The 57,263-nt window shown below is 56.7% G+C and carries 56 protein-coding genes (1 of these 56 running past the window's edge); 27 read left to right on the forward strand and 29 right to left on the reverse strand.

All coding sequences use genetic code 11. The features are described 5' to 3' along the window. Positions 1–587: 587 nt before the first annotated feature. Positions 588–1,085: a hypothetical protein gene (locus ABJI08_RS19135; protein WP_348403454.1), complete on the reverse strand. Its 498-nt coding sequence runs from the start codon at positions 1,083–1,085 to the stop codon at positions 588–590. 634 nt (positions 1,086–1,719) lie between these two features. Here ABJI08_RS19135 and ABJI08_RS19140 point away from each other — a divergent pair. Continuing rightward, a complete protein-coding gene (locus ABJI08_RS19140) occupies positions 1,720–2,139 on the forward strand; it encodes a GNAT family N-acetyltransferase (RefSeq protein ID WP_348403455.1) in 420 nt (139 codons plus the stop codon). Positions 2,140–2,268: 129 nt separating this feature from the next. Here ABJI08_RS19140 and groL read toward each other — a convergent pair whose 3' ends face one another. From groL to ABJI08_RS19155, 3 genes are all read right to left on the reverse strand, one after another. After that, positions 2,269–3,918, reverse strand: a complete 1,650-nt coding sequence (groL, locus tag ABJI08_RS19145) for a chaperonin GroEL (RefSeq protein ID WP_348403456.1) — start codon at positions 3,916–3,918, stop codon at positions 2,269–2,271. A gap of 38 nt (positions 3,919–3,956) precedes the next feature. Beyond that, entirely contained in the window at positions 3,957–4,244 is a 288-nt protein-coding gene (locus ABJI08_RS19150) for a co-chaperone GroES (RefSeq protein WP_348403457.1), read from the reverse strand. A 154-nt stretch (positions 4,245–4,398) separates the two neighbouring features. Further along, the gene (locus tag ABJI08_RS19155) at positions 4,399–5,049 is read right to left on the reverse strand and encodes a sulfotransferase family 2 domain-containing protein (RefSeq protein WP_348403610.1); all 651 of its coding nucleotides are present in this window, start codon (positions 5,047–5,049) and stop codon (positions 4,399–4,401) included. 120 nt (positions 5,050–5,169) lie between these two features. On the opposite strand from ABJI08_RS19155, the gene ABJI08_RS19160 reads away from it, so the two are divergent. From ABJI08_RS19160 to ABJI08_RS19170, 3 genes are all read left to right on the forward strand, one after another. Then, a complete protein-coding gene (locus tag ABJI08_RS19160) occupies positions 5,170–6,051 on the forward strand; it encodes an alpha/beta hydrolase (protein ID WP_348403458.1) in 882 nt (293 codons plus the stop codon). 56 nt (positions 6,052–6,107) lie between these two features. Then, entirely contained in the window at positions 6,108–7,784 is a 1,677-nt protein-coding gene (locus ABJI08_RS19165) for a thiamine pyrophosphate-binding protein (protein WP_348403459.1), read from the forward strand. A 61-nt stretch (positions 7,785–7,845) separates the two neighbouring features. Then, positions 7,846–8,442, forward strand: coding sequence for a pyridoxamine 5'-phosphate oxidase family protein (locus tag ABJI08_RS19170; RefSeq protein ID WP_348403460.1), 597 nt, complete (start codon positions 7,846–7,848; stop codon positions 8,440–8,442). Between the two features lie 47 nt (positions 8,443–8,489). Here the strand turns inward: ABJI08_RS19170 and ABJI08_RS19175 are convergent, their stop codons facing one another. Both ABJI08_RS19175 and ABJI08_RS19180 read right to left on the reverse strand, forming a co-directional pair. Further along, positions 8,490–9,251 (reverse strand): NAD(P)H-dependent oxidoreductase, encoded by a 762-nt coding sequence (locus ABJI08_RS19175; protein WP_348403461.1) that lies wholly within the window; start codon positions 9,249–9,251, stop codon positions 8,490–8,492. 116 nt (positions 9,252–9,367) lie between these two features. Continuing rightward, positions 9,368–10,033, reverse strand: a complete 666-nt coding sequence (locus tag ABJI08_RS19180; protein WP_348403462.1) for a DUF2161 family putative PD-(D/E)XK-type phosphodiesterase — start codon at positions 10,031–10,033, stop codon at positions 9,368–9,370. 107 nt (positions 10,034–10,140) lie between these two features. Here ABJI08_RS19180 and ABJI08_RS19185 point away from each other — a divergent pair, with 107 nt between their 5' ends. Continuing rightward, on the forward strand, positions 10,141–11,151 hold the full coding sequence (locus tag ABJI08_RS19185) for a TraB/GumN family protein (protein ID WP_348403463.1): 1,011 nt from the start codon (positions 10,141–10,143) through the stop codon (positions 11,149–11,151). A 111-nt stretch (positions 11,152–11,262) separates the two neighbouring features. Then, the gene (locus ABJI08_RS19190) at positions 11,263–12,183 is read left to right on the forward strand and encodes a manganese-dependent inorganic pyrophosphatase (RefSeq protein WP_348403464.1); all 921 of its coding nucleotides are present in this window, start codon (positions 11,263–11,265) and stop codon (positions 12,181–12,183) included. Between the two features lie 83 nt (positions 12,184–12,266). Here ABJI08_RS19190 and ABJI08_RS19195 read toward each other — a convergent pair whose 3' ends face one another. Beyond that, on the reverse strand, positions 12,267–13,154 hold the full coding sequence (locus tag ABJI08_RS19195; RefSeq protein WP_348403465.1) for a hypothetical protein: 888 nt from the start codon (positions 13,152–13,154) through the stop codon (positions 12,267–12,269). A 125-nt stretch (positions 13,155–13,279) separates the two neighbouring features. Between ABJI08_RS19195 and ABJI08_RS19200 the strand changes: the two genes are divergently transcribed. The 7 genes from ABJI08_RS19200 (at position 13,280) to ABJI08_RS19230 (ending at position 19,254) form a co-directional block, all read left to right on the forward strand. Next, the gene (locus tag ABJI08_RS19200; RefSeq protein ID WP_348403466.1) at positions 13,280–14,005 is read left to right on the forward strand and encodes a hypothetical protein; all 726 of its coding nucleotides are present in this window, start codon (positions 13,280–13,282) and stop codon (positions 14,003–14,005) included. A 134-nt stretch (positions 14,006–14,139) separates the two neighbouring features. Then, positions 14,140–15,015, forward strand: coding sequence for a TIGR01459 family HAD-type hydrolase (locus ABJI08_RS19205; protein ID WP_348403467.1), 876 nt, complete (start codon positions 14,140–14,142; stop codon positions 15,013–15,015). 103 nt (positions 15,016–15,118) lie between these two features. After that, positions 15,119–15,562 (forward strand): MaoC family dehydratase, encoded by a 444-nt coding sequence (locus ABJI08_RS19210; RefSeq protein ID WP_348403468.1) that lies wholly within the window; start codon positions 15,119–15,121, stop codon positions 15,560–15,562. 128 nt (positions 15,563–15,690) lie between these two features. Further along, on the forward strand, positions 15,691–16,623 hold the full coding sequence (locus tag ABJI08_RS19215) for a bifunctional riboflavin kinase/FAD synthetase (protein WP_348403469.1): 933 nt from the start codon (positions 15,691–15,693) through the stop codon (positions 16,621–16,623). Next, complete coding sequence (locus ABJI08_RS19220; protein ID WP_348403470.1) at positions 16,620–17,108, forward strand: YcgN family cysteine cluster protein; 489 nt, start codon at positions 16,620–16,622, stop codon at positions 17,106–17,108. The genes ABJI08_RS19215 and ABJI08_RS19220 overlap by 4 nt, the downstream gene beginning before the upstream one ends. Continuing rightward, a complete protein-coding gene (locus ABJI08_RS19225) occupies positions 17,108–18,154 on the forward strand; it encodes a beta-eliminating lyase-related protein (protein ID WP_348403471.1) in 1,047 nt (348 codons plus the stop codon). The genes ABJI08_RS19220 and ABJI08_RS19225 overlap by 1 nt, the downstream gene beginning before the upstream one ends. Before the next feature lie 122 nt (positions 18,155–18,276). Then, a complete protein-coding gene (locus ABJI08_RS19230) occupies positions 18,277–19,254 on the forward strand; it encodes a quinone oxidoreductase (RefSeq protein WP_348403472.1) in 978 nt (325 codons plus the stop codon). Between the two features lie 29 nt (positions 19,255–19,283). Here the strand turns inward: ABJI08_RS19230 and ABJI08_RS19235 are convergent, their stop codons facing one another. Together ABJI08_RS19235 and ABJI08_RS19240 are read right to left on the reverse strand one after the other, a co-directional pair. After that, the gene (locus ABJI08_RS19235; protein WP_348403473.1) at positions 19,284–20,090 is read right to left on the reverse strand and encodes an alpha/beta hydrolase; all 807 of its coding nucleotides are present in this window, start codon (positions 20,088–20,090) and stop codon (positions 19,284–19,286) included. Then, entirely contained in the window at positions 20,090–20,689 is a 600-nt protein-coding gene (locus ABJI08_RS19240) for a 2-hydroxychromene-2-carboxylate isomerase (protein WP_348403474.1), read from the reverse strand. The genes ABJI08_RS19235 and ABJI08_RS19240 overlap by 1 nt, the downstream gene beginning before the upstream one ends. Before the next feature lie 106 nt (positions 20,690–20,795). Between ABJI08_RS19240 and ABJI08_RS19245 the strand changes: the two genes are divergently transcribed. Further along, on the forward strand, positions 20,796–21,812 hold the full coding sequence (locus tag ABJI08_RS19245) for a ribose-phosphate pyrophosphokinase (RefSeq protein ID WP_348403475.1): 1,017 nt from the start codon (positions 20,796–20,798) through the stop codon (positions 21,810–21,812). A gap of 70 nt (positions 21,813–21,882) precedes the next feature. Here the strand turns inward: ABJI08_RS19245 and ABJI08_RS19250 are convergent, their stop codons facing one another. The 7 genes from ABJI08_RS19250 to ABJI08_RS19280 all read right to left on the reverse strand — a co-directional run bounded on the left by ABJI08_RS19250 (position 21,883) and on the right by ABJI08_RS19280 (position 28,319). After that, positions 21,883–22,239 (reverse strand): H-type lectin domain-containing protein, encoded by a 357-nt coding sequence (locus tag ABJI08_RS19250; RefSeq protein WP_348403476.1) that lies wholly within the window; start codon positions 22,237–22,239, stop codon positions 21,883–21,885. 98 nt (positions 22,240–22,337) lie between these two features. After that, a complete protein-coding gene (locus tag ABJI08_RS19255; protein WP_348403477.1) occupies positions 22,338–22,733 on the reverse strand; it encodes a F0F1 ATP synthase subunit epsilon in 396 nt (131 codons plus the stop codon). Positions 22,734–22,744: 11 nt separating this feature from the next. Continuing rightward, positions 22,745–24,169, reverse strand: coding sequence for a F0F1 ATP synthase subunit beta (gene atpD, locus ABJI08_RS19260; RefSeq protein ID WP_348403478.1), 1,425 nt, complete (start codon positions 24,167–24,169; stop codon positions 22,745–22,747). Between the two features lie 16 nt (positions 24,170–24,185). Further along, positions 24,186–25,061 (reverse strand): F0F1 ATP synthase subunit gamma, encoded by an 876-nt coding sequence (locus ABJI08_RS19265; protein WP_348403479.1) that lies wholly within the window; start codon positions 25,059–25,061, stop codon positions 24,186–24,188. Between the two features lie 12 nt (positions 25,062–25,073). Beyond that, positions 25,074–26,612, reverse strand: coding sequence for a F0F1 ATP synthase subunit alpha (gene atpA / locus ABJI08_RS19270; RefSeq protein ID WP_348403480.1), 1,539 nt, complete (start codon positions 26,610–26,612; stop codon positions 25,074–25,076). Continuing rightward, positions 26,612–27,172, reverse strand: coding sequence for a F0F1 ATP synthase subunit delta (locus ABJI08_RS19275; protein WP_348403481.1), 561 nt, complete (start codon positions 27,170–27,172; stop codon positions 26,612–26,614). The genes atpA and ABJI08_RS19275 overlap by 1 nt, the downstream gene beginning before the upstream one ends. A gap of 406 nt (positions 27,173–27,578) precedes the next feature. Continuing rightward, a complete protein-coding gene (locus tag ABJI08_RS19280; RefSeq protein ID WP_348403482.1) occupies positions 27,579–28,319 on the reverse strand; it encodes a class I SAM-dependent methyltransferase in 741 nt (246 codons plus the stop codon). A 61-nt stretch (positions 28,320–28,380) separates the two neighbouring features. Here ABJI08_RS19280 and gloB point away from each other — a divergent pair, with 61 nt between their 5' ends. The 3 genes from gloB to ABJI08_RS19295 all read left to right on the forward strand — a co-directional run bounded on the left by gloB (position 28,381) and on the right by ABJI08_RS19295 (position 32,732). Next, complete coding sequence (gene gloB, locus ABJI08_RS19285) at positions 28,381–29,148, forward strand: hydroxyacylglutathione hydrolase (protein WP_348403483.1); 768 nt, start codon at positions 28,381–28,383, stop codon at positions 29,146–29,148. A gap of 297 nt (positions 29,149–29,445) precedes the next feature. Beyond that, on the forward strand, positions 29,446–31,770 hold the full coding sequence (clpA, locus tag ABJI08_RS19290; RefSeq protein WP_348403484.1) for an ATP-dependent Clp protease ATP-binding subunit ClpA: 2,325 nt from the start codon (positions 29,446–29,448) through the stop codon (positions 31,768–31,770). Continuing rightward, positions 31,770–32,732 carry a M23 family metallopeptidase gene (locus ABJI08_RS19295; protein WP_348403485.1) on the forward strand — a complete coding sequence of 321 codons (963 nt, stop codon included), beginning with the start codon at positions 31,770–31,772 and terminating at the stop codon, positions 32,730–32,732. The genes clpA and ABJI08_RS19295 overlap by 1 nt, the downstream gene beginning before the upstream one ends. 10 nt (positions 32,733–32,742) lie before the next feature. On the opposite strand, the gene ABJI08_RS19300 is transcribed toward ABJI08_RS19295, so the two are convergent. The 3 genes from ABJI08_RS19300 to ABJI08_RS19310 all read right to left on the reverse strand — a co-directional run bounded on the left by ABJI08_RS19300 (position 32,743) and on the right by ABJI08_RS19310 (position 37,172). Continuing rightward, positions 32,743–35,307, reverse strand: coding sequence for a peptidoglycan -binding protein (locus ABJI08_RS19300; protein WP_348403486.1), 2,565 nt, complete (start codon positions 35,305–35,307; stop codon positions 32,743–32,745). Positions 35,308–35,310: 3 nt separating this feature from the next. Further along, positions 35,311–36,552, reverse strand: a complete 1,242-nt coding sequence (locus ABJI08_RS19305) for a biopolymer transporter ExbB (RefSeq protein WP_348403487.1) — start codon at positions 36,550–36,552, stop codon at positions 35,311–35,313. Positions 36,553–36,647: 95 nt separating this feature from the next. After that, positions 36,648–37,172: a gamma-glutamylcyclotransferase gene (locus ABJI08_RS19310; RefSeq protein WP_348403488.1), complete on the reverse strand. Its 525-nt coding sequence runs from the start codon at positions 37,170–37,172 to the stop codon at positions 36,648–36,650. Positions 37,173–37,242: 70 nt separating this feature from the next. On the opposite strand from ABJI08_RS19310, the gene ABJI08_RS19315 reads away from it, so the two are divergent. After that, the gene (locus ABJI08_RS19315; RefSeq protein ID WP_348403489.1) at positions 37,243–38,241 is read left to right on the forward strand and encodes a DUF2125 domain-containing protein; all 999 of its coding nucleotides are present in this window, start codon (positions 37,243–37,245) and stop codon (positions 38,239–38,241) included. Positions 38,242–38,247: 6 nt separating this feature from the next. On the opposite strand, the gene ABJI08_RS19320 is transcribed toward ABJI08_RS19315, so the two are convergent. Genes ABJI08_RS19320 through hisC form a run of 3 tightly spaced genes read right to left on the reverse strand, consistent with a single transcriptional unit; the run spans position 38,248 to position 41,110 of the window. Beyond that, positions 38,248–39,102: an extensin family protein gene (locus tag ABJI08_RS19320; protein WP_348403490.1), complete on the reverse strand. Its 855-nt coding sequence runs from the start codon at positions 39,100–39,102 to the stop codon at positions 38,248–38,250. Between the two features lie 2 nt (positions 39,103–39,104). Beyond that, positions 39,105–40,028 (reverse strand): prephenate/arogenate dehydrogenase family protein, encoded by a 924-nt coding sequence (locus ABJI08_RS19325; protein ID WP_348403491.1) that lies wholly within the window; start codon positions 40,026–40,028, stop codon positions 39,105–39,107. After that, positions 40,025–41,110: a histidinol-phosphate transaminase gene (gene hisC, locus ABJI08_RS19330; RefSeq protein ID WP_348403492.1), complete on the reverse strand. Its 1,086-nt coding sequence runs from the start codon at positions 41,108–41,110 to the stop codon at positions 40,025–40,027. Before hisC ends, ABJI08_RS19325 begins: the two co-directional genes overlap by 4 nt. Before the next feature lie 202 nt (positions 41,111–41,312). Between hisC and ABJI08_RS19335 the strand changes: the two genes are divergently transcribed. Next, positions 41,313–42,584, forward strand: a complete 1,272-nt coding sequence (locus ABJI08_RS19335) for a hypothetical protein (RefSeq protein WP_348403493.1) — start codon at positions 41,313–41,315, stop codon at positions 42,582–42,584. Positions 42,585–42,648: 64 nt separating this feature from the next. Here ABJI08_RS19335 and rpsD read toward each other — a convergent pair whose 3' ends face one another. Next, positions 42,649–43,269, reverse strand: coding sequence for a 30S ribosomal protein S4 (gene rpsD / locus ABJI08_RS19340; protein WP_348403494.1), 621 nt, complete (start codon positions 43,267–43,269; stop codon positions 42,649–42,651). A 200-nt stretch (positions 43,270–43,469) separates the two neighbouring features. After that, positions 43,470–44,069 carry a TetR/AcrR family transcriptional regulator gene (locus ABJI08_RS19345; RefSeq protein ID WP_348403495.1) on the reverse strand — a complete coding sequence of 200 codons (600 nt, stop codon included), beginning with the start codon at positions 44,067–44,069 and terminating at the stop codon, positions 43,470–43,472. A 100-nt stretch (positions 44,070–44,169) separates the two neighbouring features. Here ABJI08_RS19345 and ABJI08_RS19350 point away from each other — a divergent pair, with 100 nt between their 5' ends. Then, entirely contained in the window at positions 44,170–44,559 is a 390-nt protein-coding gene (locus ABJI08_RS19350) for a hypothetical protein (RefSeq protein ID WP_348403496.1), read from the forward strand. 67 nt (positions 44,560–44,626) lie between these two features. On the opposite strand, the gene ABJI08_RS19355 is transcribed toward ABJI08_RS19350, so the two are convergent. The 5 genes from ABJI08_RS19355 to ABJI08_RS19375 all read right to left on the reverse strand — a co-directional run bounded on the left by ABJI08_RS19355 (position 44,627) and on the right by ABJI08_RS19375 (position 49,655). Then, positions 44,627–45,685 (reverse strand): Hint domain-containing protein, encoded by a 1,059-nt coding sequence (locus ABJI08_RS19355; RefSeq protein WP_348403497.1) that lies wholly within the window; start codon positions 45,683–45,685, stop codon positions 44,627–44,629. 107 nt (positions 45,686–45,792) lie between these two features. Further along, positions 45,793–46,680 (reverse strand): lipid A-modifier LpxR family protein, encoded by an 888-nt coding sequence (locus ABJI08_RS19360; protein WP_348403498.1) that lies wholly within the window; start codon positions 46,678–46,680, stop codon positions 45,793–45,795. Between the two features lie 171 nt (positions 46,681–46,851). After that, a complete protein-coding gene (locus tag ABJI08_RS19365; protein WP_348403499.1) occupies positions 46,852–47,475 on the reverse strand; it encodes a peptidoglycan-binding domain-containing protein in 624 nt (207 codons plus the stop codon). Positions 47,476–48,148: 673 nt separating this feature from the next. Continuing rightward, the gene (locus ABJI08_RS19370) at positions 48,149–48,925 is read right to left on the reverse strand and encodes a DUF2092 domain-containing protein (protein ID WP_348403500.1); all 777 of its coding nucleotides are present in this window, start codon (positions 48,923–48,925) and stop codon (positions 48,149–48,151) included. Positions 48,926–49,040: 115 nt separating this feature from the next. Then, the gene (locus ABJI08_RS19375; RefSeq protein ID WP_348403501.1) at positions 49,041–49,655 is read right to left on the reverse strand and encodes a response regulator transcription factor; all 615 of its coding nucleotides are present in this window, start codon (positions 49,653–49,655) and stop codon (positions 49,041–49,043) included. A gap of 347 nt (positions 49,656–50,002) precedes the next feature. On the opposite strand from ABJI08_RS19375, the gene ABJI08_RS19380 reads away from it, so the two are divergent. From ABJI08_RS19380 to ABJI08_RS19410, 7 genes are all read left to right on the forward strand, one after another. Next, entirely contained in the window at positions 50,003–50,524 is a 522-nt protein-coding gene (locus ABJI08_RS19380; RefSeq protein ID WP_348403502.1) for an oxidoreductase, read from the forward strand. Positions 50,525–50,590: 66 nt separating this feature from the next. Beyond that, entirely contained in the window at positions 50,591–53,131 is a 2,541-nt protein-coding gene (locus ABJI08_RS19385; protein WP_348403503.1) for an ATP-binding protein, read from the forward strand. A gap of 111 nt (positions 53,132–53,242) precedes the next feature. Further along, entirely contained in the window at positions 53,243–54,427 is a 1,185-nt protein-coding gene (locus ABJI08_RS19390) for a lipid-transfer protein (protein WP_348403504.1), read from the forward strand. A 3-nt stretch (positions 54,428–54,430) separates the two neighbouring features. Further along, positions 54,431–54,913: a MaoC family dehydratase N-terminal domain-containing protein gene (locus tag ABJI08_RS19395; protein ID WP_348403505.1), complete on the forward strand. Its 483-nt coding sequence runs from the start codon at positions 54,431–54,433 to the stop codon at positions 54,911–54,913. After that, positions 54,910–55,326, forward strand: coding sequence for a MaoC family dehydratase (locus tag ABJI08_RS19400; protein WP_348403506.1), 417 nt, complete (start codon positions 54,910–54,912; stop codon positions 55,324–55,326). The genes ABJI08_RS19395 and ABJI08_RS19400 overlap by 4 nt, the downstream gene beginning before the upstream one ends. Positions 55,327–55,336: 10 nt before the next feature. Continuing rightward, the gene (locus ABJI08_RS19405) at positions 55,337–56,488 is read left to right on the forward strand and encodes an acyl-CoA dehydrogenase family protein (protein ID WP_348403507.1); all 1,152 of its coding nucleotides are present in this window, start codon (positions 55,337–55,339) and stop codon (positions 56,486–56,488) included. A gap of 20 nt (positions 56,489–56,508) precedes the next feature. After that, positions 56,509–57,263: the 5' portion of a CaiB/BaiF CoA-transferase family protein gene (locus tag ABJI08_RS19410; protein WP_348403508.1), read on the forward strand. The gene runs 349 nt beyond the window's last position; only the first 755 of its 1,104 coding nucleotides appear in the window; it begins with the start codon at positions 56,509–56,511; the stop codon falls past the right edge of the window.

The following is a 57,263-nucleotide window of genomic DNA, read 5'->3' on the forward strand; positions in this document are numbered from 1 at the left end:
CGCTTCAAGGCCAGTTCAGAAGCTGCAAAGAAAACCACAAAGGAGGCCACCATATTGACCAAAGCATAGCCGCCGATACATAAATAAAGCGGGTCAAATCTCGGTGACAATACCGGGTCAGTTATCAATGACATTCAACAGCGGAAGCTATCTTAGCTGCTGTTTAGCTTCGGGTAAGATAGGTGCGGCGAACAACGGGCCGAAAGCTGCCGCGACAGGTTTTGGACGAGGGTCGATTGCTGCTCCACGCATATTGAGTCGACAAGGGCGGAAACCGGACTTTCTCCGCATTTTGCACCGATGTCTGTTGTGCGCGTGCGCGTTCACCGGGTTGCCCTACACTGTAGCTTTTTTGAAAAGCTGAGGTGTTTGTCATGCCTACCGAGATTGCGTATTGTTCATGAATAATCAGAAAGCCAATATCAGGGATCGCTGGCAGCAGGTGTTTTGATGGACGGAAGCTAGTGTGTACTTGCCGCAATTTCCGTCCGGGGGAGCGAAATTTGCACTTTGCTGGCCGATGCCACTTCTAGCCATCGACCAGCGTAATTTTCGAACGTCGGACTGCGTAAGCCGACGATCTAAGATCAGTAGTTACATTCTCTAGTGGCAGCCATCGCCTTAAATGTACCATCTAGGCTGATCTCAACAGGGCCATCTGAATCGGGGGACAGCGTCATCACATACCGCTTTGCAAGTTTCTCACCCAAGAGTGAATCATTTGATCTCAACACGGCACCACGCCAGTCGTTACGGAATTCGCCAACCGAACGGCCAGTGAAACGCGTACCATCGATATCGAAGACGACGTCACGGGTCACGTTGCCATAGATTTTTGCGTCCTTGTCCTTCGTATAGACGGCGATGTATCCAAAGTCGGTGCCATCTTTCTCTTTTCCCATGCGCACGAGATAGCCGTTGTCCATGACCCGTTCCATCACGCAAACAAGGTCTCCATCTCCTTTGTAGATGTCCCAGCCCTCAACGTTATCAACAGGAGTGGTGGAATCTGCCATAGCACCAGTAAAGGTACCAAATGCCGCCACAAACCCTGCGGCCAAACCCAATTTTAAATTTTTGTTCATAATATTCACCTATTTCGGTTCGAAAATTGCATGCAGCCTCGGTAACTCAAGAGCCGCAAAATAGGTGCCCATTAAAAAGCGCAGAGCATGAAGAAATCAAGAAAATTTTACTTTATGTGCTTTTATTTGATTTTGACGCCAACGCGCATCGGCTTCAAGGCACAGAAAACCGCAAAAGTTTGAAAGGTGGGCGGAGACACTGTGTATTCGCTTTACAAAACAATCATCTTGTCGGCCGTGAAGAATTTGTTCCGCCACCGGTTTGTGCACTTGGAATTCAGAGCCGTCATTCGCGCGAACGACTTGAGCGACTGCTTGGGGCCGAAAACGACCAGAGATGGGTTAAGTTCGAAAGACGGCTCCGTCCGCATACCAGAAAATCAAAAAAGCCGACCAATTCACGCTTACCAGCATCGATAGTTTTACAGCAGCCCAGTTACCGAGGTTATGCCGCATGGGGTCAGACTGGAGAGCCTGCAACGAAACCAAATCTCCGCCAAAGCAAGTGTATTGACCTTCATTTGGAGTCCGGCATCTGTCGATCTTGACATTACGCAAGCCAACCAAATCAGATGCGTCCAGCATTGCCGCGATTTCGATTGAGGTGCGGATCGGAACCTAGCTAAAACGTGGCGTGAGCGCCTTTTTCGCCGACTATGCGTTACGAGAATTCACAACCCCGAATACGGAGCGGCTCATACTTGACCCGGATCAGTTCATTCTCGTTTCTGAAAATGACGAAGGTATTGACGGGTTCATAAGGGTGTCTTCTGCGAGCACTGCACCAGTGTCGGGTTGTTCAGAAATGGAAATCGCAACTTTTTACGTTCAACCACGTCATCATGGAAAAGGTATCGGCAAAAACTTATTGGCGGCAGCACTCCAACACTGCCGTGAAAAAGCTGCCAAATCTGTGTGGCTTACAACCATTGCTGAAAATGACACGGCAATCGCCTTTTATCTCGCGCAAGGCTTTGAACACATCGGAGAAACCCATTTCCGAATTGGTGAGCAAGGCTCCTTGAACAACGTTTACTCATACCGTTTGGAATGATGTCGTTAAGCAACGGCATCACTTTCCAGCTTTGTTCCAAGCGCCTCACATACGAAAAAGGGCCGCCCGAAGGCGACCCTTTCAGTCTTTCTGGCGGAAGCATCCGTCAGACTTCGCAAGTGCGAAGTCTTACATCATGCCGCCCATGCCGCCCATGCCGCCCATGTCGGGCATGCCGCCTGGGGCCGCGCCTTCTTTGGCGGGCTTGTCGGCAACCATGGCTTCGGTGGTGATCAGCAGACCAGCAATCGAGGCTGCATCTTCCAGAGCGGTGCGAACCACTTTGGCAGGGTCAATCACGCCGTAAGCGAACATGTCACCATATTCTTCGGTCTGTGCGTTGAAACCAAATGCCGCATCGTCGCTTTCGCGTACTTTGCCAGCCACAACAGCGCCGTCGACACCAGAGTTTTCAGCAATCTGACGCAGAGGCGCTTCGATGGCTTTGCGAACGATGACGATACCGGCGTTCTGGTCAGAGTTTGCACCTTCCAGAGTCTCAAGTGCTTTACCGGCCTGAACCAGAGCAACACCGCCACCAACGACAACACCTTCCTGAACAGCAGCACGGGTTGCGTTCAGAGCATCGTCAACACGATCTTTACGCTCTTTCACTTCAACTTCGGTCATGCCGCCAACACGGATCACAGCAACACCGCCTGCCAGTTTGGCAACGCGCTCTTGCAGCTTCTCACGGTCGTAATCAGATGTGGTTTCTTCGATCTGCGTACGGATCTGAGCAACACGTGCTTCGATCTCAGCTTTCTCGCCAGCACCGTCAACGATCGTAGTTTCGTCTTTGGTGATCTCGATTTTCTTCGCAGTGCCGAGCATGTCCATTGTGACCGACTCGAGCTTCATGCCCAGATCTTCCGAGATAACCTGACCACCGGTCAGGATCGCGATGTCCTGCAGCATGGCTTTGCGGCGATCGCCGAAACCAGGTGCTTTGACAGCTGCGATTTTCAGGCCGCCGCGCAGTTTGTTAACAACCAGAGTTGCCAGCGCTTCGCCTTCAACATCTTCTGCAATGATCAGCAGTGGCTTTTGCGACTGGATCACAGCTTCGAGCAGCGGAACCATCGACTGAAGCGACGAGAGTTTTTTCTCGTGCAACAGAACCAGACAGTCGTCCAGATCAGCAATCATTTTGTCAGCGTTGGTGACAAAGTAAGGCGACAGGTAACCGCGGTCGAACTGCATGCCTTCAACAACATCAGTCTCAGTTTCCAGACCTTTGTTCTCTTCGACGGTGATCACACCTTCGTTGCCGACTTTCTGCATCGCACCAGCGATCTGCTCGCCGATATCTGCTTCGCCGTTGGCCGAGATGGTACCAACCTGAGCAACTTCTGCGCTGTCTTTGACTTCACGGGCTGCGCCCTTGATGCCTTCAACAACTTTGGAAGTGGCCAGATCGATGCCGCGTTTCAGATCCATTGGGTTCAGACCAGCAGCAACCTGCTTCAGACCTTCGCGAACAATCGCCTGGGCCAGAACGGTGGCTGTGGTTGTGCCGTCGCCAGCTTCGTCATTGGTGCGCGAAGCCACTTCTTTGACCATCTGCGCGCCCATGTTTTCGAACTTGTCTTCCAGTTCGATTTCCTTGGCAACCGATACACCATCTTTGGTGATGCGGGGTGCGCCAAACGACTTGTCCAGAACCACGTTACGGCCTTTGGGGCCCAGGGTTACTTTGACGGCGTCAGCCAGAATATTTACGCCGCGCAGCATTGCATTGCGGGCATCGGTGTCGAACTTTACGTCCTTAGCAGCCATTGTGCTTTACCTCTTTGAAATTCTTGTCAGTCAGACGATCAGGCGATGACGCCCATGATGTCGGATTCTTTCATGATCAGCAGCTCTTCACCGTCGAGGGTGATTTCAGTGCCGGACCATTTGCCAAACAGAACTTTGTCGCCTGCTTTGACGTCCAGTGCGATACGGTCGCCGTCGTCATCACGCAGACCTGCGCCAACAGAAATAACTTCGCCTTCGGCGGGCTTTTCTTTTGCGCTTTCGGGGATGATAAGTCCGCCTGCGGTTTTTTCTTCGCTTTCGGTGCGACGAACCACAACACGGTCGTGCAGAGGTGTAAATGCCATTGTCTAGGTTTCCCTAACTAAGTTGTCTCCCTGACTCCTCAGCGGAGTCGTTAGCACTCCCTACCGGCGAGTGATAACGAGGCATAGCTAGGGTCTGCAAACGGGCAAGTCAACAGGCGCCCCGGAATTTTCACATCTCGGGCCGGATACCAGCCTATCTCCTGTATCCAAAGGCCTCAAAGTCATCCTGGAACCGTCGATAAATCGCATCTTTTTGGGATTGAGACAAAACGTTCACAGAAAAACCCGGTGCATCCGGCGATACGTTTCGCACCGGAACCGCGACGCCGTCGCCTATGGCAAGCCGATAAATCGGCGCCATTTCCTTGTCCAATCGCGCATGTTCGGCCAGATGATCCACCATCAGTTTGCCCTTGTCATCATAGACAAACGCGACCTGCGGGCACATGTGGCGGGCATTGTCGCCAAACGTGTCGGGATAGTCTTCACGCATAAAGCTGTCAAAATCCCGCGACGTCAGCCAATGTGACCACTGCAACCGCCGCCCCCATTTGCCCATCCGATACCGAAACTCTGACACGGCCCGCTCATAAGGATGCCGGATCACCGCGAATTTCAGATAGTCGTCAAATTCCGCCTGCGTGACAAATCCCAGTTCCACATATTCACGCGCGTACAAATGCGCCAGCCGCTCTGGCATCCCCGGGCCATCCCCTGCCCGCAACAAAAGCGATTCGCCCGCATCCCAACCCAGGCCAAGATGGTCCAGAAACGGCGCCACAACGCTTTGCCCTGCGGTTTTAGGGATGTGAACAAATATCGTTTTATGCGCTCTGGACAGCATCAACAAAGGCTCCTTTTCGCGCGCAACTTCTCACCACAACCCGGTTTCGTCAACGCGATGATCAAGCAATTTACATCCCCCCCTCAACCGCTAAGCTGATCAAAACATTCCGAGGGTCAAATGCAGATTAAAACCAATGAAATTGCACTGGAAGTTCAGGAGTTCGGCCCCGCCGACGGTCCTGCACTGATCCTGATCCGGGGACTTGGATCACAGCTGATCCACTGGCCTGCCGACTTGTGTATCGGACTTGCCGAGCGCGGCTTTCGCACGATCATATTTGACAACCGCGATGTCGGCCTCAGCCAGCGCTGCCCAACGGATCAGACACCAACCGACGCAGCCCGCATCTTACAGATCAGCGAGACCGGTGCGCCCATCCCAGCGGCCTATACCCTGAATGATATGGCGCGGGATGTTGTGGGCCTGATGGATGCGCTAAAGATTGAGACGGCCCATGTATTTGGCATCTCCATGGGCGGTGCCATCGCGCAAATCCTGTGCGTTGATCACGCGGACCGGCTTAAATCCGCGTCGATTGTTATGACCTCTGCCCGCTTGCGCACAACGCAAAACAACGCAGGCAGCATCCTGCCCACCCTGCTTGCGAAACCGGTCGATCACGCCACCTATGTCAACAATTGGGTGCACGAGCACGCCGTTCATGGCAGCCCCGGTTATCCCATGCCCGAACAGGATATACGCGCCGAGGCTGATGTCGCCTGGTCACGTGGCGTGGACCCGGATGGCAACAACCGTCAGGTGCTCGCGCTCTTGACAGCCCCCGACCGGCGCCAGAACCTGACCCGTATTAATCTGCCCTGTCAGGTTATTCACGGTGTTGACGACGCATTGATCCCGCTCTCTATGGGGGCAGAAATCGCGGCGTTGATCCCGGATTGCGATTATCACGCGATTGACGGCATGGGCCACATCATTACGCCTGCTCTGGCACCGACCATTGTTGATCTGGTCGATGATTTCATCCAACGTCGGGGCTGATCATTGCCGATTTCAGGCAGCTGCACGCGTCCACCATCCAACATAAGGCCCACGAAATGACACAACGAAATGGCGGAGAAATCCTCATCAACTGCCTTATCGCACTGGGCGCCAAAACCAGCTTTGGGGTTCCCGGCGAAAGCTATCTTGCGGTGCTGGATGCGTTGCACGACACTAAGGGCAAACTGGATTTTGTCCTGTGTCGCAACGAAGGAGGGGCCGCGTTCATGGCGGCTGCGCATGGCAAGCTGACCGGTCAGCCCGGCATCTGCATGGTCACGCGCGGCCCCGGCGCAACCAACGCCTCGATCGGGGTGCACACCGCCGCTCAGGACAGCGTTCCGATGCTGTTGTTCATTGGTCAGGTCGGCACCGATCTGATGGGACGCGAGGCGTTTCAGGAAATCGACTATTCCGCCTTTTTCGGTTCTGTCGCCAAATGGGTCACCCAGATTGACCACGTCGACCGTATCCCCGAAATCACCGCCCGCGCCTGGACCACCGCCATCTCCGGCCGTCCCGGTCCGGTGGTGATCGCCCTGCCTGAGAACATGCTCACCGATCTGTCCGCGGTTGCCACCCTGACTGCGCCCGCGCCGGTGCATGAACCTGCACCATCTGCCGCAGCGGTGACTGCCTGTCTGGAACACCTGAAATCTGCACAACGCCCTCTGATCATTGCCGGGGGTGGTGGATGGACGCCCCAAGGGCGCGCAGCGCTGGAAAGCTTTGGCGAGGCGTCCGACATACCGGTTCTGGCCGCTTTCCGGTTTCAAGACCTCTATGACAATCACAAACCCACCTATGCGGGTGACGCGGGCGTCGGCATGAACCCCGCCACCAAATCGCTGATCACCAACGCCGATGTCATTCTGGCGCTCAACATCCGCTTTGGCGAAATGACCACCGACGCCTACACGCTTTTGGATGTCCCCAACCCGCAACAAACGCTGATCCACTGCCACAGCTCGGACCGCGAATTGGGCAAAATTTATATCCCCGATCTGGCGATCCATTCCGGCCCCAATGAAATTGCTCAGGCCCTTGCCAAGACCCCTGTGTCCGGGAACCGGGGCACATGGCGTACCGAGGCACGCGCCGGATATATCGCCAGCTTTGAGGTGCCCGATTTGCCCAGCCCGGTGGATATGGGCAAGGTGATGACCCATCTGCGCAGCACCCTGCCCCAAGATGCGATCCTGACCAACGGGGCTGGAAACTTTGCCACTTGGCCCAACAAATTCTTCCGATTTGGCCCTGATCAACGCCTGCTCGCGCCGCAGTCGGGCGCCATGGGCTATGGCCTGCCCGCCGCCATCGCCGCCAAGGTCACCCATCCCGACCGCACAATTATCTGTTTCGCAGGCGACGGCGACTTTCAGATGAACTGCCCCGAATTGGGCACCGCGATGCAGGCCGGGGCGCAACCCATCATCCTGATCCTGAACAATGGCACCTATGGCACGATCCGCATGCATCAGGAACGCACTTACCCTGCTCGCGTCTCCGGCACTGATCTGGAAAACCCCGATTTTTGTGCCATCGCACAGGCCTATGGCTTTCACGCGGAACGCGTCGACACCACCGATGCGTTTACCGATGCTTTTGAGCGGGCGCTGGCCGCTCCCACCGGTGCGGTTCTGGACCTGAACGTGTCGGCAGAAGCCTTGACGCCCCGTCAATCCCTCAGTCAAATACGCGCCACGGGCCAGACACGCCCAAGCGATTCCTGAACAAGCATGCACGCCAAGCGCGTGACATATTAAGACATTCTTTCAAAGAGGACCTCGCCTGATGACCCCAGAAAAACTGCGCGAAATCTATGGCCCCACCTCTCCGGTTGCAGCCATCAAAGTGATTGATAAGTTTGACACGCATTGCCGGACGTTCATTGAACAATCGCCGTTTCTGATCCTCGCCACGTCCGACGGCACCTCCCTTGATGTGTCACCCAAGGGCGACCCGGCAGGATTTGTCCAGGTCGAGACGGACACAACCCTGCTTATCCCGGACCGGCCCGGCAACCGACGGCTCGACGGGTTGCTGAACATACTGGCCCACCCCCATGTTGGTCTGCTCTTTATGATCCCAACCGTGACCGAAACTCTGCGCGTGAACGGCACCGCCGAGATCAGCGATGATCCTGATCTGTGCGACAGGTTTGCTGTCAAAGGGCGTCGCCCCCTAACGGTTCTGCGCGTCACCGCAACCGAGATTTTCACCCATTGCGGCAAGGCCCCCCTGCGTGCAGGCCTGTGGAAACAGGACACATGGCCCAGCGAACGCCCGGTTCCAACTCTGTACGAAATGATCAGCGATCACACCGGAACGCCAATTATCTCAATTGAACCAAATGCGATTGATCAAGAGTATCGGGAAACCATGTACTAAACCGATCTTTCGGGCAGGCAAAACCTTCCTGCCCGACAAACCAACCCTCAACTGTGCCGGATAAACGGGCTATGGCTGGGGCTGGTCTGTTTAAGCCGCCCGTTCTCGTCAAAATCGGCATCCCCATTAAAACGCAACTCGCGACGCTCCTCAAATCCGCCAATCACCTCAGATTGTGCCGCCAGAATCCCCGCCAGTCGTTTCTCCAACGCCGCCCGCTCGTCCCCTTCGTGATACCCATGCACCCCATGCACAATCACAGGTTCTTTGACGCGCATCCCAAGGTATCGCAGCGTATAAGCCGCAGGCCAAAGAAGCAGCCGCGCATCGCCCTCTTTGCCGTCCGGCCCACCTTCGGCCTCTGTTGCGCCGGTCGTGACACAAAACAACGCCGTCTTGTCCCGACACCGGCCCGTATCAAACCTTTCGTCAACGCTGTGCAACTGCCCGTGCAGCAAAACGCGGTCAAACCATCCTTTGACAATCGCCGGTGGCGCAAACCACCACATCGGGAAATGGAATATCACCCGGTCCGCCTGTTCCAGCTTGGCGATTTCGCGCGCCACGTCTGGCGGCACACCGCCGGTCTCTGCCGCCGCTTCCTGCGCCTTCAGCGGGTCAAACCCTGCCGCATCAGCCTCTGGAGCGTAATGGCGGGCGGTCTCAACCGCATCAAACCCCAAGCCCACAAGATCCGACCACAGCACCGTCTGCCCCCCGGCCTGACAAGCCGCCGCAGTGGCATCCGCCCATGCACCATTAAAGGACGTCCGGTTGGGGTGGGCCAACACGATCAAAGTGGTTGTCATGTCACTGGGTTTCCCGGTTTTGGCTCAAGATTGCATTTGTTAGATCAGCAATCGCGAAGCGGTTCCAGCCTGCATTGAACCGATGGCATACCGACGCAATACCGACGTGTTGCCGATCACTCGGATTCCGGCTGCGCCAATGCCGTCACGCCGCTTTCGCTCAGCATATAAACCCCGGTTTCGACTTTTTCGAACCAGCCATAATGATTGTCTCGCATCATCTGGGTTGCCCGCTCCACCCCGGTTTCCCCAGCCACAAGCGCGCCCTTACTGGCCCCGTTTAACGACAGAAATTCCGCACAGCGCACCGCATCCTGACGATAGGCGGTGACGCGTTTGCCCCGGGTCCCCCCGGTATTGGGATCACCTTCCAGCCGGGAAAACGCCTTAAGCAACTGGCCCTTGCGCCGTTTGGATTTACGCGGTCGAAACGGTTCTGGATCGGCATGTACCTCAACCGTACCTTTGTCGGTCTGTACCGACAAAACGCCAACACCCAACCGGCGGCACAGCCCGATATTCCCCCTGAACGCCTTCCAGCCTGCGCGCCCCTTCCAGCGGGGCACAGCGACATAAACCGCATCCGTCACAGACTGGCGCACCACAGCCTGTTGCAGCAGTGTCAGCGAAAATCCGGTCTTTAGTTCAACAATAACAGGGTCTTCACCCGCCCGACATGCCACAACGTCCGCAGCCTCGATCTCGGCTTTCACCTCAAACCCGCGCGCCTCCAGCCATGATTTGACGGGCGCATACAGGTCGGTTTCGCTCAGCTTACTCATGTCCTCAGACCTATCTGTTCAGGACCATTCTGAAAACCCGTTCCTGCCTTGCGAATACAATGCTGCCTGCTAAGTTGAGGCCAGTTCCCAGCAAAGAGTGTTATTTTGTGCTTCGCATCCTCGCCACCCTATTTTGCCTGACCATCGCACTGCCTGCATTCGCGACCTGCAAAGGCCCTTCTCAATTTGACGCACTGCCCGAAGATCAGCAAGCCGACCTGCAACGCCGCGCCGCCCAGGCACCTTTTGCACAAGGCAATTTCTGGCAAGTTGAGAAAAATGGCGTGACCTCCTATGTCATTGGAACAATGCATCTTCCGGATGCCCGGCATGCACGAATACTGGACACACTCAAAGCGATCCCCAATCCCCCGTCCCGCCTGTTTCTGGAACTTAATTCAACGGACGAGCTTGTCTTTCAAAACCACCTGACGTCCGACCCATCCAAAATCCTGATCACCAGCGGCCCCACCCTGATCGAGCGGCTGGGCGAAGACAACTGGACCAAGCTCAAACCCCGGCTCGCCGACATTGGTCTGCCGCCTTTTGTGGCGGCGAAATACCAACCGTGGTTTCTGGGCCTGACCTTGTCGATCCCGGCCTGTGCCGTCGCTGATATTAAAGCAGGTCGCCCCGGACTAGACCGCCAGATCGAAGACTGGGCCGAGGACAAAGGCCTAACTGCACAATCTCTGGACAACACCGAAAATTTGATGCGTATCCTCGCCTCTGATCCTCTGGAGGAGCAGGTCGAGATGCTGAAATGGTCCTTGTCCCAGGATTTCGACCTGTCCGGTGCTGACAGTATCACAACAATGCTGGCGCTCTATTTTGAAGAAAGAAACCAGCTTTATTGGGAATACAGCAAAGCAGAGGCCCTCGGCGGTTTTACCGATCCTGCCGACATTAAACGGGTCAACGACCTGTTTGATGAGTTGCAATCAGATCTGGTCCAATCCCGGAATTTGCAATGGGTCGACGCTCTGGCCCCCGCGCTTGGCGAAGCACCCGCTTTTGTCGCGGTCGGAGCCCTGCACCTGCCCGGCGAAAACGGCGTACTGACCCTTTTGCAAAATCAAGGCTTTTCAATCAAGCGGGTTCGGCTGGTTCACAATTGACCCGACCCGCGCGTTGAGGTCGCAACCCCATTCCAATGCGTGACAATCACCCGCGCCCCTTCTATAACGCGCGCAAAATCACCTAATTTCTCTTTTCAAAGGTTGCATCACATGACCACCCTCGTATTTGGCCACAAATCTCCCGACACGGATTCCACCGGCTCCCCCATTATCTGGGCCTGGTATCTGAACGAGGTTCTCGGCACCCCGGCAAAACCCGTCCTGCTTGGCGAACCCAACACCGAAGCCGCGTTTGTTGTGGAAAAATGGAATCTCGACAAACCCGAGATCATCGACGCCGTTGCGGCCGACACGCCAGTTGTAATCGTCGACACCAACAACCCAGCCGAATTGCCCGACGCGATCAACGATGCTGACATCACCGCCATTATCGACCACCACAAACTGGTCGGCGGTCTGGAAACCAAAGGTCCGATCGACATCACAATCCGTCCGCTGGCCTGCACCGCCACCATCATGCATGACCTGATGGGCGCCGACGCTGACAAGATGCCCGACAATATCAAAGGCGCGATGCTGTCCTGTATCCTGTCCGACACGTTGGAATTCCGCTCGCCCACCACCACCGACCACGACAAAGCGCTGGCCGAAAAACTGGCCGCAGAACTGAACCTTGATCTGAACGCCTATGCCAGCGAAATGTTCGAAGCCAAATCCGACATCTCTGCTTTCTCGGACGCCGAACTGATCCGCATGGATTCCAAAGAATACGCAGTCGACGGCACCAAGTTCCGCGTTTCTGTTCTGGAAACCACAGCGCCCAAACTGGTTCTGGACCGCAAGGCCAGCATCATGGCGTCGTATGCTGACGTTGCCAAAGAAGACGGCGTTGATGACGTGCTGCTGTTTGTGGTCGACATCCTGAACGAAGAAGCCACGATGTTTATCCCCAACGATCTGGTCAAAGGCGTGGCCGAGAAGAGCTTTGGCGCCACCGTCGAGGGCGACTCTGTTGTCCTGCCCGGCGTCATGAGCCGCAAAAAACAGATCATCCCGAACCTCAAAGTCTGATCTGCGCAAAAGTTCGAAACAAGGGCGTCCCTTTCGGGGCGCCTATTTTTTTTGCACTTCACCTAAGCCACCCGGAATTCAAGTCAAATTGTCAAAACTATCGAGTCGATCGTCCGCCCGTACTGATCTCTGACATCAATTCCATAACGGGTGCCGCTATCGCCCTTAATATTTTTTATCAAAGCTGAACACGGCCCAGACTGGCGAACCAAGGCAAGATCGCGTTGAGTATGACTTTGCGGAAAGTGGCAATGCAATGGGGCCTGAATCGGTTTCTGATCCAAAAGCACCGATACTTCAGCGACTTCGCCGTGCCGCCAATTGACTGGGGCCCAAGTAATTGCCAGGTCAATATACCCTCTGATCGTGTTTTCAAATTCGACAGGCATTTTTACTTCCGAACATGTCGCAGGATTTACACACGCGGAAACCATAAAAATCGAGGATGTTTCGTAACCCAAATGAACAGCTTGTTCATTTACGACCAAAGGCTCGTTGGGACCGGACAAAGAAAATACGCAATTTCCGACTTCAGAAACCGCGGCAAAGCCCGGCGTTTCACGAATTTCGCAAGTCGGAGTTAACGGGTCTCCTTCAAAGTATTCAAGCAGGTCAACAGATTGCGAAACTCCAATCCTCAGCGTTTCGATGAATGGAGGGTTATGCGCGATTTCCTGAATAAAACTTGTCTGATCTTCGACCGGCTGTTCAGACCCCAGATACCAAAGCACCGTTGGCGGGAGGCCAAGTAAGGCAAAAATGGTGAACACCCTGCGTATTTTTCGGGAGCCGTCCATCCTGTCCAATGAGCGCGCTAAAAGAGAAAAAAATGAACGAACAGGTCTCAACACCGTCACTTGCCCCACCCCAATTTCTAAAAACACCAATCTGTAAAAAGTGTTGGTTATCGTCACACCAAAGATACGTCCATTCAAGAGTGACAAGCGCAAAAATTCAATCGATGCCGACATTGGTGAACTGTCGTGATGAAACACCCTGACAGATATCCGCCCCATAGCGCCCGCAACCTTGACAAAATTCCGCCGACATCCCCCATTAACGTGTCGTTGATTATCATTCGTTCCGGGGCCACAGCATGAGCTTTGCCGATCTTATCGATCACTTTGACCGCGTCTATATCGTCAATCTGGCGCATCGCGCCGACCGGCGTACGGAAACCGTGGCCGAATTCGACCAGATCGGCGTCGCGATCCCGAACGACAAGATCCAGTTCTTCGAAGCGTCCCGCCCTTCTGACAAGGGCGCATTTCCGTCTATCGGGTCTCTGGGCAACTTCATGTCGCAAACCCGCGTGCTCAAAGACGCGCTGGATCGTGGTCTGAATCGCGTTTTGATTTGCGAAGATGATCTGCATCTGAACGCATTGCCCGAACAAACTGTGGCATCCGTTCTGCATGACCTGCAAACCACCGACTGGTCTGTTGCCGCGCTTGGTTATCTGGAACCGGAAACGCCACCTGCCGATCACACCGGCCTGTCACCCTGGACAACCGGCACGCGCGGCACACAATTCTGGGCGATCCAGGGCGCGGCCATTCGGGAATTTCACGACTACCTTGAACAGGTGCGCATCCGCCCGTCGGGTCATCCCCAGGGCGGTTCGATGTTTTTTGACGGTGCGTTCAACATGGTGCGTACACAAGTGCCCGGGATCATGTTTCGCATCGCAACGCCGTGTCTGGCCGGACAGCGCGCATCGCGCACCGACATTCATGACCTCAGATTTTTTGACCGGGTCGAACCATTTCGCACGGTCGCCGGGGCGTTTCGCAAGCTCAGAAACCGCAAACGGCGCGCCTGATCCGGGCACCGACGGCATACCGACGCAATACCGACGTGCTGCCGACAGGTGTTTTCGCGGTCTGACCACTGGCGCTTTTCTTTGTCCTTTGCCATAGAGAGAGCACCAATTCTTTGCGCGCAGGACCCCAAGTCATGACCCAGATCATTTCCGCACTGACCGACATTTCCGACCGTTACCAAGCCCTGTTCGTCGATCTGTGGGGCTGTGTTCACAACGGCATCACAGCCTATCCTGAAGCCGTCGCTGCCTTGCAGGCCTACCGCGCCCGGGGCGGCATTGTGGTGCTTGTGACCAACTCCCCCAAACCCCGTGCCGGAGTTGCCGAACAGCTGAGCGAGTTTGGTGTGCCCGACGACGCCTATGACACCATCGCCACATCCGGCGACAGCGCCCGGTCGGCCATGTATCGTGGCGCTATTGGCGAAAAGGTCTATTTCATGGGCGAACCGATCCGGGACGCAGGCTTTTTTGAACCGCTCGGCATTCTGGAAAACCCGGTCAACATCACCCGTGTCCCTCTGGCCGAGGCTGAGGGTATTGCCTGCTGCGGCCCGTTTGATCCGATGGCGGACCCAGATGTGAACCGTGCCGATTTCCTGTTTGCCAAAACAAAGGGTCTCAAGCTGCTTTGCGCCAATCCCGACATCGTTGTCGACCGGGGCGAAATCCGCGAATGGTGCGCAGGCGCGCTGGCTCGCATTTACACCGAGATGGGTGGCGAAAGCCTCTATTTTGGCAAACCGCACCCGCCAATCTACGACCTCGCCCGTCGCCGCCTGATTGCTTTGGGCAACTCCATACCCGATTCTGCCATCCTCGCGATCGGCGATGGTGCCCAAACAGACATTCTGGGCGCCATGGGCGAAGACATCGATTCCCTTTTCATCTCTGGCGGCCTTGCCGCAGAAGAAACTAAAACGACGCACCAGCCTGATGAAACCGCCTTAACTATCTATTTACAAAAGGAAAAAGTGTCTCCTCAGTACACAATAGGTCAACTACACTGACGCTATTAGTGCTTGATTTTCTGCAGTTGCGAAGTAATAAAGTTGCTAAATGAGGCGGATGACCGTCTTAAAATTACTAAGCCACCTGGAATCGGAGGGTCGAATGTTGGACAATCTGCCACGCGGGACGATCTGCATAGAAGACATCGAGATGGGAATGTCTCGCTATCTGCGCAAAGTCGTGACCGATCAGGACATCGAAATGTTTGCAGAAATCTCGACGGACAGAAACCCTGTCCATCTGGATGATGATTATGCCAACGACACCATTTTTCAGGGCCGCATTGCCCATGGCATGCTGACCGCAGGCCTGATCTCTGCCGTGATCGGAGAGCAGCTCCCCGGTCATGGCACGGTCTATATGGGGCAAAGCCTGAAATTCCTCGCCCCCGTGCGCCCCGGTGACATGGTCTATGCCGAAGTCAAAGTGACCGATATCGACTTTTCCAAACGGCGGGTCAAACTTGATTGTCACTGCGCAGTGGATGGTAAAAAAGTCCTGATCGGCGAAGCCACCGTGCTCGCGCCCAGCCGCAAATTCGACTGAGCCGGGACGACTTTTCGGTATCTCGAAAAGCCCTGAGCGAATTGGCCCATGCGGACCACGCGGGGTGATACCCCTGGGCGATAGCTCTGCACTTGCCAGCCCCGGTTCAAACCGCTACGCCTCGGAATATGCGGATCATTCGAGACTTTCAGTATGTAAAAGACCAGGACCGCGGCGCGAGCGCCGCGATTGGTAATTTTGATGGCGTGCATCTGGGGCACCAGTCGGTGATTGATATCGCCCGTGATGCCGCCCCCGATGCGCCGCTTGGCATTGTCACGTTTGAGCCCCATCCCCGCGAATTCTTTGCCCCTGACGCGCCGCCCTTTCGGCTGACAAATGCCGACACACGTGCGCACCGTCTGCAAAAGCTCGGCGTGGACCGGCTCTATGAATTGCCCTTTAACGCCACCTTGTCCGGCCTCTCCCCGCGTGCGTTTGCACAAGATGTTGTGGCCGACGGGCTGGGGCTTAAGCATGTGGTTGTTGGCGCTGATTTCTGTTTTGGTCAGGGCCGCAAAGGCACTGCAACAGATCTGCAGGAGTTTGGCGCAGAAATGGGCTTTGGCGTCACAATCGCCCCGCTGGTTCAGGCTGGCGCATATCAGGTTTCATCGACCTCGATCCGCAACGCGTTAAGCGATGGAAAACCGCGCGATGCGTCGCGTATGCTGGGCCATTGGCACCGCATTGACGGTCCCGTTATTGGCGGCGATCAGCGCGGCCGCGTGCTTGGGTTTCCCACTGCAAACATGTCGCTTGATGGTCTGCATCCGCCCAAATTCGGTGTCTATGCGGTCCTGGTGGATGTGCTTGATGGCCCCCACAAAGGCAATTACCAAGGCGCGGCTTCGGTGGGTGTGCGCCCGATGTTTGGCGTCAACAAAGCCAATATCGAAACCTTCCTGCTCGATTTTTCCGGCGACCTCTACGGCACTCAGATTTCTGTCGCGCTCGTGGATTTCCTGCGACCCGAAGAAAATTATGACAGTCTGGAAATTCTGATCGCGCAGATCGACAAAGACTGCGCCCGGTGTCGTGAGATTCTGTCCGCCTTATGACCCGCCCCACCCTGAAATCCGACCCGATTGAACGCGACGGTCTGGCCTCCCGTTTCTGGGAGCGTAAGCCGCTGAAATCGTTATCCCAAAAGGAATGGGAAGCCTTGTGTGACGGCTGCGGAAAATGTTGCCTGAACAAGCTGGAAGACGCCGACACAGGCGAGGTGGCGCTGACCCGCGTGGCGTGCCGATTGCTGGATGACGAAACCTGCCACTGTACGCAATATGACATTCGCCACCAATTTGTGCCCGAATGCATCGTGCTCAAGCCATCCAATCTGGACACGCACGCCTATTGGATGCCCCAGACCTGTGCCTATCGGCTTTTGTGGGAAAACAAACCGCTTTACGACTGGCACCCGCTGATTTCCGGTGATCCGGACAGCGTGCACCGGGCTGGCGTCTCGGTCTATCAGATGACAGTGTCGGAATTTGAAACACCCGAAGACGAATGGGAAGATCACATCATCGAGGAGCCCGTCTGATGTATTTTGCTTCTGACAATTCCGGCCCGGCCTTGCCACAGGTTATGCAGGCCCTGAGCGATGCCAATCAGGGCTATGCCATGGGCTATGGCGCTGACGCGATCATGGATGAAGTGCGCGTCCGGATCCGAGATATTTTCGAAGCGCCCGAAGCTGCTGTCTTTCTGGTCGCCACCGGCACCGCCGCCAATGCGCTGGCGCTCGCCACACTGGCCCAGCCGTGGGAAACCGTCTTTTGCGCCCCCGTGGCTCATATCCAGGAGGACGAATGCAACGCGCCCGAATTCTATAGCGGCGCCAAGCTGACCCTTGTCGGAGACGGCGACAAGATGACCCCGGCTGCCCTGCTAGGGGCTATTCAGGCCGAAGAAAATCGCGGTGTACACGGTCCTCAGCGCGGACCGGTGTCGATGACCCAAGTCACCGAACGCGGCACAATCCACTCGCTCGACGAAATCGGCGCGTTGTGTGCGATTGCCAAACAGCACGATCTGCCCGTGCATATGGATGGTGCGCGTTTTGCCAATGCGCTGATGGCGATCGGATGCACCCCCGCTGAAATGACATGGAAAAACGGCGTGGATGTTGTCAGCTTTGGTGGCACCAAAAACGGTTGTCTGGGTGTCGAAGCGGTGATTTTCTTTGATCCGAAACACGCTTGGGAATTTGAGCTGCGCCGCAAGCGTGGCGCGCATTTGTTTTCGAAACATCGGTATTTATCTGCACAGATGAATGCCTATCTGCGTGATGACCTCTGGCGCGACACAGCCCAAACAGCCAATACCAAAGCTGCGCGGCTGGTGTCTGGGCTCAGCAACATCGCGTCCGTCAGCTTTGCGCATCCGCCACAGGCCAATATGGTGTTTGCGGCCATGCCACGTGCCATGCACAAGGCGCTGCATGACGCCGGCGCAATCTACCACATCTGGAGCGGTAGCCTTGAAGGCGAAGACCCGGACGCGCCGGTCACGGCCCGGTTTGTGTGTGACTGGTCAATTCCGGATGCGGACATCGACCGGTTTCTGGACATCGCACACACTGCCTAAGCGGTTTCTCTAACGGTTTTAACGGGCTGCAATGTCTTTGGCCGGCGGTCAGGCCATGGCGACCCAAACTTGCATTCTCTGCATTTGACGCCACAGTGGCGAAAGCCCTGAGGAAATCACAAATGCCCCAAGCGATCATCACCCGAACCTTTGGCGGTTCAGCCGTCATGAACCTCGAAGAGGTTGCGATCCCTGCCCCGGCCCCCGGAGAGCTGAGGATTCGTCAAACCGCCATTGGCGTGAATTTCCACGATATCTATGTCCGCTCTGGCCTCTACAAAACCCTGACACTTCCGGGAATACTGGGGTGCGAGGCCGCCGGTGTTGTCGAAGACATCGGCGATGATGCCGACGGGTTCGAAATAGGTGACCGGGTCGCCTATGTCACCGGACCGCCATACGGGGCCTATGCCACACATCGTCTTTTGCCTGCCAAGGCCGCCGTCCCCCTGCCCGATGGTGTCAGCGATGAGCTTGCGGCGTCGTCCCTTCTGCGGGCTTTGACGGTCGAGATGTTGGCAAACCGGGTGCGTCGCCTTGAACCCGGCATGACAATCCTTGTGCATGCGGCGGCAGGCGGCGTGGGGCGTCTGTTATGTCAGTGGGCATCCCACCTTGGGGTCACGGTTCTGGGCACGGTTGGGTCAGAGGAAAAGGCCGTAATTGCCCGCGACAATGGCTGCGCACACCCAATCCTGTACCGCGAAACATCTTTTGAGGATGTAGCGCTGCGCCTGACCAACGGGCGTGGTGTCGACGTAATTTACGACTCGATTGGCGCAGATACGTTTGCCGGGTCTCTCAAGGCGCTCGCAACCTGCGGGCATCTGGTGAATTTCGGACAATCCTCCGGCCCGGTCGCCCCGCTGGCGATGAGCACACTTGCGGAAAAATCCCTGACCGTCACCCGCCCGATCCTGTTTCACTATTTTGGCGATACCACGCAATATCGCGCCATGGCAGAGGCAGTTTTTAAACGGTTTGAAACGGGCGCATTGCGGGTTGATGCCTGGCAATCTCTGCCGCTCGGCCAGGCTGGCGAAGCGCATGACTTGCTGGAAAGCCGTCAGGCCCTTGGCGGGGTGGTCCTTCTACCCTAGGACATACTGCCCCCGGGAATCGCGAAGGTTCAGGATGGGATCGGGGCGCGGTCTAGCTGCCGCAATACATGGCTCGCCAGCTCCCCAGCGTGGGTGATGGCCCCCATATGCCCTGCATCAGGCAACGTCACATGTCGCGCGTCCGGGATTTGTTCGACCAGGCCGCGGCATAGCTTCGCAATGACGTCGGGCGATTGCCCGCCATTCATCACCAGTGTCGGAACCCCAATTTCCCCCAATCGCGCCAATGTGCCCGGCGTATCAAACGCGACATAGTTTTGCGATCCGATGACAAACGGAATGCGCCGCGCAAAACCTTCGCGCGCACGGTCCGGCAATTGCGCCCAGTCCGTACCATCCCCCCAGTCGCTGACAAACATCCGGGCCGCGTTTTCATTTTGACCAGCAACGACATTCGCCCGAATGTCTTCGATCATGGCGTCATGGGCGCCAAACCCGTCGGCGTCTACAATCATCGCCAACGCCATAAACACAGGCTCATACAAGGTCAGGCTGCGCACCAGTTCCGGATGTGCAATCGCCAGATGCAACGCAACTACACCACCAAAACTATGCGCAATGACATCAACTGGTTCATCAAGGTGCGCCAGAATGGCCTCGGTTAACAGGCTCCCGGTACAGGATATGCCGTCATAGTCAGCGCTGCGCCCATGCCCCGGCATGTCCGGAGCATGAAGTGTCAGCTGATCATTCAGGGCTTCCGACAATCCCCGCCACGCGCCGGAATGTGCCATGGTGCAATGCAGCGCCAGGGCCGCACGCGGCCCGGCGCCCATCACACGCCAATGTGTTTCAGGACTGTTGTCCTGAGCCATCAAAGAGTTCCGGCGAGATGTCCATCCAGATAATCGAGCCGATCCTGTCCCCAGAACCGCGCGCCATCATCCGTCACATAAAACGGCGAGCCAAATGCACCAATCGCAACGGCCTCTTCCAGATTTCGACCATAGGTCTCTGCCCCGGCAAGCAACCCGCTATCGGCCAGAGACGGATCAAACCCGGCCCCGGAAAGACACGCCTTGATCACATCATCCTGCGCCAGGTCTTTTTCGTCGGCCCAGCAAGCGCGCAGCATGGACTGACACAACAGCCCCAGATCACCGCCACCCGCCGCCTGTGCTGCGATCACGGCATAAGAAGAAGGCGCCATATTGGTCGGAAAATGCGCGGGTGTCAGGTTGAATTCGACCCCCAGCATTTTAGCCTGCCGCAACAGGTCTTGCGCACGGTATTCCATGCGCGAGGGGTGCCGGTCCTTTGGGGACGTCCCGCCGGTCCGCGCAAACAGAGCCATAATATCCAACGGCTTATAAGTGATGGTCGCATCATGTTTGGACGCGATTTCTTCCAGACGGCTTCCTGCCAAATAGGCATATGGTGAAATCGTCGCAAAATAGTAGTCAATATGTGCCAATTCAGTCTCCCAATCGCTCGGCATCGCTTTGCGAGACCCTAGGCACATGTTAAGCGGTTGGCAACGACACGAATCTGTCATCTGCGGCATCCTGGGGGCCTCGCTCATGCCATCTATTCTCGAACCTAAAATGATCACCGGCAATTCCAACAAGCCACTCGCCAATGCCATTGCCCGGCGCATGTCCATGTACCGCGGCCAACCGGTTAAGCCGGTCGACGCGCGCGTTGAAGTCTTCAACGACGCGGAGATCTTTGTCGAAGTTTACGAAAACGTACGCGGCGAAGACATGTTCATCATCCAGTCAACATCGCGCCCTGCGAATGACAACCTGATGGAATTGTTGATCATGGCCGACGCGCTGCGCCGGTCATCAGCGGCACGTATCACTGCCGTAATTCCCTATTTTGGCTATGCCCGTCAGGATCGCCGCACCAAGGCGCGGACGCCGATCTCGGCCAAGCTGGTCGCCAATATGCTGGTCGAGGCCGGAATTGAACGGGTTCTGACCATGGACCTGCACGCCGCGCAAATTCAGGGCTTTTTCGATATTCCGGTCGACAACCTCTATGCCTCGCCAATCTTTGCGCTCGATATTTTGCACCACTTCAAAGACGAGCTTTCTGACGTAATGATCGTTTCGCCTGATGTTGGCGGTGTGGCACGTGCCCGCGAACTGGCCAAACGCATCAACGCGCCGCTCAGCATTGTGGACAAACGTCGCGAAAAGCCCGGCGAAGTTGCTGAAATGACGGTCATCGGAGAAGTCAAAGGCAAGAAGTGCATCATCGTAGATGACATTTGCGATACTGCCGGCACGTTGTGCAAAGCTGCCGAAGTGCTGCTTGAGCATGGCGCGACCGAGGTGCATTCCTACATTTCACACGGTGTTCTGTCCGGCCCGGCGGTCGAACGTATCACCAATTCGGTTATGAAATCTCTGGTCATCACTGACTCGATTGAACCCACGCAACCGGTCAAAGATGCTGCAAATATCCGGATTGTGCCCACAGCGCCAATGTTTGCGCAGGCAATCATGAATATTTCAACCGGCACCAGCGTTTCGTCCTTGTTTGAAACAGATACGCTGGAGCCGTCCTACGAAGGCATGTTCAAAGTCTGACTAGTACGGAAAAAGTAACATCAGAGCCGTGCAATTGCGCGGCTCTTTTTGTTTGTCTGCAGCTCCCTGATCACTCGGCGTCAATCGCCCAGTCGTCTGCAAAAGCCAGCTCTCCGATCGCCAGCCAAGACATACGCACCCGTGCAACCCGACTGTCACCCCACGTGCGAAAAACCAGATGAAACCCCAGGTTTGTCACCTCTTCGGCCACCACTTCAGAGCGAATATTATGTTCGCAATCCATGTCCCACAGCGACAATCCAACCTGAACGGTCGGTGGTGCCCTGTATTTGCTGGAAAAACGGATCAGTTTGCGGCGCTCACGCGGGCCGTCTCCGGTCCACATCTCGCCGTCTTTCTCGAAATCCGAAAACAACGTCTCGTCGCCGTTGTCTACGCCAATTGTATTATTTCTTAGTCTCTTCATTGCCTTAACAAACTAGAGAACCCTGCGCGTCAGACAAGTAAAAAAGCAAAAAAGCCCCACCAAACGGCAGGGCTTTTCACGCGACCAACCTTTTCAGATCAGTCCATATCATCCATCAGGTGCACAAGGTCAGCCACAAATTTCTCTGCAGCGTCCTTATCTTCAGAAGATGCACCCTCAACTGACTTGCGGGCGCTCGTGAGAACATCCTCAAGATCAGCTTTGGTCACTTCTGTCCCGACATGTGCATGTTCAGCAATCACCGAAATCGACTCGGCCGAGATTTCCGCGAAACCGCGGGTCACAACAAAGTCTTTCTCACCTTCGGACGTCTGAACCCGCACCACGCCTGGGCGCAGCGAAGTCAGCACAGCCGCGTGGCCCGGCATCGCGGTCATGTCGCCATCTGCACCGGGGATTTGCACGGCGGTCACCTCAAGCGAAGCGAGGCTTCGCTCGGGGCTGACCAGGTCAAATTGCATCGTGTTTGCCATTTGTGGCCTCCTTAGGCCGCTTCAGCAGCCATCTTTTCGGCTTTTGCGATCACTTCTTCGATGCCGCCAACCATATAGAAGGCGCCTTCGGGCAGGTGATCATATTCGCCAGCCACAACGGCTTTGAACGACGCGATGGTGTTTTCCAGCGGAACCTGAACACCGTCAGAACCGGTGAACACTTTCGCAACGTCAAACGGCTGAGACAGGAAGCGCTCGATCTTACGCGCACGTGCCACGGCCATTTTGTCGTCTTCGCTCAGTTCGTCCATGCCGAGAATGGCGATGATGTCCTGAAGCGATTTGTAACGCTGCAGAATCTGCTGAACGTCTGACGCAACTTTGTAGTGCTCTTCACCAATCACAAGCGGATCAAGCAGACGCGATGTCGAACCCAGTGGATCCACCGCAGGGTAGATACCTTTTTCCGAAATCGCACGATCCAGAACCGTTGTCGCGTCAAGGTGCGCAAACGATGTGGCCGGTGCAGGGTCAGTAAGGTCATCCGCAGGCACGTACACGGCCTGAACCGATGTAATCGAACCAGATTTGGTCGATGTAATACGTTCCTGCATTGCACCCATGTCAGTTGCGAGTGTTGGCTGATATCCAACCGCCGAAGGAATACGACCCAACAGAGCCGAAACTTCCGAACCAGCTTGTGTAAAGCGGAAGATGTTGTCCACGAAGAACAGAACGTCAGCACCGGTTTCGTCGCGGAACTGTTCCGCCAGGGTCAGACCCGACAGAGCAACACGCATACGCGCACCGGGAGGCTCGTTCATCTGGCCGTAAACCAGAGCAATTTTCGATTTTTCCAGGTCATCAGGAACGATAACGCCGGATTCGATCATTTCGTGGTAAAGGTCGTTACCTTCACGGGTCCGCTCACCAACACCCGCGAACACGGACACACCAGAGTGCACCTTCGCGATGTTGTTGATCAGTTCCATGATGAGAACGGTTTTACCCACACCCGCACCACCGAACAGACCAATTTTACCACCCTTGGTATAGGGTGCCAGCAGGTCGATAACCTTAATGCCGGTGGTCAGAATTTCGGTTGCAGTGGACTGCTCTTCGAATGCCGGTGCGTCACCGTGAATCGCGCGCGATCCTGTGGCTGCAACCGGGCCCTTTTCGTCAACCGGATCACCGGTCACGTTCAGGATGCGACCCAATGTGCCTGGACCAACGGGAACCGCAATGGGTTCACCGGTGTCTTCGACAGACTGGCCACGGACCAGACCTTCGGTCGCGTCCATCGCGATGGTACGAACGGTGTTTTCACCAAGGTGCTGGGCTACTTCCAGAACCAGTTTCTTACCGTTGTTTTCCGTGTTCAGCGCGTTGAGGATTTCCGGCAGGGCGTCCTCGAACTGCACGTCCACAACGGCGCCAATGACCGCGGTCACTTTGCCTTTTGCGTTTGCCATGTTTCGTCTCCGGTTCTTAGAGCGCTTCAGCGCCCGAGATGATTTCAATAAGCTCGTTGGTGATCACTGCCTGACGCGAGCGGTTGTACTGAATGGTCAGTTTGTCGATCATTTCACCAGCATTGCGCGTCGCATTGTCCATTGCGGACATCCGCGATCCCTGCTCGGATGCACCGTTTTCCAACAATGCGGCAAAGATCTGCGTGGCAACGCCGCGCGGCAGCAAGTCGGCCAGAATGGCTTCTTCGCTGGGTTCGTAATCGTACAACGTGCTTGCGCCCGCATCGTCGGCATCGTCAAACGAAGCCGGGATGATCTGCTGGGCAGTCGGGATCTGGGTAACAACGTTGACGAACTTCGAAAAGAAGATCGTGCAAACGTCGAACTCTTCGCCGTCGAAACGGTTCAGAAGATCGCGCGCGATGTCCTGCGCGTCGTCATACCCGACACGTTTCACGTCTGTCAGGTCAACATGCCCGACAAAGTGATCGCCCAGATCGCGTTTGATGCTGTCGCGGCCTTTTTTGCCGACAGTGACGATTTTCACCGTCTTGCCCTGTGCAATCAGTTCCTGTGCCCGCACACGGCCAAGCTTGGCAATGTTCGAGTTGAAACCACCACACAGACCACGTTCAGCTGTCATGATAACCAGCAGATGAACGTCATCTTTACCTGTGCCACTCAGCAGCTTGGGCGCAGAATCCGATCCGCCAACAGAAGCAGCCAACCCACCCAGAACGGCGTTAAACCGTTCTGTGTACGGGCGCGACTGCTCCGCGCTTTCCTGCGCGCGGCGAAGCTTCGCCGCGGCAACCATTTGCATGGCTTTTGTGATCTTCCGAGTGTTCTTTACACTCTCGATCCTGTTTTTGAGGTCCTTAAGATTTGGCATCTGTCAGGCCCCTTACGCGAAATCAGCGGCGTATTCGTCGAGTGCTGCTTTCACTTTATCGGCGGCGTCGCCTTTGATTTTGGGGTCTTCGTCAGTGATCCACTGAAGCAGGTCAGCGTGCTTGCCACGCAGGTGCTGAAGCAGACCTGTTTCAAAACGACCAACGTCAGACACTTCGATCTTGTCGAGGTAGCCGTTCACGCCAGCAAAAATGACACAGACGATCTCCGAGTTGGTCAGCGGCGAATACTGCGCCTGCTTCATAAGCTCGGTCAAACGCGCACCCCGGTTCAGCAACTGCTGAGTGGCGGCGTCAAGGTCAGACCCAAACTGAGCAAACGCAGCCATCTCGCGATACTGAGCCAGCGACAGTTTCACCGGACCAGCAACCGACGACATTGCAGACGTCTGAGCCGAAGAGCCAACCCGCGAAACCGACAGACCGGTGTTCACAGCAGGACGGATGCCTTGGTAGAACAATTCTGTTTCTAGGAAGATCTGACCGTCGGTGATCGAAATCACGTTGGTTGGAATAAACGCGGAAACGTCACCACCCTGGGTTTCAATCACGGGCAACGCAGTCAGCGAACCTGCACCGTAATCTTCGTTCAGCTTGGCCGAACGTTCCAGAAGGCGTGAGTGAAGATAGAAAACGTCGCCAGGATAAGCTTCACGTCCGGGTGGGCGACGCAGAAGCAGCGACATCTGACGATAGGAAACAGCCTGCTTGGACAAATCATCATAGATGATCAGAGCGTGCCGGCCGTTGTCACGGAAGAATTCTGCCATCGCGGTCGCGGCATAAGGTGCCAGGAACTGCATTGGGGCAGGCTCAGAAGCGGTCGCAGCAACAACGATCGAATATTCGATGGCGCCGGACTCTTCCAGTTTCTTAACCAGCTGTGCAACAGTCGAACGCTTTTGACCGATCGCAACGTACACACAGTACAGCTTTTTGCCTTCGTCGTCGCCAGCGGCTTCGTTGTAGGACTGCTGGTTCAGGATCGCATCCAGAGCCACGGCTGTTTTACCAGTCTGACGGTCACCAATGATCAGCTCGCGCTGGCCACGGCCAATCGGGATCATCGCGTCAACCGATTTCAGGCCGGTTGCCATAGGTTCGTGAACCGATTTACGTGGAATAATGCCTGGCGCTTTAACGTCAGCAACACCGCGCTCTGTCGAGTCAATCGGACCTTTGCCGTCAATCGGGTTACCCAGACCGTCAACAACACGACCCAGCAGACCATTGCCAACCGGCACGTCCACGATCGAGTTGGTGCGCTTAACTGTATCACCTTCTTTAATGTCCCGGTCAGACCCGAAAATAACAACACCAACGTTGTCTGTTTCCAGGTTCAGGGCCATGCCCTGAATACCACCGGGGAATTCCACCATTTCACCGGCCTGAACATTGTCCAGACCGTAAACGCGTGCAATCCCGTCACCGACGGAAAGCACACGGCCAACCTCGGCCACTTCGGCTTCTTGGCCAAAGTTTTTGATCTGGTCCTTAAGGATCGCAGAAATTTCGGCTGCTTGGATACCCATTATCCGACCTCTTTCATTGCATTCTGGAGGGAAGAGAGCTTGGAGCGGATCGACGTGTCGATCATCTTCGAGCCCACCTTAACGACAAGACCGCCTACGAGAGTATCGTCGACGGTCGCATTGATTTTAACAGTTTTGCCTACGCGCGCGGCCAGAGTTTTGGCCAGCTTTTCGCTTTGGGTTTTTGTCAGTGCCTTTGCAGTCACGACGTCGGCGGTCACTTCGCCTTTGTCTTCTGCAATCATTGCGCGCAACTGATCGATCAGTTGTGGCAGCACGAACAAACGACGTTTTTGCGCCATCAGGCTCAGCACATTGCTCAGCACGGGAATCAACGACATTTTCTTGGCAACTGCGGCAATGGCCTTGCCTTGCTCTTCGCGGCTGATCAGCGGCGAATTGATAAGGTCGCGCAGGTCTGCGCTGTCGGCCAATGCGGCGCTCAGGTCATCAAGACCGCTTTCCATTTTGGCAAGCGACTTGTTCTCTTGTGCGATCTCAAAGACCGCAGTGGCATAGCGCTCGGCGATGCCGGAGGAGATCGAAGCTGGTTCGGACACGTCCACCCTTCCGCTTTCTGGCCCCGATCGCAGCACATAATTACATGCAGTACTCTGGGGCGTTACGTGGCCCTGTCCGAGACAGAGCAGTCAAATCCGTGGCGGGTGTAACAGAGCCTCGCGCACCTAGCAACATAGTTTGGTATATTCACCAAATGGTCAAAACCCCTTATTTTTAGGCTCTTAGTGCAGGTGCGACCCTTTGCCTATGACGCGGCGTCAAAAAAATGACTCTGAATTCCCCCTTTTTGGCGATTCCCGACCCGGAACCCGCACTTGATCGCGTTCAAAGCGTCGGACGGAATTTTGGCAAAGCGGTCGCAAATCCATTGTCCTGCGAGCGCTTAATTTGTGGCATTGTTAGCGCTATAACATCCGTATTTATGGCGGCTATTTTACCCGGCATTTACACCGGCGCGGTTTCCGGTTTGGGCGCTAACACACTCAACGGTTTTTTCACCACCTCACGCAAACCGGGCCCGGTTGAGGCGTGTACACGTTTGCTGGCCTCGACCATCAATACCCCCCCCGACAAGACCGGCGACACGGTCTTGCCCATGCTTTCCCAGAACGGCCCGGTCTTTCGCCAGAACCGCTTGTGCGACGGAGGCTGAAACAGCGTTGTGCGGTGGCGTTCCGGCATGAACCCGTGCTGACGCAGTTGAGTTTCCAGCTGCCCGGTCGAATAGGGTCGCCCATAGCCAAACGGTGTCTTATCACTTCGCGACCAAAGCCCCGACCGATGTGGCACCACAAACAGCGCCCTGCCCCCCGGCCCTAGGACCCGATGCGCCTCAACCAAAACATCCGACGGACGTTCGCTGGTCTCCAGCCCGTGCATCATCACCAGCCGATCCACATGCCCGGTTTCCAGCGGCCACAATGTTTCTTCGCACAAAGCCGAAACGTTTTTCATACCAGCAGGCCAGGGCATCACACCCTGAGGACCCGGCATCAAACCGATCACTCGGCGCGCGTCCGCCAGAAAGGGTCGCAGCAAAGGCACCGCAAAGCCAAACCCGACAACGGTCTGCCCGGTCGCGTCCGGCCACAATTCCAACATTTCGTCGCGCACAGCCTTTTGCGCCGCGCGCCCCAACGTGCTGCGATAATAAAAATTCCGAAGATCCTGTACATCAAGATGCATTGCGCCCGGTCCCGTGATCGGCAAAGCTGGCTACAACATAGCAATGATAAGGCGAATTTCCATGCCCCATGACATCCTTACGATTCCGTGCCTGTCTGACAACTACGCCTACCTCATTCATGACGCCGAATCCGGTGATACTGCGCTCGTCGATGCCCCCGAAACCGGGCCAATTCTTGAGGCGCTTGCTGGGCAAGGCTGGACACTGTCACATGTGCTTTTGACCCATCACCACTGGGATCACGTCGACGGGTTGGCCGACATCCTCGCCGTGCACCCCGCTCAGGTTGTGGGCGCTGCCGCGGACTCTGCCCGCCTGCCCGCCCTGAACACTGCCGTTTCCGAAGGCGACACAGTGACCGTTGGCGGCGAACAAGCTCAGGTGATTGATGTCTCGGGCCACACCGTTGGGCATATCGCCTTTTACTTCCCTGACACCGGCGCTGTCTTTACTGCCGACAGCCTGATGGCGCTTGGATGTGGTCGCCTTTTTGAGGGTCCGCCCGAAATGATGTGGGACAGTCTGTGCAAACTTGCCGCCTTGCCCTCTGAGACCACCGTTTGTTCGGGCCATGAATACACCACCGCCAACGGTAATTTTGCGGTGACAGTCGATCCGGAAAACCCGGCATTGCAGGCGCGGGTTGCCGCCGTTGCAGCAGCGCGCGCCAAAGGGCTGCCCACCGTTCCCTCAACTCTTGCCGAGGAACTGGCGACAAACCCGTTTCTGCGTGGACATGATCCTGTGGTGCAAAAGACCATTGGTATGCCGGGCGCGGATCCGGGGGCTATTTTTGCGGAAATTCGTCGTCTCAAAGACAATTTCTGATCGCCCTTATCGTCCGATCCGCTATTCTGGTCAAAGCGATCAACACGCAATGTGTGTCGGGCGGACACTCAAAATGAACAACACAGCCACAACTTTTACGGGAACCCCCAAAGGCAGACCATGCCAAAATCCAAGATTCCGCATGTCTCACGGTCAAATCACAAAAAATGTGAGCATAAAAATGCAGAAAGTCCTTGAAGACCGCTGCAGATCGACCAAACTTTAATAGTATGAGGCCAATGATGTGAATGGGGCCTTGGCCCTCCGCATCCCAGAACCAGAAGGAGCACCAGAGCAGTGCCTTCATTCTCAAATACACTAGAGCAAGCCATTCATGCGGCTTTGGCACAGGCAAATCAGCGGCGACATGAATTTGCGACGCTGGAACACCTGTTGTTATCGCTGCTGGACGAACCAGATGCATTGCGGGTGCTTCAGGCCTGCAGCGTTAAGGTCGACGAATTGCGCAGCACGCTGGTCGAGTTCATCGACGATGACCTGTCCAACCTTGTGACTGACATCGAAGGGTCCGAAGCTGTGCCAACTGCGGCGTTCCAGCGGGTGATCCAGCGCGCCGCGATCCATGTACAATCTTCCGGCCGAACCGAAGTGACCGGTGCCAATGTGCTGGTGGCGATCTTTGCTGAACGCGAATCCAACGCGGCCTATTTCCTGCAGGAACAGGACATGACCCGTTATGACGCGGTCAATTACATCGCGCATGGCGTTGCCAAAGATCCGGCATTCGGAGAGTCGCGCCCGGTATCCGGCGCCCCGGAAGAACAGGAAGAGCAATCCAGCGTCCATGTAGAAAGCGAAAAGAAAGAAAGCGCGCTTGCCAAATACTGCGTTGACCTCAACACCAAGGCGTCCGAGGGCGACGTTGATCCGCTGATCGGTCGGGATCAGGAGGTAGAGCGTTGCATTCAGGTGCTGTGCCGCCGTCGTAAAAACAACCCGCTGTTAGTGGGCGATCCCGGCGTTGGCAAAACCGCCATCGCCGAAGGGCTTGCCCGCAAGATCATTCAGGGCGAAACGCCTGAGGTTCTGGCACACACCACGATCTATTCGCTGGATATGGGGGCGCTATTGGCCGGCACCCGCTATCGCGGTGACTTTGAGGAACGGCTCAAGGCGGTTGTGACCGAGCTGGAAAATCACCCGGATGCGGTGTTGTTCATCGATGAAATCCATACTGTGATTGGGGCCGGTGCGACCTCTGGCGGCGCTATGGATGCGTCCAACTTGCTCAAACCCGCACTTCAGGGTGGCAAATTGCGCACCATGGGCTCGACCACTTATAAAGAGTTCCGTCAGCATTTCGAAAAAGACCGCGCGCTGTCACGCCGCTTTCAGAAAATCGACATCAACGAACCCACCGTTGAAGACACCATCAAAATTCTGAAGGGTCTCAAAGAGTATTTCGAAGAGCATCATTCGGTAAAATACACCGCCGATGCGGTGAAGACCGCTGTCGAACTTTCGGCGCGCTATATAAACGACCGAAAACTGCCGGACAAAGCCATCGATGTGATTGACGAAGCCGGCGCAGCGCAACATCTGGTCGCGGCCTCAAAACGGCGCAAAACCATCGGCGTGAAAGAAATCGAGGCCGTTATCGCCAAAATCGCGCGGATCCCGCCCAAAAGCGTGTCCAAGAACGATGCCGAGGTGCTCAAGGATCTCGAGAAATCGCTCAAACGCGTTGTGTTTGGTCAGGACAAAGCGATTGAGGCATTGTCCTCGGCGATCAAGCTGGCGCGTGCCGGGTTGCGGGAACCGGAAAAGCCCATCGGCAACTATCTGTTTGCCGGGCCCACCGGGGTCGGCAAGACCGAGGTCGCAAAACAGCTGGCAGATACGCTGGGTGTGGAACTGCTGCGCTTTGACATGTCCGAATATATGGAGAAGCACGCTGTGTCGCGCCTGATTGGTGCGCCTCCGGGCTATGTCGGTTTTGATCAGGGTGGCCTGCTGACGGATGGTGTTGATCAACATCCTCACTGTGTCTTGCTGCTGGACGAAATGGAAAAGGCACACCCGGATGTGTACAACATTCTGTTGCAGGTGATGGATCACGGCGAACTGACCGACCACAACGGGCGCACAGTTTCGTTCCGCAATGTGGTTTTGATCATGACATCCAACGCCGGAGCTCAGGAACTGGCCAAGGCTGCAATCGGCTTTGCCCGTGATCGGCGCGAAGGCGAAGACACGGCCGCCATCGAACGCACGTTCACACCGGAATTCCGCAACCGTCTGGACGCGGTGATTTCCTTTGCGCCGCTACCCAAAGACGTCATTCTGCAAGTGGTTGAAAAGTTCGTCCTGCAGCTTGAAGCACAACTTCTGGATCGCAACGTGTCCATTGAGCTGACCCGTCAGGCCGCACAATGGTTGGCCGACCGGGGGTATGACGACAAGATGGGCGCACGTCCGCTGGGCCGCACCATTCAGGAATACATCAAAAAACCGCTGGCCGAAGAGTTGTTATTTGGCAAACTTGCCAAAGGCGGGTTGGTCAAGGTCAAAGTCAAAGATGGCGAACTGGTGCTGGACCTTTCTGGCCCGGAAAAGCCGCGCATTTCCGGCGACAAGCCACCATTGCTTACAGCTGACTGATGCGCCTTTCTACGCTTGTATTAACCGGCGCCCTCGCAGCAACAAACGCTGCCGGGGCGCCGTTTTTGTCTCAGCCCGTTGACTGCACGCTCGGAGAGACGTGCTTTATTCAGAACTATGTTGATCACGATCCCGGACCCGGGTTTCGCGATTTCACCTGTGGCCTGCTTGGCTATGACGGTCACAAGGGTACGGATTTCGGCCTGCCCACGATCAAAGACATGCTGTCCGGCGTCGCGGTGTTAGCCGCCGCAGATGGTGTTGTGACGGGCACGCGTGACGGCATGATAGATCGCGCCATTACCCCACAAAACGCCACGCAGACCAAAGGGCGCGAATGCGGCAATGGCGTCGTCATCAACCATGGTCAGGGCTGGGTCACGCAATACTGTCACATGAAACAGGGAAGCATTGCGGTTGCTCAGGGCCAACAGGTCAAGGCGGGTGACACCCTTGGCCTTATTGGGCTCAGCGGTCGTACCGAATTTCCGCACCTGCATATGTCGTTGCGCCACAACGATGTCGTCAGCGACCCGTTTCAGCATGGTGTCAGATCAGATTGCAACGCAACTGGCGAAGATTTGTGGAGCGATCCGGTCGCCTATGTCTCCGGCGGACTGATCGAAGTTGCCTTTGCACCTGCCATTCCAGCATTCACCGACATCAAATCGGGAATGGCTGCCCGCCAAACGATGCCGGTAAACGCTAAGGCTCTGGTGTTGTTTGCGCATGGTTTTGGCAGTCAAAAAGGCGATGTTCTGGACTTTGTTCTGAGTGGTCCACAGGGTGAGATCATGACGCAATCGGTTGTCATCGACAAAAGCCAGGCCCGGTATTTTCGCGCCACGGGAAAACGCACGCCCGGCACGGGCTGGACCGCTGGCCAATATCAGGGAACCGTGACCTTGTCCCGCCAGGGCAAGACGTTGGAAGTCAAAAACACCACCGTCATTCTCAATTAAACCAGCCCCGCTACCGCTCCGTAAATTTCAGCTCGATCCGCCGATTGCGCGCACGCGCCTCTGCGGTGTCGTCCTGATCAACCGGTTGGTATTCGCCAAAACCATTGGCTGAAAGCCGATACGGGGCAACGCCCAGGGCTTCGATCATAAACCGCACAACCGACAGCGCCCGCGCCTGACTAAGCTCCCAGTTGTCTGCATATAAACCGCCGCCGATAGGCACGTCATCGGTGTGGCCATCTACCCGAATGATCCAGTCGATCTCATCTGGAATTTCATCCGCAACGCTTTGCAGGATAGACGCCACTTTGGATATCTCACCCTCTCCGGCGGTCGAAAGATCTGCCCGACCCGGGGGAAACAAAACTTCCGAGGCAAATACAAATCGATCACCAACAATCCGCACACCTTCTTGCGTGCCCAACACCTGCCGCAAGCGTCCGAAAAACTCTGACCGGTACTGTGCCAAATCCTTAGTTTCAGCTTCCAATGCCAGTTTTTCCAGTTCCAGCCGTTCGCGTTCGGCCTGTTCCAACTCGCGCCGCTTGCGTTCTTCAACAGCCGCCCGGGCCAACGCCGCATTCAGATCGCTGCCCAGCGTTTCAAGCTGTACCTGCGCCGCTGCATCGCGTTCCTGATAGTCATCCAACAACGCCTGAAGACCTGACAATTGCGACCGCAGCGCGCCGATCTGCTGGTTAAGCGCTTCAATTTTACGCAAGCTTTCAGCCGACCGCGCCTCTTCTTGCGTCAAAGCCTCATTAGCCGTACGCAACAGTGCTTCGCGCTCTTCAGCCGCCGTCAATGCGTCTTCTGAGGAGCTTTCTGCCAATCGTTTAGCCGCCAATGCCGCCGCTAGTTGGCGCTCAACTTCACTTGAATCCTGCAACCTAGACTCTGCGGCCAACCGCGCAGCGATGGCCGTCGCCAGCCTTTCTCGCATCGCAGCAGCGTTGTCCAGAATGCCCACAACTTCAGCTTCACGGGCTTGTTGCTCCGCCACCGCCGCAGCCAACCGTTCCTCCAGCGATTTCAGCGCGTCGGACAGTCCCGAACCCGTCGCCTCGGCCTCGTCCGCCCGGCTCTCCGCCGCCAGTTTTGCCGCCAAAGCCTCTGAAAGGCGCGCTTCCAGTTCCTGCAAGTCGGTTTGCAACTGGTCTTGCGTTGACCCCGCTGTCGCGCGCGTCGTTTCAAGCGCGGCTTGCGAATTGGCCAGTCGTTGCTGCAAATCTTCGATGGTCTGGCTGCCCTGTTCCAGCCCCAGCAAAGCCGCCGTCAATTCCGCCCGCACCGATGCCAGCTCAACATCCTTGTCACCCGCCGAAGCCTCTGCGATTTCCAGCGCCAGAACCGCCCGGGCCAGTTGCGCCGCCAAATCTTCGCTGCGGCTAAGTACGCCCTCAAGATTGCTGCGCGTAGCGGCCAGGTCTTTTTCCTTTTCCGCCAGAACCGCCTCAACAGCGGCCAGTCGGATCATGGCGTCGCTCAGGTTTTCTGACACATCCTGACCGTCCACCAAAGCGGCAGCCAGTTTCAGGTCCAGATCTTCCTGTGCCGATTGCGCGGCGGCCAACATCGTCAAGGTATCTTCGGCCTCTTTGCGCTTTTGCTCCAACGCCAGCGTCATCGCCGTCAGCTCGGCATCCGCCGTTTTCAGGCGTTCGCGCAAGGCTTCTGCCGCCGCGGCTTCGGCCAGTCGTGCGGCCTCTTCGTCGGTCAGATCGGCCTCCACATTTTTCAGCCGTTCGCGCAATGCCTCAGCCGCTGCGGCTTCGGCCAGCCTTGCCGCTTCTTCGTCGCTCAGCTCGGCTTCCACAGTTTTCAACCGTTCGCGCACCACCTCTGCCGCTGCGGCTTCGGCGGACCGTGCCGCCTCTTCGTCGATCAACAGGCTTTCCAGATTGCTAATGCGCGTGCTCAGATCGGTTTCGCGATCAGCACCATCCGCCAACTTGCGGTTCATGTCGTCAATCAGCGCTTCCAGCGCCTCGCGCCGGGCTGCTGCCAATCGGGCCGCCTCGACCTGAGCGTCCACTTCGTCGCGCACTTGCGCCAAGGCCAATTTCAGCGCCTCACGCTCATCAATCAGCGCGGCCCGCTCTGCGGAAAGTGCCTCTTGCTGTGTTTCTAGATTGGCAATCGCGCCCAGAGACTCCTCGCGCTGCGCCAGCAATGCCGCCACTTGCTCTTCAAATCCGGTGATACGGGTCTGCGCAGATGCAAGTGCCGCGTCCTGCGCCTCGCGTTCCGCCGACAACGCCGCAATCAACGCTTCTTGCTCGCGCGCAATGGTCTCGGTGTCGCTTAAAGTCGACCTTAAGCCACCAAGTTCAGTTTCCAGATCAGCTGTGCGCGACCGTTCCAACCCCAGCGCGTCCGCCAGCGCCGCGATCTCGCCCTCAAGAGAATCCAGTTCGGTTTCTTGTCCCGTGATGGTTTCGCGCAGCACCGATTGCACAATCATGAAAATTGTCAGCACAAACATCAAAACCAGCAACAGGCCGGTCATCGCATCGACAAAGCCGGGCCAGATTGACGACTGAAAACGCTGTCCGGTACGCCGCGACAGGGCCATGGATCAGCCCTCCTGCCCGTCTTTGGCGGGACCGGGCGTTTCCTTGGCGCGTAAACGACCCACGGGTTTTGGTCCCTCGCTCTGGGCCTTGGCCACCTGACGCATTGTGCGCAGCAACGCGTTCAGATCGGTGCGAATTTCAGCCATGCTTTCCTGGCGACCGGCGGAAATCTCTTCCAGAATGCGCAGCATCTGCACATCAATCGACCGCAACCGCATCCGGCTTTCGGCGTCGATGCCACCCTCTTCGCCGTCTTCGCGTTCTTCCAGCGCATGGATCAGGCGTTCCTGACCTTCGGCCACGCGCAACAACGCCTGTGTTGTCGGGGCTTGTGTCTCCATCCGGTCAGCCATGCGGTGAACTGCTTCGGCCAATTGTGTGACCCGTTCATCCGTTTCTGCGCGGCTGCCCATCGCTGTGGAGAAGCTTTGTTGCATCGCCTCCATCTGCTGGGCCATGTGATCAAATGCGGCGCCCACGGCGTGCTGCTCGACACCTTCACCGTCGCCGCTGGAAAAGCCGACGCGGGTAATGGAACTCAGCCACTCTTCCAACTCGCGATAGAACCGGTTTTGACCTTGTCCCGCGAACAGTTCCAGCAACCCGACAATCAGCGATCCCGCAAGCCCCAAAAGCGACGACGCAAACGCCGTGCCCATGCCGCCCAGTTGACGTTGCAACCCCGTCATCAGGCGTGAAAAGACCTCGACTCCGCCTTCGCCATCTTGCGGCGCAAGACTGCGGATAGTGTCCACCATCGCCGGAACAGTTGTGGCCAGCCCGTAGAAGGTTCCCAAAAGGCCTAAGAAAATCAACAAGTTGACAAGGTAACGGGTGATCTCGCGCCCTTCGTCTATGCGTGTACCAACAGAATCCAAAATCGACCGGGTGCTGGTTGCACTGATCTGACTATGCGCCCCGCGCGTTCTCAGCAGCGCCGCCAAAGGCGCCAGCAACTGAGGCGGTTGATAGGAATCATGCCCATCCCGAAGCCCGGCAAACCGCTCGATCCAACGCACCGAACTGATCAGAGAAAACACCTGCCAGAAACACGCAATCACACCGGTCAGAAACACGGCCACGATAAACAGGTTGAGGAACAGATTGGCCTCGATAACAGGCCGAACCTGAGGCATCACAAGATACCCCAACCCGGCAGTCAGACCCAATACAACCACCATGAACAAAATCTGGCGGGTCGGCTGAGAGAAATGCGGCTCGACTTTGCGGTCTGGCTGGTCCATGTGGACAGCTCCTGACACTTGTTTTTATCTGACGTCACATTACTGGCAACAAACTGTGCTGCCAAGGTTTTATGCGCTGCGCTGCCGCATGGGTGTCAATTTGGTGTCAGTTCGCGCACACGGGCCGACAGCCAGTCCAGATCTTCATCTTTTATGCCCAGTTCGGACAGATGGCTGGCGGTGTTATGGAGGTATTCCGTGTTGGGTCCGCGTCCGCCCACGGCCGTCGAAATAATCCGGGCCTGTTCTTCCATATCCAGATGACAATACTGGACGTGGTCGGGATCAATCACATAAGTCACCGCCTCGACCTGACGGCCATCGGCCAGCGCAACCGGCACCACCCGTTCCAGATAGGCCGAGCTGATCAGTTCGCGTTCACGCAAGTATTCCAGCGTTGCGGCTTGTTGATCCGGTGCGACAGATAAGGCCAACCCCTGACAATGCGCGTCGTCCTGTGCATCTAATGCCAACACCAGCCCCGGGTGGTCAGACGTGCCACGATGGTGAATGGAGCGCATGCAAAAACTGCGATGCCACCCCGGCAGAGTCGCAATTGTCTGCTCTACAAACTCAAACCCCGGATTCCACAACAGCGATCCGTATCCGAATACCCACATATTCCGCCTCTGGTCCTTCACGTTGCGCGCGGTTAAACACCAATCGACGCCAAGGGGAAAGGGCTCAAACATGATGAAACGGCTGTTCACGTTGATCGTGCTCCTGGCGATGGGATGGTCCGGGTACTGGGCCGTCGGATATTGGGGCGTCTCCAAGGGGTTCGAACTCTGGTTTCAGGATCGCCGCGCCGATGGCTGGGTTGCGGAATATGACGACTTGTCCATCGCGGGGTTCCCCAACCGGTTTGACACAACCTTCACCAACCTCACTCTGGCGGACCCTGATACATCTGTGGCATGGTCCGCGCCGTTCTTTCAGCTCTTCGCGCTCAGCTATCGCCCCAATCACGTGATTGCGGTCTGGCCACATGACCAATCCCTGTCGACCCCGCTGGAAAAGCTGTCATTGCACACTGATGACATGCGGGCGTCTCTGGTTTTGCGTCCGGACACCAACCTGACGCTGGACCGGGCCAACCTGACGATAGACGGTTTGGCGCTTCAGGGCTCTGCAGACTGGCAATTGGCGGCACAGGACATTGACCTTGCCGTGCAGACACAACCGGACACGCCAGCAACTTACCGGCTTGCATTGCGCGCTCAGGATCTGACCCCGCCCGTGGCGTACCAGCTGCCCTCTGGCCTGCAATTGCCGCGTTCTCTTGAAACACTTCATGCTGACCTGACTGCCACGTTTGATCGCCCCTGGGATCGGACCGCCATTGACGATTCACGCCCTCAGCCCACGGCCCTGACTTTGGCAAAGGCTGAAGTCACATGGGGCGATCTGGAATTGAATGCCGCTGGTAAGGTCACGATTGATGCACACGGAAATCCGACAGGCACCCTGACCATTCGTGCGGTAAACTGGCGTGAAATCATCGCCGTGGCGCGTGCCTCAGGGCATATCGCGCCCGGACTTCTGGACACGGTCCAGAGCGCGCTGGAACTGGGTTCCCAGCTCTCAGGCAATGCCAATAAACTTGATATTCCGTTGAATTTCAAAAACGGCACCACCCGTTTGGGCCCTGTGCCCATCGCCCCTGCGCCGGTTATCCGCCTGCGCTGAATGCGATCACCGGCAGTACGGTCCACCCCGATGGCGCGCCACGTCAAAGTGGAAATGATCCTTGTGATAGCGATCGGCGTTGGGGCCCAGAACCGTGCCAAACGGACCACAGGCGCTTTTGTGCATCTTCTTAAGAATACGGCCTTTTTTTCCGTTATTCCAATCGCGCTTCACGGAAATGGCTTCGCCGTTCTTCAGGCGGAATTCTGACAGGTCGATGGCCTTGCCCTTGCCATGTTCCGAGATTTTCGCGCCCTTGCGATTATTGCGTGTCCGACAGGAATAATGGGCCGCAACCTTTAGCTCGACCACCCCACCGCCATAGCTTTTGGTGGCGGGTTCCATGCCTTTGTCGATCCACAATTGCAGCGCACGCGCTGTGTCACAGGTCATAATAGCAGGCGTACTCAGGCGAACACCGCTCACTTGATACACTCGTATGGCACCGCTTGAGATTCCACATCCGGGCAACTTTGCCTTCACCGAAGACATTTCTTTGCCAAACAAGTCGCGCTCTTTGCAAAGCCGGCTCAAACCCTCTGGCGGCTTCTTACCCTTGCGCGAAAACAGACCACCCAATCCGGTTTTTTCGGACTTTGCCGCAGGGGCCGCAACAACGGCTGCTGTCGATGCCGCAGCAGTTGCAGACGCGGCAGATGCCGCTTTCTTGTCAACCTTGCCAACCACACGGTCCGGGCGCACCATAGGGCGTGGCGACGTATCTGGCGCAAAACTTGGCAAGGCTGGCGGATACACATGTTCGCGCGTCACCGGGCGTATCGACGTTTTGGGGGCGCCCGCCTCGACCACAGTCATCATCAGGCATCCACCAATAAGGCAGGTCGATATGACAGCGCGCATCTTCACTGACGCCCACCACCCCGGCCAAAGTCTGGCGCATCGGTGTCCTGACCGGCCTCAATAATGCCCCGCCGAATGGCTCTGGTGCGGGTGAAATAATCATAAAGGTGATCGCCGTCGCCGGTGCGAATGGCGCGTTGCAGCGCAAACAATTCTTCAGTGAACCGGCCCAGGATTTCCAGCGTTGCGTCCTTGTTGGTCAGAAAAACATCGCGCCACATGGTTGGATCACTGGCCGCAATCCGCGTGAAATCACGAAAACCGGCGGCAGAATATTTGATCACTTCGCTGTCGGTCACACGCCGCAAATCATCCGCCACGCCCACCATGGTGTAGGCAATCAGATGTGGCGCGTGGCTGGTGACGGCAAGCACCAGATCATGATGATCCGCGTCCATTTCATCGACATGCGCGCCCATGCCTTCCCAAAAACTGCGCAGCTTTGCCACGGCGTCCGGGTCGGTATCTTCGTCGGCAGGCACAATGATGCACCAACGATTGTCATAAAGCTCTGCAAAGCCGCTTTCCGGCCCGGAATGCTCGGTTCCCGCCAGCGGATGCGCAGGTACAAAATGCACGCCGTCAGGCAGATGCGGGGCAACCGCGTCAATCACCGACCGCTTAACCGACCCTACGTCAGACACTGTCGCACCGGGTTTCAAAACCGGCGCGATCTCTGCCGCGACACGGCCCATCACGCCCACCGGCACGCACAATATCACAAGGTCCGCGCCTTCAACCGCCTCAGTTGCGCTGTCGCACACCCGGTCGCACAATCCAATCCGGCGCGCGGTTTCGCGGGTGTCTTTGGTTCGGGCATAACCGGTCACTTCATTGGCCAGCCCAGAGCGTTTGATTGCCCAGAAAATCGACGATGCAATCAGCCCCAGTCCGATCAGGGCAACCCGATCGTAGACTACGCTCATCGCGCGCCGTCCTTGAACTGGCCAATCGCATGCGCCACGCGGCGGCATCCGGCTTCGTCACCCACGGTGATGCGCAGGCAATTGGGCAATCCATACCCGGTCACCAGACGCACAAGTATGCCTTGGGTCTTGAGATAAGCGTCACAGGCTTCGGCTTCTTCCTGATTGGCAAAGCGCGCCAGAATAAAGTTGGCTGTCGATGTGTCCGACGGCACGCCCAACTCGGCCAAAGCTTCTGCGAGCCACGCCCGCAACCGCGCATTTTCAGTCCGGCATTTCGTGACCCAGGCCTGATCACGCACCGCCGCCTCTCCCAACGCCAACTGAATGGTCGACAGGTTGAATGGCTGACGCAGCCGGTTCAGAACATCGATGATCTCTTTGGGTGCATAACCCCAGCCAATGCGCATGCCGCCCAGACCGTAAATCTTGGAAAACGTCCGGGTCATGATCACGTTTTCACGCGCCTCGACCAATGCCGCACCGCCATCATGGCCTTCGACATATTCGGTATAGGCTCCGTCATGCACCAGAATGGCCCCTTCGGGCAGCCCATCTGCCAGTCGCGCCACTTCGTTGCCACCAATCATGGTGCCAGTGGGATTGGCCGGGTTGGCAATAAAAACGATCCGGGTTTTGTCGGTACACGCCGCCAGAATGGCATCCACATCCACCGTGCGCTCGCGTTCCGCAACCACAACTGGCGTGGCACCAACCATGCGGGCCAGAATGGGATACATCGAAAACCCGTGTTCGGTGTAAATCACCTCGTGGCCCACCCCGGCATAAGCCTGCGTGATAAACTGCAACACTTCGTCCGACCCAACGCCACAGATGATCCGCTCGGGATCCAGCCCATGCACATCGCCAATTGCAGCGCGCAGGTCTGCGTGGTCCGTGTTGGGATAACGGTTCAGATTGTGACCTGTCTTGGAATGAACCTGCTTCACCACGTCCGAGCTGCCAAACGGGTTTTCGTTTGACGACAGCTTCACGACATCGGACTTACCTTCGATCGAAGATTTGCCGCCAACATACAGCTCGATATCCATGATTCCGGGCTGCGGGGTAATAACAGACATTCTCAAAAACTCCCTCTTAGCTCCGGGTTCTAGCCGCGCCATACATTCAAAGCCAGAGTGTTTTGCGCATTGCGGCGTCACAGACGCCACTTGATCGCCAAAAAAGGCAGAAAAACCACAAAACCAGAAATCGCTTAGGCCTGACATGATAGCCTGCTAGGTTTCTCTTGCCAGCCTTGATTGATCGCACACGAGCCGGACCATGGATTTCCTCAAGAAGTTTTTTGAAAACATCTATCTGTTTGTGATCGACACTGTCAGCGGCTTTTTTTGCGCGCTGCTGTTGATCCTGCGCCATCCCGTGCTTGGCCCACAGATCCTGAACCGGTCACGCACCCGCAAAACCTCCCCCGGCATTGATCCGGCGCTGTTTCTGTTCCTGTCCTCTGTATGTCTGTTGATGTACCTGTTTTTCGGGGATGTCGGCGAAAAGCAGATCATCGAGCTGATTTCAAAAGGCAAGCCAGGCGCCGAGATGAACATCCTCGCCATGGCCAGCTTTGTTTTTGCATTGCTGGTCAGCCTGATGATCGGCCTCTTGACCGCTGCCCGACGGCTGCGTCTGGTCTGGCAATGGCGCACAGGTCCGTTGCGCCTGCGCCCCCTGACCAAGCTGGAACGCCACCGGCTTTCAGCCGCGCCCTACAGCGCCGTGTTCAGCCTGACGACGTCGTTGATCCTGTCCCTTGCAACCATTCACATCGCGGTTCTGGGCAATATCTTTGTCTGGATCGCCGAACTCTGGGTCGCGCCCTTTGGTTTGCAGCAAATTTTCGTCATTCCCAGTGGTTGGATATTCTCCGGGTTCCCAGTCACCACATTTGACGTTGCGCTGACATTCACTGCCGCCCTTTTGTTCATTCCGGCCTTTTGGCCGCTGGCCCGGTTGCTGTTCTGGCCCACAAAACTCACATGTACCCTCAGGCGCCGTTGGCACCCGGCGCTGGTGGCCTTCGCCCTTTTCCCACTGGCATTGGTGCCATTGATAGGCGCTTTGATCAGCTACTCGTGGATGGCCGAACCGCGTACCCAACCCCAGGAACTGAGCGTTGCCAGTTTTACCTGTGATTTCGGCGATTGGCCCAACGTCGCCGCCGCCCTGCATCTGACAAACACCATGGACACGCCGGCAATCTTTGCCCGAGACACGTTTCAGATCGGGGTTACGGCCATACATCCCACAATCGGGTCAGACGAGCCGCAGGATCTTGAGGTCCACCTAAAACTGATGCCCCTCAGCATTGTCGCCCTTCACGACCGCCAGAACCTCGGCTTCTATGCCGTCGAGGCAGGTGAAACCGGATTAATGGTTTTGTCCGGGACCGCCCGGTCCGATGCATGGTCACAAGAAGGCGACAACCCCGACAGCCTGCGCTGTGACCTGCAGGCATCTTTGAGCCGAACAAATCTGGATGTGACGGCATTTCCGTTCGGATACGTCTCGGGCACCGTGCTACGCCCACCCAAACCCTGACCCAAAATGCAAGAAACCCGCCCAGATGGGCGGGTTTCTCGAAACCTTAATGGAACGGCGAAGATTAGTTCTTCGCGTAGAATTCAACCACTAGGTTGGGTTCCATGACCACTGGGTATGGCACGTCCGAAAAACCGGGAGTGCGCACGAAAGTGGCTGTCATTTTGCTGTGATCCGCGTCAATGTAATCAGGCACGTCACGCTCTGGCAGCTGAACAGCTTCCAGCAGAACAGCCAGTTGCTTTGACTTGTCACGCACTTCAATAACGTCGCCTTCTTTGACGCGGTAAGACGCGATGTTCACGCGCTGACCGTTCACTTTGACGTGGCCGTGGTTCACGAACTGACGGGCGGCAAAAACAGTCGCAACGAACTTGGCGCGGTAGACAACCGCGTCCAGACGGCGTTCCAGCAGACCAATCAGGTTTTCACCCGTGTCGCCTTTTACACGCTCGGCTTCGCCATAAATGCGGCGGAACTGTTTTTCGGTCAGATCGCCGTAATAGCCTTTCAGCTTCTGCTTGGCGCGCAGCTGCGTACCAAAGTCAGACATTTTGCCTTTGCGGCGCTGACCGTGCTGGCCGGGGCCATAGTCACGACGGTTAACCGGGGATTTTGGACGACCCCAGATGTTTTCACCCATCCGGCGATCAATTTTGTGCTTGGCAGACGTGCGTTTGGTCACGGCTGTTCTCCTTCTTTAGGTCGACGTCCTTGTGGACGACTATGAAGGGCGTTGTCCTCTTGGGTTTCCCTTGCGGGTCCCATGACAGGCATACCCCTTGCGGGGGCCACCAACACCAATGAAGCCGCGCATATACAACAGTGGTTGGGGGAGTCAAGCGCACATCACCATTGCCCGGCAATTGCGTCTGCCCGCCAGCTTCATGGGGCCAGCAAAACACCGATGCAATGGCTGGCACGCGCGCTGCGCCGTTCCATATCCGCAGCGTCCGGCGGAGGCAAGCGCCCGACAACGCACCGTATCTGCATATCCCCGATCAAGACCCCTAAATACAGTTCAACCGCTTCCTCGACATCGTCAAACGCCAACTCACCGCGCTGGCGAGCCGCCTCAAAAAGGGTCGCCAACAAGGGCTGGATTGTCCCCCGCCCTGCTGTGCGCACCGCATCTGCCAATTCGCCTGTGGAATCCGCCGCAGCAGCCCGGTTTAGTGCGATGGCCCGCTCCCCCAACAAAATGCCAAGCAACACCGGTCCAAAAACACGTAACGAGTCCAATACGTGGCTTTGTGTGTTCAGCGCGTCATCCAGAAACGCGCGGGCCTCCTCAGCGTTGCGCGCGACCATCGCCCGAAACAACCCCACTTTGTCGCCGTACCAATTGTAGAGCGTTTCGTTGGAACATCGGGCGTGACGCGCGACGCTCAGCATGGATGTTCCAAGGTAACCTTTCTCTTCCAACAACGCATAGGCCGAAATTTCAATCTGCGCCTGCCGCGCGGCGCGTGTTTCGCTTCGCATAATTTCCGGGTCCTCACTGGCTTGACACAAATCGTACACATCGTTACGGATATATGCAACCGTACAGATAGTTACGCTTATTCAACCCAAGGAGAACATCATGCCCTTCACAAATTCACGCGTACCCGCTGCCGCACTCTGGACCCTGATCGTCCTGCAATTGATTATGCTCACAGCGCTCTACGCAAAGGTGCCGCCACATCCGCCACTGTCGACGCCGCTGTTTGGTCTGGCACCGTTTCTGGGGATGGCGTTGGCTGTTGCGGCTGCGGCTCTGTGCATGGGACCATCGGAAACGCTTGTGGGTCGGTCTCTCACTCTGATTGCTGCAGTTTTGGCCGCCGTCTCGTTTGGGCCACAGAAATACTTTGACGCCCAGTTTGCCTTGATCTGGCCCGCAGTGATCACCGGACAAATCGCCATTCTGGTTCTCATCGCGAACACGTTCCGAGACGCCGTTGAATCTCCTCGAACCACGGCAATTCTGTAAAATCAGAAACAAAAAACGCCCCGATCCAGCAGATCGGGGCGTTTTCAATTCCTATAGAAACGTAGCTTTAGGCCGCGTGTTGCAGGATCGCCGCTTCAGAAGTGCTCAGATTACGTCGCGCATATGGGCCATAGCGATGCGGATCACGTGCCAGATCGGGCAGCATATCCATCAGTCGTCCCCGGTCTCTTGCCTCAAGCGAGGTCAATTCGGCGCTGGCCGGATGGAAGCTCTCGGTCTCGACCCCATTTGCCCAGATCACCTCATGCCCCGGCAATAGCAGGTGCACATAGGTCACCTCGCGCAGCGCATGGTCGACGGCAATTGTGGAGCCGTTCACCAGATCTTTGGCCCGCACCAACACTTCGGGCGCGTTAAACAGCGATCTCGCGACTGCGCCACGCACCAGCATACTATGCTCGGGCGACACGATCAGTTCCTGATCAGGCCGCTCGATCCCCATTGCGCCGGGTCGGATACGAATGGGTCGCAGCTTGGGCATCGCGAACAGACGCGCGCCTGTCATGCGACGACTGCCGATCCACTGGATTTCCTGCGTGCCATTGTCCTTGGTCTGTACCCCGTCGCCCTCGCGCAGATCATCTATCCGCTTTGGCCCTTCTGGCGTGGCGATCATAGTGCCCGGGGTGAAACAGATCACACCCCCGTTCGAGGTCGCCACACGCCGACTTTCCAGCGCTTCCATTGAATGGTGCACCACCCACAAAACCTTGTTCTTAGGGGGTAATTCATCAAGGAACATCAAAAGCGACGCGCTGCCCGCCACTTCGATAACGGTCGCAGTGTAACTGCCCGTCCCGTCTGTCACAATGAACCCGCCATCCAGCAAAGGTTCGTCTATTTCTATCTCGTCCACCTTGGTGGTATTGGTGACCGCCGCCCCAACCAGCCGACGCACCATGCGCGCCGCCCGCTTGCGGATGTTTGCCCCTTCTTCCCCCTGATCGAGTCGCAAAAGCTCGCCGGGGCCGTCCACGCGGACAGCTTCCCCATGCCAGGACCACACCACGCCTGTTTCCAGCGTTTGCTCTGGTGCGGCCACAAGGCCGTCTACTTCTGTTTGCGACCAGGAGATGACAAACGTGCCACGAAAGCCCGTTTCCATTGCCTGATAACCTGCCATAGTCTTTTTTTATTGAGATCAGACTAACAGGGCCGAATCAGGCTGCAAAGAGTTGTTTTGTAAAAAGTTAACGCCGGTGCAAATCGGACTCAGAAGTGCAGATCAAACCGCACTGCGCCGACAACCTGACCATCGCTTTGCCCGACATACTCCTTGCTTAGCCAGGTCAGACCGTAAAACACATGGCTCTTGTCATTGCGCCAGTGAATGCCGGCGCGGGCGCGGCTTCTGGTGTCAGATGGTTCTAACCCGCGATCCCCCGGCAGATAGACGCTGTCATACACCTTTGCCACATCCCCGCCGACCACAAAGCTGACCCCGGCTTGCTGGTTCTCGACTACCCGATAGCGATGGCCCGTCACCCAATCGCGCACCAGCAATTCGCCCTGCCCGAAATTGCCAAACGTCAGGTCAAACCCGGCCCGCACCAGCGTTTCGTCCCCCGCGCGCACTTCGGCAAACGGGCGCAGCCGGCTGCGGCTGCTCAATGAAAAATCCCGACCCATTTCTGCGACACCACGCAAATGCCACTGGTTCGGCAGCTGTGCCGCCAGAACCGAATCTGATGGCCCCGGAAGCCCCAACAGATCGTGCAGCGCTTTTTGAAACTGGTCCAGCCCGGTCATCGGACCAATGGCCACAGCCTCTCCGCCCAGACTGAACTCGGTTCTGGCACGTTGAAAATGCGTATGTGCGCCAAACGTCCAGATCCCTGCAAAAGGCCTGTCTCCGGCGCCGGACGAGTTGATATTTCTGGGCGAAATGATCTCTCCACCAAGGCGGAATTCAAGAATATCCCCGAATTGTTCCGGCAACTGGTTGTCCCAGCCACGTCCCCAGACCCAGCTTGATCCAGCCGATCCAGTGCGCCACCGGTCATAACCGTCGCCCAGAAAGTCATTCACGAAGATACGGCCATGCCCAAGAAAGCCGCGCTCTTGTGCATTGGAGTCAGTGCAAAAAATGGCAAGCGCCATGAAGCAAAGGGCAATTCGACCAAGCATACCAGTCCTCAACAATTCGCCCCCACGGCATCGTTTTGTTAGCGCGAAAGCTACAGGCGGGCCAGTGTCACAAGACCTCTTTCTCATAATTATCTAAAACTGTTGCGAAATCCCCGATGCCGGTCTTGGCATCGGGGTGTCTGATCAGTTGTCCTGACTTTCCTCAGAGGCTTCCGGGGCTGTGTCCGATGCAGCATCCTCAGACGCAGCATCTTCCGGCTTGGCATCATCCGACGGGGCATCCTCAGCAGCAGCGTCCGCCGGGGCATCCTCTGCTACGCCGGTGTCACCTTCGGCTTCAGCTTCGCCACCTTCTGCGGGCGCAGCGCCATCCGCTGGCGGGCGGTCGTCTTCGATTTCAGGAACGTCAAACCCCAGCAATTTGGCAGTGTCGCGATCCACATAGCCGGTTTGCTCAAGTTCATTGTCATACTGCAACCAAAGAATGGCCGTTTCAGTCCCGGTGCCAAACACGCCATCAATGGTGCCGACATCATACCCTTGCGCAACCAGACGGTTCTGCAAGTCGCGTACAATCTCGCCCGTGGTCATCGGAGATGTCAGCGCTAGACCAATTGCGCTTGCCGGTTCGGCCTCAGCCTCTTCTTCGGCGTCTGACACGATCTCATAGACCTGTTTGTCCTGATAATACGTGGCGCGATACAAAACACCGTCGCACAGATACAACGTCTCGCCATCATCCTGAACCTTCTCACACTCCTGATCTTCAGGAAGATTGGCAATATAGACCAGCGTCGATCCCGCCACGACGGCTGTAAAGAACCAACCCCAACTGGGTCCCCAGTAATACGATCCCCAATAGTGATGCGGAGGTCGGTAATAGGGCGGACGATGATATGGCGGGCGGTAATTTGGCGGGCGATGGCCCGGCGGGTGCCATCCCGGAGGACGGGTGCCCGGACGTCCCGCAACAGGCGGACGGGTGCCCGGTGGGCGTGATCCCGGTGGTCGGTTGCCCGGAGGTCGCGCCCCAGGTGGACGTGAGCCGGGAGGTCGCGCTCCAGGTGGACGTGAACCGGGGGGTCGCGCCCCGGGTGGGCGGGTTCCAGCAGGACGCGTTGCAGGCCGGGTTCCGGCGCCCGGCAACGTAGCCTGAGGAGGTCGCGCGGGTTGCGTTGATGGCCTTGACGCCGGCTGGCTCGGACGCGCCGCAGGGGCAGAAGGCCGTGTTGCAGGGCGCGGGGCCGGTCTTGTGCTCGGTCGCTGCGCGGGACGCGCTTTGGGTTGCTGAATAGAAGGCCGCGTTCGCGCGCCGCTCGGCCGAGAGGACGGGCGACTGGAAAACCCGCCGCGCGCGCCCTGATGCCCACGGTTCATAGCGTGGGCAATGCTTGGCCCGCCAAAGCCCCCGACGAAAACAACCGGGCCTTGGGTGAATGCTATACAAAAGCTCAACAGCCAGACAAACAATCGTTTCATATTACTGCCCCTCCCCTTCTGCATTGTTCTCCGAGTTGTGCTTCGGCCATGCCAGTCGCGTCATGTCCGCGTCCGGTTCAAACGTAAAAAACCCTTCTTCGATGTCGGGTGCAAAATCCCAGTCGCTTAAAAAGGCGCGGTACTGTGGCCATCCCTGTTCATAGGGGTTTGTCCCCACCATCATAATCGGAACTGGCATGTCCGGATCATCCGAAACCCAGATTTGAAGATCATATTCATAGGTCGAGAGGGCAACATGATGCGTGTCCTGCCCAACAATTTTTTTGCGCCCCAGGTAAGCCGCAGACGTCACGTCCCCCAGCAATTCATCAGCATTGTCAGTCACCAAAAGCTGCCAGATGGGCAGCGCCGTGTCATATTCTTCCGCAATCCGGTGCGCCAAGGCATCAAAAGTGCCCGCATAAGGCGCCTGCACATAAGAGTCCTGATTTAACAGATGAACCGAGATGGTCGCGTTGTCGAAATAATAGGCCCGCGCGCCTTCTTCCTGTTCAGCATGCGCGTAATACCCCTGAGCCCGGTCCAATAAGACTTCGCCACTGCGGGTATGCGTAACAATTTCGCGTCCGTCGATCACCTCGTCAAATGACACAAACCAATTGGCTGCAATGGTATCGCTGCCCGCCAGCGTGGCGGCGGCAGCTTCCACAATTTCGACGGCTTTGGGCTCGATCCGCTCTGCATCTTGCGCCACAACCGGCGCACTTAAGAGGCAGGTGACCAACACCAATCCTCCATAAACTTCAACTCTTTTCATAAATGCACCCCGACTCAAATTTCTTAACGCTCCTGTTCACTGTACCCGTGAACCGGAAAAACACGAACGTTTTGCGTAAGCAGACGATTTGAAACGCGAGCAGATCAGTTGGCGATCAGAAAACGTCCTGCTCGCGTGCAATCAAAGCGGCCTGCGTGCGATTGGAGGCCCCAATTTTGCGGTACAGCGTTTTGACATGCAGCTTCACGGTTGGCTCTGACAATTTCAGATCGCGTGCAATTTCTTTGTTGGACTTGCCCTCGGACAAACCGCGCAAGGCCTGTAATTCCCGCTGAGTCAGCACCTGCGTCAGGGGATGTTCATCTTCCTGAACACTGGCTGTCAAAAAGTCGACGGGCACATATTGTTCGCCGGTCGCCATGAACCGAATGGCATGAATCAGCGATTTGGCCGACAACGTTTTTGGCACAAAGCCAACGGCGCCCGCCTCCAGCGCCGATTCTGCAACGGATCGGCTCGCCTCGCCAGACAGCAATGCAACGTTCGGGGCGCCTTCCTGCAAAAGAGTTTTCTGCAACCCCTCCAGACCGTTCATACCCGGCATATTGTAGTCCAGTAGAATCAGATCAAACGGACCATCCTGCTCAATCTGCGACAACGCTTCTGACAGATCAGGCGCTGTACGCGTCTCAATGTCCCCGGCGCTTTCAACGAACGCCACTAATGTGTCACGTAATAAATCGTGGTCGTCGGCAATCAGGATCTTCACAAAATACGTCCTCTACTATAGCGCGATAGTAGCACATGTGCGCACCCCGTGATCAAGGGGAAAAGGGCTGTATTCATTCACGCCGCCTACCCGTTTTAGTAAATTGTGAGCGGATAAGTCGCCAGAATTTGGCTCATCGTTTGGTAAGTGCGCTGAAAGCCACAGAAAAGCGCGCGTCCGACAGAGTTCAGATTAACATCAACTCGTCAAATAATTGTCCAATAAGTAAAATAATTTGAAACAAAAATAAAACTACCCGTTCGGATAGGACTATATCCATTTTCCCATTTCCGATAGCGTCGTGAACATGACATGTTTCAGGAGTTACCTATGAGGAACCCGAGCAAATGCGCAATATGAGAAGGGCAATTCTGGCCCTGATCGTCGGCCTCATGTTACCACTCACGACCGCCGTTCTGGCGGAAGACGCTTTGGTCTCACCAACTGGAAGCGTCGTACTGACCGTGTCGGGCAAAATAGGCGCGACCAACTCGGGGGACACGGCTCAGTTTGACTTAGAGATGCTACGGGCACTTCCGCCGGTCAGCTTTTCGACCACGACCGTTTGGACTGACGGAATAATCGAGTTCACGGGTGTACCGTTGGCAGTGCTGCTAGAGAGTCTGGGGACCTCTGGCGGCACTGTTGATGCCTGGGCCATAAATGACTATCTGGCCGAATTCGAGATTGAGTTGCTGGAACCCGAATTCCCGATCATTGCCTATCAACTGAATGGCAAACCGATGTCTCGGCGGGAAAAGGGGCCACTCTGGATCGTCTACCCGTATGATGCCTCTGCGAAATATCAAACTGAACTGGCCTATGCGCGCAGCGTCTGGCAACTCGACAGGCTTGAAGTCCTCGAATAAGCTCTTTGCAAAGATGACGTGAGACGTTCATTGCCGCATTCTGCCAAACTCTCTTCGACCCTCGCTATGCTCGAGCCGCGGCGCCGCTGGAAAATCGGCGTCATTCTGGCCAGCGTTGCCGGTATCCTGATGGTTATGCTGGTGTTCCTGTCGATCGAAGTCCAGACCAACTTGCGCCGCCTGAACACCGCAAGCACGGACACGCTGCAATGGACCTTTGGTCAGGTCGAGGTCGAAATGCTCGAACTTGCCAATGCCATCGCACTGGCAAGCAATGACGACACCTCCGATCTTGAGACCGTGCGGCTAGAGTTCGACATCGCCTACAGCCGCGTCGAATTTCTGTCCACGTCGCCAATATATACGCGGATCGCCAAGGCCGACGCCTTCAACCAGTCGCTTCACGATCTCAGACAATTTCTCAATGATGCGATCCCTCTTATGGATGGCCCGGATGCCGACTTGCGCAATGCCCTGCCCATGTTGCGCGACCGGACCCAGGAACTACGCCTTGATGCGCGCAAGCTGGCCGTGGTTGGTCTGGGGCGTTTTGTGGAAGAGTCTGACGAGAAAAGAAAAGACGTTGGCACCACGCTCATCCGGCTGGCGCTTCTGGCGGTTTTACTTGTGGCGGCTCTTGTCGCGTTGATTTTCTATATGTTGATAATCTACCGACAAGCCCGGGATCGTGGCACTGCTCTGGCACAGGCCAACAACCGCATGAACACGATTCTGACCACATCGTTAGACGGCGTCATAGTTTGTGACACGTTAGGGCGCGTATTAGAATTTAACGCAGCGGCACAAAACATCTTTGGTCTCAGCAAAGCCGTGGCCCGAATGGGCAGCATGCACGACCTGTTTGTCGCGGATGAACCCCTTTCCGGATCTCCCAACAGCACAAACACGTCGGGTACAGTCAACATACGACAACTGGTCGGACGCGGTCGAGTGGAGCTTCAGGCCCGACGTGCCACCGGCGAAATTTTTCCGGTTGAGATCGCTGTCCAGTCGGCATTTGACAGCGAGCAGGAGCTCTATGTTGCCTTCTTGCGAGACATTTCCAAAAGGGTCGCTGACGAAAAAGAGCTGGTGCAGGCCCGCGACAGCGCGCTGGCCGGAGAACAAGCCAAATCTGACTTTTTGACGGTCATGAGCCATGAAATCCGCACCCCACTGAATGGCTTGCTTGGCACCCTTTCTCTGCTGGAAGACACATCCCTCAACGCTACTCAGGCCCAGTTCGTCCGCAATATGGAAGTCTCTGGAAAAGTGCTCACGCGGCATGTCGACAGCGTTCTGGACCTTGCCCGGTTCGAAGCAGGTAAAGCCACGTTCACCAGCGTGCTCACCGATCTCGACAAGGTTGTTCAGGATGTACTCGACGGGCAATACAGCCTGGCGAAACGCAGCGGAACCAAGCTTTGCTGGTATTGGGTCGGCCAACCGCAGCGTTGGGTGCGCCTTGATCCAACCGGGCTGGAACAGGTGCTGCTCAATCTGACGAACAACGCGATCAAATTCACTCCCGATGGAGAAGTCAGAATTGAAGTCGAAGTGATCTCAGACACACCCGTCACCTATGTCGAATTCCGGGTGATAGATACCGGTCTGGGTATCCCGGATCAGGACCTTGAGAAAGTGTTTCAGGACTTTGTAACGCGCGACGCCTCTTTTGGCCGACAGACTGGCGGCACTGGATTAGGGCTCGGCATCTCACGGCGCATCGTCATAGCTATGGGCGGCGATATTGGCGTGGAAAGCACGCGGCATGAAGGCAGCGTTTTCTGGTTCCACCTGCCTGTCCAACCGGCTGCTGCTCCGCCCTCACAAAAAACTGCCACCCCTACAGCCGATGCAAGCAACGCTCTGGATATACTGGTGGTCGAAGACAATGACATCAATCGCGACGTCGCCTGTGAAATGCTGCACCGCGAAGGCCACAAAGTCACCTGCGCACCCGACGGTATAGCCGGGGTCGAACATGCGAACAAACATGAATATGACGTCATCCTGATGGACATTTCCATGCCGGGACTGGACGGGTTTCAGGCCGCCGGATGCATAAGGCGCGGCGATGGCGCATCACGATCCACTCCGATCATTGCGTTTTCGGCAAATGTCATGCCTTTGGATTTGGGTGAAATTGAACACGCCGGAATGAACGGCTTTCTCAGCAAACCTCTCAGCCGAAAGCAACTTACCGAAGCGCTGACACGAATTCGCTCCGGGGAAACGATCCTAAATGCCGCGCCGACATTGGACTCCGGCGTACTGGACGAAACGCACCTGTTGTCGACCCGTGAAAGCCTTGGAGATAAGCGTGTAAACGCGCTCATGACGCGCTTTCACGACGAATTAGAAACCTTGAACGGATCACTTGCTGAGAAAGACCTGACCGCTGGCCAAATGCCTGATCTCGCCGCAGACACCCACAAGGCAGCGGCGAGTGCATCTGTTTTTGGTGCAAGTCAGCTGCGAAAAACCCTTCTGGCGATTGAACAGGCCGCGAAGACCGGTGATCTGAAGTCAGCGGCGGAACAAGCCAGAACACTCGACCCGGTCTGGACGGAGACCAAGGCAGCATTGCACCGCTTTATGATCTAGGCCCGACATCAGTGGCCGCTAAAAACCGAACGTCACTTGGCCACACAAACGTTTGCCTCAACCGCCCCAAGCCCAGATACTCGCCGCATCACAGGGATTCGAGGTTTCGCCATGCCCCAGTCAGCCATTATTGCCGGTGTCGGCATGATCAAATTCGCCAAACCCGGCGCATCCGAAAGCTATGACCGAATGGGCGCCGCCGCCATTCGCGACGCGCTTGCCGATGCCGGACTGTCGTACGATGACATTCAACAGGCCTATGCCGGGTACGTCTACGGAGACAGCACATCTGGTCAAAAGGCGCTGTATCATGTCGGTATGACCGGCATTCCCATCGTAAACGTCAACAACAACTGTTCCACCGGGTCGACCGCTCTGTTTCTGGCCCGTCAGGCCATCGAACATGGCATCGCCGACTGCGTTCTGGCGGTCGGGTTTGAACAAATGCAACCCGGCGCGCTTGGCAGCCACTGGTTGGATCGACCAACACCGTTTGACGATTTTGACGCAGAGACCGACGCGCTGGTCGGCAATGGACAGGTGCCGCTGGCGCTGCGCTATTTCGGCGGCGCGGGGCAGTCCCACATGCAGAAATACGGCACCACGCTGAACGATTTCGCCAAAATTCGCGCCAAGGCCAGCCGACACGCCGCGCACAATCCGCTGGCATTGTTCAATACCGAACTGACCGAAGATCAGGTCATGGCTGCACCGATGATGTGGGACGGTGTGATGACACGCCTTATGGCCTGTCCACCCACCTGCGGCGGAGCCGCCGCGATCCTGTGTTCCGAAGCCTTCGCCCAAAAGCACGGGATTTCATCGCAGGTTCAGATCGTCGCCCAAGCCATGACCACCGACTTTCCGTCAACCTTTGACGCACACGATATGATGCAGCTGGTCGGATATGACATGTCCAAAGCCGCCCGCGAACAGGTCTGCGAACAAGCCGGGATTGGCGTCGAAGACGTCGACGTTGTCGAACTGCACGACTGTTTCACCCATAACGAACTGATCACCTACGAAGCACTGGGGCTGTGTGACGAAGGAAGCGCGCAGCAATTCATTGCCGATGGCGACAATACCTATGGCGGTAAATACGTCACCAACCCGTCTGGCGGATTGCTGTCCAAGGGGCATCCGCTGGGCGCAACCGGTCTGGCTCAATGTTACGAACTGACGCATCAACTGCGCGGCACCGCCCGGGAACGTCAGGTTGCTGGGGCCCGCACCGCGCTTCAGCACAATCTGGGGCTGGGCGGCGCTTGTGTTGTGACGCTCTATCAGGCCGCCTGATCCATGGGGATATTTGATCGCAGCACAACCGGCCACATCACCGCGCCGGTCACCGTTACGCTGGAACGTGGGGCGATGATCTTTTTTGCCGAAACCATTGGCGAAACCGATCCCATCTACCTTGATCCAACCGCCGCCCATGCCGCCGGACACCCCGACATTCTGGCACCTCTGACCTATATCGCGGTAATCGGGACCGAGGCTGGCAAAACCGCGCATCGCCTTGGCCAGACCGATTTTCTTGATCTGATCCGCGCCGATCTGCGTGTGCTTTTGCACGGCAATGAGAATTATTCCTATCACGGTCCTCTTTATGCCGGAGACACAGTCGATGTGCGTACCGAAATCGTCGGCTTTGTCGATGCCAAGGGCGGTCAGCTGGAAATTGCCAAAATCCGCCAGACCATGACCCATCCCGAACGCGGTCTGGTGGTCGACATCAAGCGCGATCTGATCCACCGCCTGAGCCACGAGGCCGCCGCATGAGCCTGACACTGCAATCTGCCCGCACCGGCGATATGCTGCCCGAACATCGGTTTGGCCCAATCACCCGCACCACGCTGGCGCTGTATGCCGGGGCGTCGGGTGATCACAACTCGATCCACATTGACATCGACTATGCGCGCGCTGCCGGAATGGACGACGTGTTTGCCCATGGCATGCTGACGATGTCCCAGCTTGGCCGCCTTGTGTCTGACTGGGCCGGACAGCCAAACGTGGTCGCCCTGTCGTCCCGGTTCACCGCCATCACACCAGTGGGGGCAACCCTGACCTGCACCGGCGAAATCACCGACCGTTTCGAAAAAGACGCCGCGTATTTCTTGCGCCTGCGCCTCTCTGCCACCATCGATGATGGCACACAGACCGCAAAAGGCGACGCCCTGATCCGCGTTTCTTAAGGAGGACACCATGCCCAACCCCGCCTGGATGCAGGAAGACCACCACGCCTATGCCGACACGGTACGGCGGTTTCTGGACGACGAATTCCAGCCCCACCGGGACACGTGGAAACAGGCGGGCAGCATCCCCAAGGCGTTCTGGCAAAAAGCGGGCGAACTAGGCATCCTTGGCGCCACGATCCCCGAAAACTGCGGCGGCTCCGGCCTGTCCCGCCATTTTGACGCCGTCACGTTTCTGGAACAGGCCAAGATCGGTGATTCCGGTTGGGGCTTTGCGGTGCACAACATCGCCACTCACTATCTGACCACCTTTGCCACCGATCAGCAGAAACAACGCTGGTTGCCGCACATGGCCTCGGGTGATCAGGTCGCTGCCATCGCCATGACCGAACCCGGCACCGGATCAGACCTTCAGGCCGTCACCACCACGGCCATCAAAGACGGCAATGAATACGTCATCAATGGCGCAAAGACCTTTATCACCAACGGTGGCAGCGCCGATCTGGTTGTGCTGGTCGCCAAAACCGATCCCAAGGCCAAAGGGCGCGGCGTGTCGCTGATCATGATCGAAACCAAAGATCTCGACGGGTTCCGCGTCGGTCGCAAGCTCGACAAGATGGGCATGAAACGTAACGACACGGCCGAACTGTTTTTTGAGGATGTGCGCGTGCCGCAAACCAACCTCATCGGGTTGGAAGAGGGGCAAGGTTTCATCCAGCTCATGCAACAACTGCCTTGGGAACGTCTGATCCTTGGCATTTCCGCCCTTGGCGCCAGCCAATGCGCGCTGGACACCACGCTGGACTATGTGCGCGAACGCAAGGCATTTGGTCAGCGGATCATGGATTTCCAAAATACCCGGTTTAAACTGGCCGAAGCCGCCACCAAGATCGAAGTGCTCTCGGCCTTTCTGGATCAATGCATGGCCGAACTGGATGCCAGAACCCTGACCCCGGAAAAGGCCGCGATGGCCAAATGGTGGGGCAGTCAGACGCAATGCGAAATTGTCGATGAATGCCTGCAGCTGCACGGCGGCTATGGCTATATGAACGAATATCTGATTGCCGAACTCTACACTGACGCGCGCGTTCAGAAAATCTATGGCGGCACCAACGAGATCATGAAGGAACTGATTGCGCGGTCTCTGGACTCTGACACGTAACCTTTGCAAGGAAGCATCCAATGCTGAACGGCGTCCGCATCATCGAAATCGAAGGCCTCGGCCCTGCGCCCTTTGCTGCCATGCTGCTGGCCGATCTGGGCGCGGATGTGATCACCATCCACCGCAAAGGCAAAGGCGGGCAGGTCACAACGGATGCCAGTGTTCTGGACCGCGGCAAACGTTCGATCACGCTGGACCTCAAGGACAATGCCGACCTGAAAATCGCCCGCGCTCTGATCGCCTCGGCGGATGCGCTAATCGAAGGGTTTCGCCCCGGTGTGATGGAACGCCTTGGTCTGGGTCCCACCCAATGCCACGCCGACAATCCCGCGCTGGTCTATGGCCGCATGACCGGCTGGGGGCAAACCGGTCCGCGCGCGGAAACCGCCGGGCATGACCTTAACTATATCGCCCAGTCCGGCGCGCTGTTTTATGCCAGCGAACCCCACGCGCCGCCGATCACACCCGCCACGCTGGTCGGTGACATCGGCGGTGGCGCGCTCTATCTGGTGGTGGGCCTTTTGTCCGGCATCCTGAACGCGCGCACCACCGGGCGCGGCACCCTGGTGGATGCCGCCATCGTTGACGGGTCTGCCCACATGATGAACCTGCTCATGGCGATCCGCCAATCCGGCGGCCTGTCCCCCGAACGCGGCCAAAGCCTGCTCGATGGCCCTCACTGGAGCCGCACCTATTTGTGTGCCGATGGCGGTCACGTCAGCGTGCAATGTCTGGAACCGCAATTTTACGCGGAATTTCTGGCAAGGATGGATCT

The sequence above is a fragment of the Shimia sp. genome, from assembly GCF_039969785.1.
In the GTDB taxonomy this organism is placed as follows: Bacteria; Pseudomonadota; Alphaproteobacteria; order Rhodobacterales; family Rhodobacteraceae; genus Shimia.

Coding starts and splice junctions, on each gene's coding strand:
- ABJI08_RS19135 (WP_348403454.1), bottom strand. CDS start 1,085: ATGAACAAAAATTTAAAATTGGGTTTGGCCGCAGGGTTTGTGGCGGCA.
- groL (WP_348403456.1), bottom strand. CDS start 3,918: ATGGCTGCTAAGGACGTAAAGTTCGACACCGATGCCCGCAATGCAATG.
- ABJI08_RS19150 (WP_348403457.1), bottom strand. CDS start 4,244: ATGGCATTTACACCTCTGCACGACCGTGTTGTGGTTCGTCGCACCGAA.
- ABJI08_RS19155 (WP_348403610.1), bottom strand. CDS start 5,049: ATGCTGTCCAGAGCGCATAAAACGATATTTGTTCACATCCCTAAAACC.
- ABJI08_RS19160 (WP_348403458.1), top strand. CDS start 5,170: ATGCAGATTAAAACCAATGAAATTGCACTGGAAGTTCAGGAGTTCGGC.
- ABJI08_RS19165 (WP_348403459.1), top strand. CDS start 6,108: ATGACACAACGAAATGGCGGAGAAATCCTCATCAACTGCCTTATCGCA.
- ABJI08_RS19170 (WP_348403460.1), top strand. CDS start 7,846: ATGACCCCAGAAAAACTGCGCGAAATCTATGGCCCCACCTCTCCGGTT.
- ABJI08_RS19175 (WP_348403461.1), bottom strand. CDS start 9,251: ATGACAACCACTTTGATCGTGTTGGCCCACCCCAACCGGACGTCCTTT.
- ABJI08_RS19180 (WP_348403462.1), bottom strand. CDS start 10,033: ATGAGTAAGCTGAGCGAAACCGACCTGTATGCGCCCGTCAAATCATGG.
- ABJI08_RS19190 (WP_348403464.1), top strand. CDS start 11,263: ATGACCACCCTCGTATTTGGCCACAAATCTCCCGACACGGATTCCACC.
- ABJI08_RS19195 (WP_348403465.1), bottom strand. CDS start 13,154: ATGTCGGCATCGATTGAATTTTTGCGCTTGTCACTCTTGAATGGACGT.
- ABJI08_RS19200 (WP_348403466.1), top strand. CDS start 13,280: ATGAGCTTTGCCGATCTTATCGATCACTTTGACCGCGTCTATATCGTC.
- ABJI08_RS19205 (WP_348403467.1), top strand. CDS start 14,140: ATGACCCAGATCATTTCCGCACTGACCGACATTTCCGACCGTTACCAA.
- ABJI08_RS19210 (WP_348403468.1), top strand. CDS start 15,119: ATGTTGGACAATCTGCCACGCGGGACGATCTGCATAGAAGACATCGAG.
- ABJI08_RS19215 (WP_348403469.1), top strand. CDS start 15,691: ATGCGGATCATTCGAGACTTTCAGTATGTAAAAGACCAGGACCGCGGC.
- ABJI08_RS19220 (WP_348403470.1), top strand. CDS start 16,620: ATGACCCGCCCCACCCTGAAATCCGACCCGATTGAACGCGACGGTCTG.
- ABJI08_RS19225 (WP_348403471.1), top strand. CDS start 17,108: ATGTATTTTGCTTCTGACAATTCCGGCCCGGCCTTGCCACAGGTTATG.
- ABJI08_RS19230 (WP_348403472.1), top strand. CDS start 18,277: ATGCCCCAAGCGATCATCACCCGAACCTTTGGCGGTTCAGCCGTCATG.
- ABJI08_RS19235 (WP_348403473.1), bottom strand. CDS start 20,090: ATGGCTCAGGACAACAGTCCTGAAACACATTGGCGTGTGATGGGCGCC.
- ABJI08_RS19245 (WP_348403475.1), top strand. CDS start 20,796: ATGCCATCTATTCTCGAACCTAAAATGATCACCGGCAATTCCAACAAG.
- ABJI08_RS19250 (WP_348403476.1), bottom strand. CDS start 22,239: ATGAAGAGACTAAGAAATAATACAATTGGCGTAGACAACGGCGACGAG.
- ABJI08_RS19255 (WP_348403477.1), bottom strand. CDS start 22,733: ATGGCAAACACGATGCAATTTGACCTGGTCAGCCCCGAGCGAAGCCTC.
- atpD (WP_348403478.1), bottom strand. CDS start 24,169: ATGGCAAACGCAAAAGGCAAAGTGACCGCGGTCATTGGCGCCGTTGTG.
- ABJI08_RS19265 (WP_348403479.1), bottom strand. CDS start 25,061: ATGCCAAATCTTAAGGACCTCAAAAACAGGATCGAGAGTGTAAAGAAC.
- atpA (WP_348403480.1), bottom strand. CDS start 26,612: ATGGGTATCCAAGCAGCCGAAATTTCTGCGATCCTTAAGGACCAGATC.
- ABJI08_RS19280 (WP_348403482.1), bottom strand. CDS start 28,319: ATGCATCTTGATGTACAGGATCTTCGGAATTTTTATTATCGCAGCACG.
- gloB (WP_348403483.1), top strand. CDS start 28,381: ATGCCCCATGACATCCTTACGATTCCGTGCCTGTCTGACAACTACGCC.
- ABJI08_RS19295 (WP_348403485.1), top strand. CDS start 31,770: ATGCGCCTTTCTACGCTTGTATTAACCGGCGCCCTCGCAGCAACAAAC.
- ABJI08_RS19300 (WP_348403486.1), bottom strand. CDS start 35,307: ATGGCCCTGTCGCGGCGTACCGGACAGCGTTTTCAGTCGTCAATCTGG.
- ABJI08_RS19305 (WP_348403487.1), bottom strand. CDS start 36,552: ATGGACCAGCCAGACCGCAAAGTCGAGCCGCATTTCTCTCAGCCGACC.
- ABJI08_RS19310 (WP_348403488.1), bottom strand. CDS start 37,172: ATGTGGGTATTCGGATACGGATCGCTGTTGTGGAATCCGGGGTTTGAG.
- ABJI08_RS19315 (WP_348403489.1), top strand. CDS start 37,243: ATGATGAAACGGCTGTTCACGTTGATCGTGCTCCTGGCGATGGGATGG.
- ABJI08_RS19320 (WP_348403490.1), bottom strand. CDS start 39,102: ATGCGCGCTGTCATATCGACCTGCCTTATTGGTGGATGCCTGATGATG.
- ABJI08_RS19325 (WP_348403491.1), bottom strand. CDS start 40,028: ATGAGCGTAGTCTACGATCGGGTTGCCCTGATCGGACTGGGGCTGATT.
- hisC (WP_348403492.1), bottom strand. CDS start 41,110: ATGTCTGTTATTACCCCGCAGCCCGGAATCATGGATATCGAGCTGTAT.
- ABJI08_RS19335 (WP_348403493.1), top strand. CDS start 41,313: ATGGATTTCCTCAAGAAGTTTTTTGAAAACATCTATCTGTTTGTGATC.
- ABJI08_RS19345 (WP_348403495.1), bottom strand. CDS start 44,069: ATGCGAAGCGAAACACGCGCCGCGCGGCAGGCGCAGATTGAAATTTCG.
- ABJI08_RS19350 (WP_348403496.1), top strand. CDS start 44,170: ATGCCCTTCACAAATTCACGCGTACCCGCTGCCGCACTCTGGACCCTG.
- ABJI08_RS19355 (WP_348403497.1), bottom strand. CDS start 45,685: ATGGAAACGGGCTTTCGTGGCACGTTTGTCATCTCCTGGTCGCAAACA.
- ABJI08_RS19360 (WP_348403498.1), bottom strand. CDS start 46,680: ATGGCGCTTGCCATTTTTTGCACTGACTCCAATGCACAAGAGCGCGGC.
- ABJI08_RS19370 (WP_348403500.1), bottom strand. CDS start 48,925: ATGAAAAGAGTTGAAGTTTATGGAGGATTGGTGTTGGTCACCTGCCTC.
- ABJI08_RS19380 (WP_348403502.1), top strand. CDS start 50,003: ATGCGCAATATGAGAAGGGCAATTCTGGCCCTGATCGTCGGCCTCATG.
- ABJI08_RS19385 (WP_348403503.1), top strand. CDS start 50,591: ATGCTCGAGCCGCGGCGCCGCTGGAAAATCGGCGTCATTCTGGCCAGC.
- ABJI08_RS19390 (WP_348403504.1), top strand. CDS start 53,243: ATGCCCCAGTCAGCCATTATTGCCGGTGTCGGCATGATCAAATTCGCC.
- ABJI08_RS19395 (WP_348403505.1), top strand. CDS start 54,431: ATGGGGATATTTGATCGCAGCACAACCGGCCACATCACCGCGCCGGTC.
- ABJI08_RS19400 (WP_348403506.1), top strand. CDS start 54,910: ATGAGCCTGACACTGCAATCTGCCCGCACCGGCGATATGCTGCCCGAA.
- ABJI08_RS19405 (WP_348403507.1), top strand. CDS start 55,337: ATGCCCAACCCCGCCTGGATGCAGGAAGACCACCACGCCTATGCCGAC.